50 protein-coding genes (1 of these 50 running past the window's edge) are annotated in these 57,671 nt (G+C 39.0%); 36 read left to right on the plus strand and 14 right to left on the minus strand.

Translation table 11 applies throughout. The features are described from left to right. From D5018_RS08840 to D5018_RS08860, 6 genes are all read right to left on the minus strand, one after another. The coding region (locus tag D5018_RS08840) for a hypothetical protein (RefSeq protein ID WP_133309264.1) at positions 1 to 1,553 on the minus strand (1,553 nt) is incomplete at its 3' end. Between the two features lie 462 nt (positions 1,554 to 2,015). Further along, positions 2,016 to 2,891: a tyrosine-type recombinase/integrase gene (locus D5018_RS08845; protein ID WP_416351537.1), complete on the minus strand. Its 876-nt coding sequence runs from the start codon at positions 2,889 to 2,891 to the stop codon at positions 2,016 to 2,018. 86 nt (positions 2,892 to 2,977) lie between these two features. Further along, positions 2,978 to 3,265, minus strand: a complete 288-nt coding sequence (locus D5018_RS22115) for an Arm DNA-binding domain-containing protein (RefSeq protein ID WP_243637412.1) — start codon at positions 3,263 to 3,265, stop codon at positions 2,978 to 2,980. A gap of 423 nt (positions 3,266 to 3,688) precedes the next feature. Continuing rightward, the gene (gene hepT / locus D5018_RS08850) at positions 3,689 to 4,108 is read right to left on the minus strand and encodes a type VII toxin-antitoxin system HepT family RNase toxin (protein ID WP_121838650.1); all 420 of its coding nucleotides are present in this window, start codon (positions 4,106 to 4,108) and stop codon (positions 3,689 to 3,691) included. Further along, the gene (gene mntA / locus D5018_RS08855; RefSeq protein WP_121838651.1) at positions 4,101 to 4,484 is read right to left on the minus strand and encodes a type VII toxin-antitoxin system MntA family adenylyltransferase antitoxin; all 384 of its coding nucleotides are present in this window, start codon (positions 4,482 to 4,484) and stop codon (positions 4,101 to 4,103) included. Before mntA ends, hepT begins: the two co-directional genes overlap by 8 nt. 197 nt (positions 4,485 to 4,681) lie before the next feature. Beyond that, a complete protein-coding gene (locus D5018_RS08860; RefSeq protein ID WP_133309265.1) occupies positions 4,682 to 4,993 on the minus strand; it encodes a hypothetical protein in 312 nt (103 codons plus the stop codon). A 400-nt stretch (positions 4,994 to 5,393) separates the two neighbouring features. On the opposite strand from D5018_RS08860, the gene D5018_RS08865 reads away from it, so the two are divergent. The 14 genes from D5018_RS08865 (at position 5,394) to D5018_RS22390 (ending at position 19,885) form a co-directional block, all read left to right on the plus strand. After that, positions 5,394 to 5,957 carry a hypothetical protein gene (locus D5018_RS08865; RefSeq protein ID WP_133309266.1) on the plus strand — a complete coding sequence of 188 codons (564 nt, stop codon included), beginning with the start codon at positions 5,394 to 5,396 and terminating at the stop codon, positions 5,955 to 5,957. 169 nt (positions 5,958 to 6,126) lie between these two features. Then, positions 6,127 to 8,553, plus strand: coding sequence for an EcoAI/FtnUII family type I restriction enzme subunit R (gene hsdR / locus D5018_RS08870; RefSeq protein ID WP_207819255.1), 2,427 nt, complete (start codon positions 6,127 to 6,129; stop codon positions 8,551 to 8,553). A 233-nt stretch (positions 8,554 to 8,786) separates the two neighbouring features. Continuing rightward, positions 8,787 to 10,280, plus strand: coding sequence for a type I restriction-modification system subunit M (locus D5018_RS08875; protein WP_121838655.1), 1,494 nt, complete (start codon positions 8,787 to 8,789; stop codon positions 10,278 to 10,280). Further along, the gene (locus tag D5018_RS08880; protein WP_121838656.1) at positions 10,280 to 12,076 is read left to right on the plus strand and encodes a restriction endonuclease subunit S; all 1,797 of its coding nucleotides are present in this window, start codon (positions 10,280 to 10,282) and stop codon (positions 12,074 to 12,076) included. Before D5018_RS08875 ends, D5018_RS08880 begins: the two co-directional genes overlap by 1 nt. 6 nt (positions 12,077 to 12,082) lie before the next feature. Then, positions 12,083 to 13,036, plus strand: a complete 954-nt coding sequence (locus tag D5018_RS08885; protein WP_121838657.1) for a hypothetical protein — start codon at positions 12,083 to 12,085, stop codon at positions 13,034 to 13,036. A 14-nt stretch (positions 13,037 to 13,050) separates the two neighbouring features. After that, positions 13,051 to 13,602 carry a hypothetical protein gene (locus D5018_RS08890; protein ID WP_121838658.1) on the plus strand — a complete coding sequence of 184 codons (552 nt, stop codon included), beginning with the start codon at positions 13,051 to 13,053 and terminating at the stop codon, positions 13,600 to 13,602. A gap of 169 nt (positions 13,603 to 13,771) precedes the next feature. After that, positions 13,772 to 14,149, plus strand: a complete 378-nt coding sequence (locus tag D5018_RS08895) for a hypothetical protein (protein ID WP_121838659.1) — start codon at positions 13,772 to 13,774, stop codon at positions 14,147 to 14,149. 32 nt (positions 14,150 to 14,181) lie between these two features. Further along, positions 14,182 to 14,772, plus strand: coding sequence for a class I SAM-dependent methyltransferase (locus tag D5018_RS08900; protein WP_121838660.1), 591 nt, complete (start codon positions 14,182 to 14,184; stop codon positions 14,770 to 14,772). Between the two features lie 21 nt (positions 14,773 to 14,793). Then, entirely contained in the window at positions 14,794 to 17,715 is a 2,922-nt protein-coding gene (locus D5018_RS08905; RefSeq protein ID WP_121838661.1) for a DEAD/DEAH box helicase family protein, read from the plus strand. Positions 17,716 to 17,734: 19 nt separating this feature from the next. Next, positions 17,735 to 18,157, plus strand: coding sequence for a hypothetical protein (locus tag D5018_RS08910; RefSeq protein ID WP_121838662.1), 423 nt, complete (start codon positions 17,735 to 17,737; stop codon positions 18,155 to 18,157). Between the two features lie 93 nt (positions 18,158 to 18,250). Next, a complete protein-coding gene (locus tag D5018_RS08915) occupies positions 18,251 to 18,826 on the plus strand; it encodes a hypothetical protein (protein ID WP_133309267.1) in 576 nt (191 codons plus the stop codon). Between the two features lie 55 nt (positions 18,827 to 18,881). Further along, complete coding sequence (locus D5018_RS21670; RefSeq protein WP_165905028.1) at positions 18,882 to 19,478, plus strand: hypothetical protein; 597 nt, start codon at positions 18,882 to 18,884, stop codon at positions 19,476 to 19,478. Next, a complete protein-coding gene (locus D5018_RS22385) occupies positions 19,421 to 19,555 on the plus strand; it encodes a hypothetical protein (RefSeq protein ID WP_165905029.1) in 135 nt (44 codons plus the stop codon). Before D5018_RS21670 ends, D5018_RS22385 begins: the two co-directional genes overlap by 58 nt. Positions 19,556 to 19,810: 255 nt before the next feature. Beyond that, positions 19,811 to 19,885 (plus strand): hypothetical protein, encoded by a 75-nt coding sequence (locus D5018_RS22390; RefSeq protein ID WP_243637413.1) that lies wholly within the window; start codon positions 19,811 to 19,813, stop codon positions 19,883 to 19,885. 140 nt (positions 19,886 to 20,025) lie between these two features. Here the strand turns inward: D5018_RS22390 and D5018_RS08930 are convergent, their stop codons facing one another. Genes D5018_RS08930 through D5018_RS08940 form a run of 3 tightly spaced genes read right to left on the minus strand, consistent with a single transcriptional unit; the run spans position 20,026 to position 23,897 of the window. Further along, positions 20,026 to 22,641 carry an MlaD family protein gene (locus D5018_RS08930; RefSeq protein ID WP_121838665.1) on the minus strand — a complete coding sequence of 872 codons (2,616 nt, stop codon included), beginning with the start codon at positions 22,639 to 22,641 and terminating at the stop codon, positions 20,026 to 20,028. Continuing rightward, positions 22,610 to 23,272 carry a paraquat-inducible protein A gene (locus tag D5018_RS08935; protein ID WP_416351536.1) on the minus strand — a complete coding sequence of 221 codons (663 nt, stop codon included), beginning with the start codon at positions 23,270 to 23,272 and terminating at the stop codon, positions 22,610 to 22,612. Before D5018_RS08935 ends, D5018_RS08930 begins: the two co-directional genes overlap by 32 nt. Further along, on the minus strand, positions 23,259 to 23,897 hold the full coding sequence (locus tag D5018_RS08940) for a paraquat-inducible protein A (protein ID WP_121838666.1): 639 nt from the start codon (positions 23,895 to 23,897) through the stop codon (positions 23,259 to 23,261). The genes D5018_RS08935 and D5018_RS08940 overlap by 14 nt, the downstream gene beginning before the upstream one ends. 158 nt (positions 23,898 to 24,055) lie before the next feature. Here D5018_RS08940 and D5018_RS08945 point away from each other — a divergent pair, with 158 nt between their 5' ends. The 11 genes from D5018_RS08945 to D5018_RS08995 all read left to right on the plus strand — a co-directional run bounded on the left by D5018_RS08945 (position 24,056) and on the right by D5018_RS08995 (position 42,042). After that, a complete protein-coding gene (locus D5018_RS08945; protein ID WP_121838667.1) occupies positions 24,056 to 24,331 on the plus strand; it encodes a YebG family protein in 276 nt (91 codons plus the stop codon). Between the two features lie 34 nt (positions 24,332 to 24,365). Next, positions 24,366 to 24,824: a GAF domain-containing protein gene (locus D5018_RS08950; RefSeq protein ID WP_121838668.1), complete on the plus strand. Its 459-nt coding sequence runs from the start codon at positions 24,366 to 24,368 to the stop codon at positions 24,822 to 24,824. A gap of 247 nt (positions 24,825 to 25,071) precedes the next feature. Then, positions 25,072 to 25,740, plus strand: coding sequence for an RNA chaperone ProQ (proQ, locus tag D5018_RS08955; RefSeq protein WP_121838669.1), 669 nt, complete (start codon positions 25,072 to 25,074; stop codon positions 25,738 to 25,740). A gap of 24 nt (positions 25,741 to 25,764) precedes the next feature. Next, positions 25,765 to 27,810, plus strand: coding sequence for a carboxy terminal-processing peptidase (prc, locus tag D5018_RS08960; RefSeq protein ID WP_121838670.1), 2,046 nt, complete (start codon positions 25,765 to 25,767; stop codon positions 27,808 to 27,810). A gap of 131 nt (positions 27,811 to 27,941) precedes the next feature. Continuing rightward, positions 27,942 to 30,494, plus strand: a complete 2,553-nt coding sequence (pepN, locus tag D5018_RS08965) for an aminopeptidase N (RefSeq protein ID WP_121838671.1) — start codon at positions 27,942 to 27,944, stop codon at positions 30,492 to 30,494. A 161-nt stretch (positions 30,495 to 30,655) separates the two neighbouring features. Next, positions 30,656 to 33,058, plus strand: a complete 2,403-nt coding sequence (thrA, locus tag D5018_RS08970) for a bifunctional aspartate kinase/homoserine dehydrogenase I (RefSeq protein WP_121838672.1) — start codon at positions 30,656 to 30,658, stop codon at positions 33,056 to 33,058. Positions 33,059 to 33,071: 13 nt separating this feature from the next. Continuing rightward, positions 33,072 to 33,287: a DUF2835 domain-containing protein gene (locus D5018_RS08975; RefSeq protein WP_121838673.1), complete on the plus strand. Its 216-nt coding sequence runs from the start codon at positions 33,072 to 33,074 to the stop codon at positions 33,285 to 33,287. 354 nt (positions 33,288 to 33,641) lie between these two features. Continuing rightward, positions 33,642 to 38,474, plus strand: a complete 4,833-nt coding sequence (locus D5018_RS08980) for an NAD-glutamate dehydrogenase (protein WP_121838674.1) — start codon at positions 33,642 to 33,644, stop codon at positions 38,472 to 38,474. A 60-nt stretch (positions 38,475 to 38,534) separates the two neighbouring features. After that, on the plus strand, positions 38,535 to 39,557 hold the full coding sequence (gene pyrD, locus D5018_RS08985; protein WP_121838675.1) for a quinone-dependent dihydroorotate dehydrogenase: 1,023 nt from the start codon (positions 38,535 to 38,537) through the stop codon (positions 39,555 to 39,557). Between the two features lie 164 nt (positions 39,558 to 39,721). Then, positions 39,722 to 40,261: a cell division protein ZapC gene (locus D5018_RS08990; protein WP_121838676.1), complete on the plus strand. Its 540-nt coding sequence runs from the start codon at positions 39,722 to 39,724 to the stop codon at positions 40,259 to 40,261. A 278-nt stretch (positions 40,262 to 40,539) separates the two neighbouring features. Next, complete coding sequence (locus D5018_RS08995; RefSeq protein ID WP_121838677.1) at positions 40,540 to 42,042, plus strand: peptide MFS transporter; 1,503 nt, start codon at positions 40,540 to 40,542, stop codon at positions 42,040 to 42,042. 139 nt (positions 42,043 to 42,181) lie between these two features. Here the strand turns inward: D5018_RS08995 and D5018_RS09000 are convergent, their stop codons facing one another. The 3 genes from D5018_RS09000 to D5018_RS09010 all read right to left on the minus strand — a co-directional run bounded on the left by D5018_RS09000 (position 42,182) and on the right by D5018_RS09010 (position 44,296). Continuing rightward, a complete protein-coding gene (locus tag D5018_RS09000) occupies positions 42,182 to 43,234 on the minus strand; it encodes a M28 family metallopeptidase (protein WP_207819257.1) in 1,053 nt (350 codons plus the stop codon). Positions 43,235 to 43,337: 103 nt separating this feature from the next. Further along, complete coding sequence (locus tag D5018_RS09005; protein WP_121838678.1) at positions 43,338 to 43,853, minus strand: GNAT family N-acetyltransferase; 516 nt, start codon at positions 43,851 to 43,853, stop codon at positions 43,338 to 43,340. Between the two features lie 17 nt (positions 43,854 to 43,870). Next, a complete protein-coding gene (locus tag D5018_RS09010; RefSeq protein ID WP_121838679.1) occupies positions 43,871 to 44,296 on the minus strand; it encodes a hypothetical protein in 426 nt (141 codons plus the stop codon). Positions 44,297 to 44,546: 250 nt separating this feature from the next. Between D5018_RS09010 and D5018_RS09015 the strand changes: the two genes are divergently transcribed. Next, a complete protein-coding gene (locus D5018_RS09015; protein WP_207819258.1) occupies positions 44,547 to 45,404 on the plus strand; it encodes a phytanoyl-CoA dioxygenase family protein in 858 nt (285 codons plus the stop codon). Here the strand turns inward: D5018_RS09015 and D5018_RS09020 are convergent, their stop codons facing one another. Further along, positions 45,405 to 45,638, minus strand: a complete 234-nt coding sequence (locus D5018_RS09020; protein WP_121838680.1) for a DUF2789 family protein — start codon at positions 45,636 to 45,638, stop codon at positions 45,405 to 45,407. 259 nt (positions 45,639 to 45,897) lie between these two features. On the opposite strand from D5018_RS09020, the gene D5018_RS09025 reads away from it, so the two are divergent. The 8 genes from D5018_RS09025 (at position 45,898) to D5018_RS09060 (ending at position 55,209) form a co-directional block, all read left to right on the plus strand. Continuing rightward, entirely contained in the window at positions 45,898 to 47,091 is a 1,194-nt protein-coding gene (locus D5018_RS09025) for an acetyl-CoA C-acyltransferase (RefSeq protein ID WP_121838681.1), read from the plus strand. A 91-nt stretch (positions 47,092 to 47,182) separates the two neighbouring features. Further along, positions 47,183 to 48,676: a CoA-acylating methylmalonate-semialdehyde dehydrogenase gene (locus D5018_RS09030; protein ID WP_121838682.1), complete on the plus strand. Its 1,494-nt coding sequence runs from the start codon at positions 47,183 to 47,185 to the stop codon at positions 48,674 to 48,676. A 434-nt stretch (positions 48,677 to 49,110) separates the two neighbouring features. Next, a complete protein-coding gene (locus tag D5018_RS09035) occupies positions 49,111 to 50,268 on the plus strand; it encodes an acyl-CoA dehydrogenase family protein (protein WP_121838683.1) in 1,158 nt (385 codons plus the stop codon). Positions 50,269 to 50,281: 13 nt separating this feature from the next. Beyond that, a complete protein-coding gene (locus D5018_RS09040; protein ID WP_121838684.1) occupies positions 50,282 to 51,055 on the plus strand; it encodes an enoyl-CoA hydratase in 774 nt (257 codons plus the stop codon). After that, positions 51,055 to 52,176 carry an enoyl-CoA hydratase/isomerase family protein gene (locus D5018_RS09045; RefSeq protein ID WP_121838685.1) on the plus strand — a complete coding sequence of 374 codons (1,122 nt, stop codon included), beginning with the start codon at positions 51,055 to 51,057 and terminating at the stop codon, positions 52,174 to 52,176. The genes D5018_RS09040 and D5018_RS09045 overlap by 1 nt, the downstream gene beginning before the upstream one ends. A gap of 15 nt (positions 52,177 to 52,191) precedes the next feature. Then, positions 52,192 to 53,088, plus strand: coding sequence for a 3-hydroxyisobutyrate dehydrogenase (gene mmsB, locus D5018_RS09050; protein ID WP_121838700.1), 897 nt, complete (start codon positions 52,192 to 52,194; stop codon positions 53,086 to 53,088). 11 nt (positions 53,089 to 53,099) lie between these two features. Beyond that, entirely contained in the window at positions 53,100 to 53,855 is a 756-nt protein-coding gene (locus D5018_RS09055; protein ID WP_121838686.1) for an SDR family oxidoreductase, read from the plus strand. A gap of 385 nt (positions 53,856 to 54,240) precedes the next feature. After that, positions 54,241 to 55,209, plus strand: coding sequence for a hypothetical protein (locus tag D5018_RS09060; RefSeq protein WP_133309268.1), 969 nt, complete (start codon positions 54,241 to 54,243; stop codon positions 55,207 to 55,209). Between the two features lie 328 nt (positions 55,210 to 55,537). Here the strand turns inward: D5018_RS09060 and D5018_RS09065 are convergent, their stop codons facing one another. Beyond that, the gene (locus tag D5018_RS09065; protein ID WP_121838688.1) at positions 55,538 to 55,756 is read right to left on the minus strand and encodes a DUF1289 domain-containing protein; all 219 of its coding nucleotides are present in this window, start codon (positions 55,754 to 55,756) and stop codon (positions 55,538 to 55,540) included. A gap of 53 nt (positions 55,757 to 55,809) precedes the next feature. Here D5018_RS09065 and D5018_RS09070 point away from each other — a divergent pair, with 53 nt between their 5' ends. After that, positions 55,810 to 57,033, plus strand: a complete 1,224-nt coding sequence (locus tag D5018_RS09070) for a methyltransferase (protein WP_121838701.1) — start codon at positions 55,810 to 55,812, stop codon at positions 57,031 to 57,033. 356 nt (positions 57,034 to 57,389) lie between these two features. Then, on the plus strand, positions 57,390 to 57,671 hold the beginning of the coding sequence (locus tag D5018_RS09075) for a 3-oxoacyl-ACP synthase III (RefSeq protein WP_121838689.1). It continues 768 nt past the right edge of the window; only the first 282 of its 1,050 coding nucleotides appear in the window; the start codon lies at positions 57,390 to 57,392; the stop codon falls past the right edge of the window.

The following is a 57,671-nucleotide window of genomic DNA, read 5'->3' on the forward strand; positions in this document are numbered from 1 at the left end:
CCTTTTGCCCTGCACACTTGCTCAGTTGGTAATTGTTCAGTTGATCTCGAATTACAGTGCACTTCTAGAGGCTGCCAAACTTTATTCATTTCAACAGTAAGTTGATAAAGCTGCTTTGTATCGGTCTTGTGCACGCTGACACTATGGGATAATTGTTTCTGTTTGTTTATAGCTGGTATCGCTAAGGCTCTTCGCAAGCTTTGAACAGCTTCTTCTCTAGGCTTTGCTCTTATATTCATAGGGGAGTGTTCAATCGAAAGCCAGTTTATCTCTTGAGGAGGAGGTGGAGTTTTTGGTGAGTGAGTTTGAGTATAAATAAAGCAAACTGCTTTAATTGACTCCAATTCTGCTTTTAATGAAACAGCATGACTATCTAACTCTTTATCTTTTAATGTTCGATATAACCAGCCATTTGGAGAGGTACTGACAAAAACCAAAGAATCAAGAGTTGGGCAAAAATATGATTCAAGTGATCCTGCAGGCATTAATTGAAGCAAAAAATAGTTAATAGACTTAATAATTAATTCGAAATTAGTTTTAATAGGGAAACATTTAATTGTGTTTAAATAAAAAATTAATGGCAATATACTTGCTGGAGGCATTAAATGTTTATAAAAACGAAAGCAACATACAATATAGTTTAGTTTTTCTTTATCTCCACTTTTATCTGTGCTAAAAACATTATCAAACATTACTTTATGTAGTTGCTCCATAAATTCAAAGCTGCTAAGTGCATTTTTTGAGAGTCGCGTATTAATATTGATATTAAAACAAGAAAAAGACTCCATTCTTTCCAAAAACCATTCAACATTCATTATTAGTTGTGCATAGATTTCGCAAAACAATGGTAGTTCTGGTTTTAATTGATAAAGATTAATTAACATGAAGCCACAGTTGAAAACTTTAATTTGAGAAAAGATGAACTGATCAAATGTGAGTGTACTCATAAAGTCACTCAAATGAGTTCTTGGTATTTTTGTCATTTCTTCTTCGGTAATATTTCCTGCAAGCCCTTTTAAAATACTGAGTGATAAATTAAACCATAATTGAAGCGAGTTTAATCCTTTAGATAAGTTAAGTGTAGTATTTAAGTGTAATGTTGCTTTTGCTCTATCAGCAACAAGTTGAAGGGACTGAAGTTCTGGACTCAACGCAGATTTTTGAATTTCAGCGAATTCTTTTGATGAGGTGTAATCAATATATAAGCGAAAAATTTCTAAATATAATGTGGCTGCTTGTTGCTCTTTATCTATTTTTGAGGTTTCTGTATCAACTTTGAGGTCTTTAATTTTTTTCAAAAGTATTGTTGACTGCCTGTAAAAAAAACCTATCTTATGACCTAAACGCTCAACACACTGTTGATCTAATAATTTATTTGGTGACAGTGAAAGACCAATATGTTCAGCACCTGAAAGCTCTGGCGTTGACAAAGTTTTTTTTGGTTGATGCTCGGCTAAGGGTTTGGTTTCCTCTGCAACATAGGTGTCTTCAGCTTCATTCCACCCCATAGCTTGAGTAAGATACCCTACGCCAGTTTGAATAAGTTGAAACATTTTACCTCGGAGGTAGTAAGTTAATAATCTTCCTTTGTTTAATAATCCCTGTTATTTCACTATATCTAAGATGTGACTTAAAAAGGATTAAACTTCATTCATAGTTGTAAACGGATCTGATGAATTTATGTAGCTTAAAGTATTTAATAACATTATTTAAACGCAGTTATGTCGAGTCAGAAAACTCGCTTTTAGAAAATGATAAGAGAGCACATGGCTGATTGGATCCAACAAACATGATACTAATATCGGACTGATTAAAACTAAAAGAGGAGTAGCTTTGCTGTTAATTGATAACGGGACTTGTTTTGGTTTAAACCAGTGTAGATAGAATCGACTGGCACATTTATGTCCAATTACGTGTACACAATTACGTGTTTGAAACACTATATTTTCATTGGTTTTCTGCTCGGTTTAATTGAGTGGCTTAAGATTCAAAGCAAGCAAGTTACCATTGTTGAGTCATTTCGTTTGAATTAAGGCTTCGGATAAACTTTTACGGTCAAAAAACTGATATGAGCCTATGGCGTGTTTGCTGATGTGATCACTCCACCATTGCATGATTTTCTTTCTTTTCTTGAAATAGGTTGTGCGCTTATAAGCGGCACGGATTTTATTGGGTTCTACGTGCGCTAACGCGGCATCCACTGCTTCAGGATGGAAACCCTTTTCATTCAGTGTTGTGCTGGCCAAAGATCTAAAGCCGTGTGCTGTTGTTTTATTTCTGAGTCCCATTCTGCCTAATGCTTTGTTGATAGTCTCGGAATCTGTGGCTTGGCGATATTTGTATCTGGACGGGAACACATGTTCAAGGTGACCACTTAATGGCCTGACTGCCTCCAATATAGCTAAAGCTTGTTTGGTCAATGGAACCTTGTGCTCTCGGTTCATTTTCATTCGTTCTGGTGGGATCACCCATACCGCTTTTTCTATATCTATTTCACACCATTTTGTGCCAGCGGCTTCTGCTGGACGAACCATAGTATGCAGTTGCCATTCAATCAGGCATCGAGTACCGAAGTAAATATTGGCGCTGGCGATAGCTTGCATCAGCTCTTTGATATCATCGGGTTCCATTGCTCGAAGATGAGTCACTTTGGGTTTGCGAATTACTTTATTGATCCCCACCAATGGATTGAAATCGATCAAGCCACTGTTAACGGCATAGTTCATCACTTCATTCATAAGCTGGCCACAGCGTTTGACCATTTCTAGTTTGCCTTGCGCTTCAACTGGCCTAAGAATTTGGATAGCGATGGGAGCAGTGATTTCTTTTATTGGCATTGAGCCAAGGAAAGGGAATACGTAGTTTTCTAGTTTGCGCCAATTATCTGAAATGGTTTTAGGCTTTAGATGGCCTTCTTTGGTTGATTTCCATTACTGGGCAAGGGCTTCAAAGGTGTTAAATTGTTTTTGAATTTGTTTTAGTTTTTCTTTTTCACGGTGTACTTGTGGGTCAATTCCATCGATAACAGTCTCCGCATTTCTTGAGCATTTGATCTTGCATCAGCAAGAGAAACATCGGTAATAGAACCAAGGCCAATGCAAGCTTTATTTTTGTTTGTGGGGCGAGTATATCTGAACTCCCAAAATTTGGTCTGGTTTGGTTTCACGTATATGTATAAGCCACCACCATCGAATTTCCTTATCGCTTTGCCCGAAGACTTTAGGTGTTCAACCGTTTTTGCAGAAAGCTTATTGATAATAGGCATAACTCCTCCGGTATGTAACTGTTCAAGAGTATTTTGAGTACTTAATTCGTTACATACTTTGACGGAATTATTATTTTAAAACAGATGGATACTATATTTTTACTCAATAAATATTGAGTGAGGAATTCGATTCAGAACTCAAAAAAGTATGTAACTGCGAATCGGTTTTTGATTTAATCACATACTCAGTTACACACGCAAATCGTGGAACAGTCTAGAAGAGTTTGGACACTAACTGCTTGTTTAAGCTGGATTTTAGGTGTTGAAAAAGACGTGCTTGGACGTCTCTAGTATGGAATTTGGCGGTGAGGGAGGGATTCTACTTTGTTGTTTAACATGTTGATTTATAATGAGTTGTTGTTTGACCAAAAATAGAGTCATACATCGCGTCATACATGATAAGTTTTCTATTCCTAAAACGAATTACTTATTCTTTGATAAGTAATCGAGGCCAGCATCTGCAAAGGCTTTTAAGTCGATATAGTTCTCATGTTTAATTATGTGTTCCACAGTTTGCTGATCAATATTCAAGTAATCATGAACTAAGGCATTGCGCATACCAACAATCGCTCGCCAATTTACATTTACCACTTCAGGGATATTTTTTTCTTCTAGACGTTTGAAAGAGGCATAAGCATCAGCGGGGGATACACCGAAAAGCGATTTGTTCCAATGTTTTGATATTCCAATGCAAGCTTCAATTAGTATTTGCAATGTCCTTTCTGCTGCTCGATACTCATACCGCGAAAGAGAGCGCTCTACGATAATGGAATTCAACCCTCGTAGTTCAGAAACAATTAATTGCGTGTGTTCACGCATCGATAGAACGTAATGATTATCCATAGTGCCTATAATGATATTGATAGTCTAATTCCCACTTGCTCATGATTTTTTGCGTCAAAAACATTTCTTTTGCAGGATCTTTATTGACTAAGAGTTTACCTGTACTAATAACTTCCATAGCTAAAGGTATAGGGGCTACCTCTAAATCAAGAATAGATAGTTGATCAGTGTTTAAACCTAGCTGGTCACTCCATTGAAGCGCTAATGTTTCAGGCCTTAATCTGCGCTCCAAAGGATTATGTTCGTATTTAGAAAATATAACAGCCAAATCATAATCGCTTTTAATTGTTGCATTGCCTTTAGCTCTTGAGCCATATAACCATAGTGCGGCTATATCAGCTTGCTGAGATGCTTTTTTAATGATTTCAGAAATCATACCATGCCCCTATAAACGATTAACGACAAAGTCTAACATAGTCCACTACATTTTAGTCTTTATTGTTGACGTATCCCTAATTGTAGTTTCGCCATATCAACTCGGCATATTTAATAGACAATAGATGTGTGAGGTAAGTAGACAATAAGGTATTGAAAAGCAGTCCTTATTGTCGCTTAATTCCAAAATCAATAAAGTTAGATTTTAAATCTGGAATTTACAATATGTGACACAATATCACCCAAAGGCTTTGGCTTATCTGTTTCTGCGTCAACCTCACCAAAATTATCATATCGAGCGAGCTTAAATCCTATCCCTGTAGCTGTTTTAAAAATGCAGTATTCGCCAAAAATTGCGATAACCCAAAGGTATTCATCACCACTTTCATCAATATTTTCCCAAATTTCAGGTTGATACAGTTTGATGAGTCTCCAAAAGTTTTTCTCAAGTCCTTCCATTAAGAATTCTTCTGAAGCAATGATTTCCGAAAGCTTGGTATCACAGAACATATTCACCCGCTGTTTTGGAGTAACTTGTGTAACCAGAGATTCTAAAGGATTCTGTAAGCGATTAGAAAGGCTTTTTAGCAACAAATAAAACTGTAATTTTATTTGTAACAGTAAAGTAACCTAGTTACAGATTATCTTGATATCAATATCGTCTTGAGATTCATTCTTGAACACAAAAATCCCACACATACTCGTACTGAAAATGGCTCATTTTGATTCATTTTGGCTCATTTGAATCGAGAATAGCTCATTTGAAAATATACTTTACGACAAGTGTTTACACATGATTTTGAGTGTGTGATTTTGCCAGCATTAGTTTTGTAAATCTGATGCTTTCAAGGATGTGAAGTGTCTTTCATAAATAACTCTAGCCCTAAATTTGGGCATATACTTGGAGTAGATGATGAAAGTAAATTCACTCAATACCAATACTGCCACCAATTCGATTCTATCAAGCAGATCTCGGGCGCTGGTCGCCCATCTTTTTTTGATTTCTATTTTGCTAATGGCTCCCGAACTTGCCTTTGCCGATCCCATATCTTCAGAAAGAAAAAAGGTCTCTTCAATCTTAATAGCAGGAATTAAAGAAATTTTATTAAATTCCCCACTAGAAAAAACTGGTAATGGAATAGAACCTCTTAAACTCGGTGAAGATAGCCTAAAAAAAGAAGCCCTTATTCAAATCAAGACGCTAAAAAGTCTAACTTATAGACAGGAGAAAAATTCTGAACTCCTACGCCTAACCCAAAAGTATATAAAGCTAGGAAGGTACGACTTAGCCGTAATTTTTTCACAAGAAATAACCTACAGACACCAAAAAAACTCACTATCAACTCAGATAGCGCAAGCGTCAATAACATCAGGGGACTTTGACACTGCTCAAAAGGCTATTGATGCAATTACATTTACCTCAGATAAAAATCAATTGACTCAGGCATTATTAAAAAGAGTAGGGTCTAAATAAATTGGAATTAAGCTGCACGCAAGTTATTTAATTTTTTAAACAGCCCAATAAACAAACACCTAAACGTCATACTTTAATTATTTGATCTCAAAGATATACATCTCAAAAGTATCTATGGCAAAATCAAACGAATATAAAAGTGCCATAGCCTTGAAGGATTAAGTTGTTCATGAGCATCAATAAATCAACGCTTACAGAAACCGATATCATCACCAAATTCATTTTACCTGCAGTTAAAGATGCTGGCTGGGATGATATGACTCAAATCCGTCAAGAAGTGAAGCTTCGAGATGGCAAAGTAATCGTTCGAGGCAAAGTTGCGGCTCGTAAAAAAGTAAAATCTGCCGATATCGTTTTATATCACAAACCAAATATGCCATTGGCAGTTATTGAAGCCAAAGCCAATAAGCATGAAGTTGGCAAAGGCATGCAGCAAGGTTTGGATTACGCTAAGTTACTCGACGTACCATTTGTTTTTGCGTCTAATGGCGATGGCTTCATATTTCACGATAAAACAAACCCAAATCAGTTAGAGACTGAAATTCGATTAGAAGATTTCCCTACTCCCCTGCAATTGCGTGATAAATACTGCCAATGGAAAGGTTACAAACAATCACAACTTTCCGTATTAGAGCAAGACTATTACGATGACGGTAGTGGCAAATCGCCACGTTATTACCAAATGCAAGCGGTCAATAAAACCTTGGAGGCTATATCAGCAGGTCAAGACCGAATTCTTCTGGTTATGGCTACTGGCACAGGTAAGACCTACACAGCATTCCAAATTATCTGGCGCTTGTGGAAAGCAAAAGCCAAAAAACGCATCTTGTTTCTAGCTGATAGAAATGTACTGGTCGATCAAACACGCATCAATGACTTTCAGCCTTTTGGCACCGCAATGACAAAAGTCGAAAAGCGCAATGTCGATCCTGCATACGAAGTCCACTTAGCTTTATATCAAGCCCTTACAGGTCCTGAAGAATCACAAAAAGCCTATAAGCAGGTAGACCCAAACTTCTTTGATCTAATCATTATCGACGAGTGCCACCGTGGAAGTGCCGCTGATGATAGCGCTTGGCGAGAAATCCTTGAGTATTTCGGTAGTGCCACTCAAGTAGGTTTAACCGCAACGCCAAAAGAAACAGACGAAGTATCTAACACCGATTACTTTGGTGATCCTGTCTACACCTACAGCTTGAAAGAAGGCATTGAAGACGGATTTCTAGCCCCTTATAAAGTTGTGCGTGTCGATATCGACATTGACCTACAAGGTTGGCGTCCACAAAAAGATCAAAAAGACAAACACGGCGAAACCATCGAAGACCGAATATACAATCAAAACGACTTTGACCGTACAATGGTCATTGACGAACGCACAGAGCTTGTAGCCAGAACCATTACCAACTATCTCAAGCGAACAGATCCAATGGCGAAGACCATTGTATTCTGTAATGATATCGATCACGCTGAACGAATGCGTCGAGCATTGGTCAATCTTAACCCTGAACAAGTCGCCAAGAACGATAAATACGTCATGAAGATAACGGGCGACGATGAAATTGGTAAAGCACAGCTTGATTACTTTATAGATCCTAAAAAAGCCTACCCAGTCATAGCCACAACATCAGAGTTGATGACAACAGGTGTAGATGCTAAAACCTGTAAGTTAGTAGTGTTAGATCAAAACATTCAATCTATGACCAAGTTTAAGCAGATCATTGGTCGTGGTACTCGTATTGATGATAAATACAATAAACTGTGGTTCACCATTCTAGACTTCAAAAAAGCCACAGAATTATTTGCTGACGAACGCTTCGATGGTATCCCAGAAAAAGTCAAAGTGGCTAAGCCAGAAGACATTAATAACGGCAAAGACAATTTAGACGATGATGAAGACGACCAAACTGGTATTGATTCACCATTTGATGGTGAAGAGAGTGGTGATGTAAATAAACCAACACCAACTTACGGCGGTGACACATCTTCAATACCTGATGATTCTGGAACACCAATCGATGATGCCCCCTCAGTCCGCAAATTTCATGTAAATGGAGTACCGGTTACAGTAATAGCTGAACGAGTCCAGTATTATGACACCGATGGTAAATTGGTGACTGAGTCTTTTAAAGACTACACCCGAAAAACATTAGTTAAACAATTTGCAACCTTAGATGACTTTACCAAAAAGTGGAACGCAACGGATCGCAAGCAAGCCATCATAGACGAACTTGAAAGCTTAGGCGTACTGTGGGAAGTGCTTGAGCAAGAAGTAGGGAAAGAGCTCGATCCTTTCGATCTCATTTGCCATGTTGTGTATGATCAGCCTGCATTAACTCGTAAAGAACGTGCGGAAAACGTTAAAAAGCGTAACTACTTCACTAAGTACTCTGAAACAGCACAAGAAGTGCTTAATTCACTGTTAGACAAATATGCCGACGAAGGTGTATTAGAAATTGAGAACAAAAACATACTTAAGGTTGCCCCATTTACCAATATAGGGCGTCCGATTGAAATCGTTAAAAAAGGCTTTGGTAAACCAGCTGATTACGAGCAAGCCATTAGTGAGCTAGAAGCTGAAATCTATCGCTCAGCCTAAACAAGTATTACAGCACAATAACCAAATAAATTAAGGCTCCAGTAAATAAATAAGCGATAAGCTGTCGATTATAAATTAGCTCTGAATTGTCATACCCGCGAAGGCGGGTATCCTGTGCCTTTTATTAATAAATTTAAAAGGCGCTAGACTCCTGCCTTCGCAGGAGTGACAGAAGAACTTATTGACAAGCGCTTAGATACTAGAGCCTTTGCAGTAACTAATAAGAGAAAATCATGTCAATCAGTTCAGTTATCAAATCAATACAAGACATCATGCGTAAAGACGCTGGTGTCGATGGTGATGCCCAGCGCCTTGGTCAAATGTCTTGGCTGCTATTTCTAAAAATATTCGATGCCCAAGAAGAAGAACTAGAATTTGAGCAAGATAACTACCGTACGCCAATTCCAGAGAAATACCTATGGCGTAGTTGGGCTGCTGACAGCCAAGGTATCACTGGCGATGACTTACTCGATTTCATCAATGACGATTTATTCCCAAGCCTGAAAAACCTCACAGCACCAATCAACACTAACCCAAGAGGTCATGTAGTAAAGTCTGCATTTAGCGATGCGTTTAACTACATGAAAAACGGGACTCTTTTACGTCAGGTTATCAACAAGCTTAATGAGATTGACTTTACCGACTCAAACGAGCGCCATCTATTTGGTGATATCTACGAACAAATCTTGCGAGACTTACAAAGCGCAGGTAATGCTGGCGAGTTTTATACTCCTCGTGCCGTTACTCGATTTATGGTCAATCGTATCAACCCTAAACTGGGTGAAAACATCATGGATCCAGCCTGTGGTACAGGTGGCTTCCTTGCATGCTCAATGGATCACCTAAAAGAACAAGTAAAAACCACTGACGATCACAAGGTACTTCAACAGCAAATCCATGGAGTTGAAAAAAAGCAATTACCTCACCTTCTCTGTACCACCAATATGCTGTTACACGGCATCGAAGTACCAGTACAGATAAAACATGGCAATACGTTAAATCAACCTTTGAGTAGTTGGGATAACAATGTAGATGTTATCGTTACCAACCCTCCATTTGGCGGCACAGAAGAAGACGGCATTGAAAAAAACTTCCCAGCCGAAATGCGTACCCGTGAAACTGCAGACTTATTTTTACAGTTGATCATTGAAGTATTAAGAGATGGCGGTCGTGCCGCAGTTGTACTACCAGACGGTACTTTATTTGGTGAAGGCGTAAAAACCAAAATAAAGAAATTGCTCACCGAAGAATGTAACTTACACACCATTGTTCGTTTACCTAATGGCGTGTTTAACCCTTACACAGGTATTAAAACCAATATCTTGTTCTTTACCAAAGGCAAGCCGACTAAAGATATTTGGTATTACGAACACCCATACCCAGCTGGCGTAAAAAACTACAGCAAAACCAAGCCCATGAAGTTTGAAGAGTTCAAGGCGGAACAGGCATGGTGGGGCGATGAAGCCGACGGTTTTACAAAGCGTGTTAAAAATAAGCAAGCATGGAAAGTCAGCATAGATGAAGTCATTGCACGTAACTTCAACCTTGATATTAAAAACCCACACGTCGAAGAAACGGTAAACCACGACCCTGATGAACTCTTAGCCAAATATGCCGAGCAACAGCAACAAATCAATGGCTTGTTGAATGAGCTTAAAGGCATTTTGGGTGACGCCTTAATTGGAAATAAAGAGTTCGGAAGTAAAGAGCTTGGAGATAAGCAGTAATGTCTAACATAAATAACCTTATAACTGACAATATTGCTGACTGGACACTGGCAGTTCAAAAACGTAATGCGACAGGTCGTGGTTCAAGTAAAAAAATTGAACTTTATGGCATCACGAAGCTAAGAGAGCTGATTCTTGAGTTGGCTGTGCGAGGTAAGCTTGTGCCTCAGAATCCTGAAGATGAGCCTGCTTCTGTTTTGTTGGAACGAATTGCAACTGAAAAAGCAGGATTGATAAAAACCAAAAAAATCCGCAAAGCCAAAGTCGTTTCAGAAAACGAGATGCCACCAGTTTCGCCAAATGTGCCTGCTGGTTGGGGCTTGCCGACCATAGAAGAACTACTCATAAACAGCTCAGATAATATTGTAGATGGCCCTTTTGGCTCACGTTTAAAAGCTTCTGAATATACTGAAGTGGGTATACCCCTCATACGTATTCAGAATATTGACCGTAATAACTTCAAAATGGCTGGAGTACAGTATTTATCAGAGGAGAAGGCAGCTGAGTTGGAGCGTCATAGTTTTACAGCAGGTGATATTGTGCTGAATAAGTTAGGAGAGCCTACTGGTAAGGTCTGTATAGTTCCGCATGAACTTGAATATGGAATTATCGTTGCTGATTTGGTGAGAATAAGAGTCAACAGCAGTGAACACAACAAACAATATCTTGTTAATGCAATGAATTCTCCATTCGTTGCTAGACAGTTTTCAGGCTTGGCTAAAGGGGTTACAAGGCAGAGAGTAAACTTATCTCAAGTTAGAAGTTTAAAACTTCCTCTACCACCATTGTCAGAACAACACCGCATAGTCGCCAAAGTCAACGAACTTATGTGCTTATGCGACCAGCTAGAACAGCAAACCGAATCCAGCCTTACCGCACATGTAACACTGGTAGAAAACCTACTTGCCACACTAACCAATAGCACCGACGCTAACGAGTTGGAACAAAATTGGCAGCGCATAGCCGAACATTTCACTACCCTGTTCACCACAGAAGAAAGCATCGACCAACTCAAACAAACCGTATTACAACTTGCAGTAATGGGTAAACTTGTACCACAAGACCCAAACGACGAACCTGCATCAGTACTCCTTGAAAAAATCGCTGCAGAAAAGGCGCAATTGATCAAAGAAAAGAAGATCAAAAATCAGAAGGCATTGCCGCCAATATCTGAGGATGAGAAACCGTTTAATTTGCCTAATGGGTGGGAGTGGGCTCGTTTATCAGATATCGCAAATGTCATAGATCCTAACCCATCTCATAGAATGCCAAAGTATGTTGAAAACGGCATTCCCTTTATCTCAACCGAAAACTTCATCGCAAATGACAGTATCAGCTTTGAGATTGGTAAAAAGGTGACTCCACAAGTCTTGAATGATCAGGTCTCAAAGTTTGATATCAATGAGGGTGCTTTTGCTATGAGCCGAATTGGCACAATTGGTAAAACAAGGTTTTTACCGACTGATAGAAACTTTTGTATGTCTCATGCTTTGTGCGTCATTTCCCCCTTAGTGAGAACAATAAGCGAGCATTATCTGAGATTTGTTGTATCTGCAGAAAGTACATTAGTACAGGCTCATCGTGGAGTAAAAAGTATTGGTGTTCCAGACCTTGGCATGGGAGTTATTCGATCTATGTTGATACCAATTCCACCTGCTCCCAAACAACATAGAATCGTAATCAAAGTTGATCAGCTGATGACTATCTGCAACCAACTCAAAACCCAAATCCAACAAGCCCAACAAACCCGCCTGCATCTTGCCGATGCCATGGTTGAACAAGCATTAGGAGAATAAATCAATATGTTAAGAGTGAATGCCAGAGGACCGATTGCCAGAAAAGTCATCAGCAAATATCGTAATGAGTTACGACAAAAAGTGGTTTCTCTTAATGCAATAAAACAAGGTAAAACGATTGCGGAAGAAATGCTACAGGGCGCAAAATTGCCTGATGAATTTGAAGGCTATGATCCATTGCATGCGGTTTATGTTTATGGGCAAAATCAACTATCAATCTTCGCTGAGTTATTTTTAACTGGCTTTAAGGAAATAGAAAAGTTAGGTTTAGCCATGGTCGACGCTGAAGATGAGTTTCAGCCAAGCTATCCACCTATGAGCCCTGTAACAAATTCTTATTTCTTTCTTTGGCAAATGTGTGATTTAAGTACTCAGGGCGCAAAAAAAGAATCCATGGCTTCAATTGTGATTGATTTTTTAAAGCATATTGGTGATTTTCCTTTATCCATCATACAAGTCTTTGAAGCTATGGAAGCCTCAAGGAATGGTATCTATTTACATCAAGGGTTTGATGAAAAAACAAAAAGGGTGTTACTAAAAGAGTTAATCACAGGACAACAACACAGTGTTCATGTTGCCTCTGGCTATCAAGGTGAAGAAGATGAAGTTTGGATTTGCCGTTTATTGTCGTCTCCGTTTAACCATTTATCTCTAGATTATTCTGTGGCTGTAACTACGCCTTATGTTCATAAGGTGCTCCCAACATCGCCGTTATCAAAATGGCTGCAATATAACGAGTATATGCAATCGACAATGCCAAAGTCAGGGATTGGCGACCCAATTAAAGCCTATGAGCACATTATGAAATACGGCTTGCACCAATACTATTGGCTTGAAATTATCTTTGAGGCGTACTCAAATTATGATGAACAAGCGATCTATATATACGGCTCGCCTGCTTATCCACAATCCTTCCCTCATTTTTGTGAAGAAAAAGCAAAAGCTTACAATCTTGTATAACTGAGAAGTACAAAATGACAATCTCTATCGACAGAAAAAAACGCCGTGAAATTGAATCACAGCAAAAAAAAGCGCTAAAAAAGTTAAATAAATTAATGCGTCAAGGTAACGCTAAGCTCAACTCTAATATTAATTTTGATGCCTCTATACATGGGCTGCCTGCAATGTCCGACGCAGTATCAGATTATATTGATGCCATTGGCGCAGGTTATGATACTGAACAACTGGTTGATTTAATCGCGAGTTGTTGGAATCTAGGGCATTACAGCACAGAAGTTTCAGCGCTGATTTGGAAAATAATGGTTGAACCTGTGTTGATGTTGAGAGGGCTTAGTCAAGATCAGCACCTTATCACTATTTTAAAACAAATATCTGTCGATCGTGCTGATAAATATGCGTTTGATCCTAGAACCATATTGGGTTTCACAATCACACCACAAGACGAAGGTAAGTATAATTTTTACCTAGAGGTTAAATCCAGCAATCAAGATCCTCTCCAAGGCTTAGAACAAATGGCAAGTAATGCCGTAAATATGATTAGAGAATATGCAAAATCAATCAATTAAACTTGCTTTCTATAGGTACAGATAATGAGCAATCAAAAACGCAGAGCGCGGAGAGAGGCTGAGTTACTTAAGCGAAAGGCAATAAAGAAAATACAAAAGGCGGGCAGGAGCATATTGCCGCAAGAAAAAAAATGTGATTCAGCGTTCAGAAACTCTTGGTTTGAAGAGCATGTCTGAAATTATCCGTGAGCTGTCAGTGAATTTGTTATCTAAAGAAGATGAACTACAAATGACGGATATGATTTGCCATTGCTGGAATATTGGTGGTTTTCCAGAAGGGGATACGGCAGAGTTGTTGTGGAATACGCTAATTCAGCCTGTAATATCAAACTGTTATTCAGATCCACACCATGCTCTTGCTAATGAACTTCGTGCTATTACAAACAAACGCCGAAATCTTCATGCCGATGATTCAAGGTTTATCATCAATTTTGAATTAGAACCTTTAGGCGAATATGAAACACACTTAAATATTCGCTCCATCCTTGCCACTCCGGAACAATTTTTTGCTGTGTTTTTAGCAAATGATATGAGCCTCCACACATAACCATACAGTAAAAAGATATAAGGAAGGGTAAAATGATTACGTCAGATTACTACAACCAAAACGCTCAAGCGTTTTACGATGGCTCTATTAACGTAAATGTGCAGCCTTTGTATGATCGATTTTTACCTTATATTCCTAAAGGCGGCTCAATCATTGATGCTGGCTGTGGCTCAGGCCGAGATAGCAAATTTTTTGCAGAGCAGGGCTACCAAGTCACAGCATTTGATGCCAGTGAACAACTTGTTGAGTTGGCTAAAGCGCATACTCAGCTTACTATTTTTCATTCGACGTTTTTAAGTTTTGAGGTTAAAAAAGGGCGGTTTGATGCTATTTGGGCGTGTGCTTCATTACTTCATGTTTCGCAGACAGAATTGAATAAAACGTTTAAACATCTTGCACAGTTTTTAAAAGTTGGCGGTGTGTTTTATTGTTCGTTCAAATTAGGTGATGAAGAAGTAGAAAGTGGTGGTAGACGGTTTACCAATGTGAATGAAGCTTCGCTATCTAGTTATCTGGTTGATGCTCAATTAGAAATTAAAGAGCAGTGGTTGAGCGATGATCTACGTCCGGGTAGAGAAGGTGAAAAATGGTTGAATGCGCTTCTCGTCAAGAAAAATAGTTAAAAGTCTTAAAGGATTTAAGTTGTGCCTAAGCAATCTCTAGTTAAAACGGAATTTAAAAATGTATTAACGGTAGGTGGCGATAATGATCATCTACTTGCAAAATTGCTTTATGCAATAAACAACGCTACCGAAATTGATATTGCGGTATCGTTTGTGAAGCAATCTGGTTTACAGTTGATACTACCTGCTATTCAAGATGCAATTGAGCATCAACTCGATGCTGAGTCACCATTAAGACTTCGAATCATTACCTCTGATTATCTTGGTATTACATGCCCAATTGCTCTGCGTGAGTTGATTGCACTAGAGGGTGAAGGTGTCGAACTCAAAGTTTACACCGAGAAAAGTCGCAGCTTTCATATGAAATCGTACATCTTTGTGCGAACGGACAAAGCCAATAGCTTTTATCACGGTGCTGCTTTTATTGGTTCGAATAATATCAGTGAAAGTGCGCTGAAATCTGGACATGAGTGGTGTTTGCGCTTTGATTATAAAGAGCCTGATGACTCGTTTGAAGCTGAGCAGTTCAAACTGATTCGGCAAGAATTCGATAATATTTTTACTCACCCATACTCAGTCACACTGACCGATGATTGGATTAATGACTACATCAAACGTCGCAAAAAACCGAACTTACAAAGCGTTAGTGCGGACTGGATTGATGATGAAGAGTATTTGCCAAATTCAGCTCAAGTAGAAGCACTTCAAGCTCTTGCTTCAACACGAGCAAAGGATTTTGTTTCAGGTTTAGTGGTTTTAGCAACAGGTATGGGCAAAACGTGGCTTTCTGCTTTTGACGCTAAACAAATGCAAGCCAAACGTGTGTTGTTTGTGGCGCACCGAGAAGAAATTTTATCTCAAGCCCTCAATACCTTTGCCAAACTTTGGCCTGAAAAAACATCTGGTTTTTACAATGCTAAAAATAAAAATGTAGACAAGGACATGTTGTTTGCTTCGGTACAGACATTGGGTAAGCAGTCTCATCTCAGCAAGTTTGATATTAAACACTTTGACTATATAGTTGTGGATGAATTTCATCACGCCAGTGCTAAAACCTATCGCAATATCATCAACCATTTTTCATCTAAATTTTTGTTGGGATTAACTGCAACACCTGAACGTACAGACCAAGCCGATATTCTGTCGCTGTGTTCAGATAATTTAGTGTTTGAAAGAAATTTAGTGGATGGCATTAATTCAAAGTTATTGGTGCCATTCCATTATTACGGCATTTGGGATGAGTTTGTTGATTATCAAGCCATTCCTTGGCGCAATGGTAAGTTTGATCCCAAATCCTTAGATGCTGAGTTTGCAACCAAAAAACGTGCAAACCATATTTTTAAGCACTGGCAACAAAAACAACAAAGCCGAACACTTGCGTTTTGTGTATCTAAATCTCATGCCGATTATATGGCTGATGAGTTTAACGCTAAGTTCAACACTCAAGGATTCAAAGCGGTATCGGTTCATAGTGAATCCACGGTAAAACGTAATGAAGCGCTATCAATGTTAGATAAGGGCGAGATCAGCGTTATATTCTCTGTAGATTTATTCAATGAAGGCACAGACTTACCCTCCATTGATACAGTGTTGATGCTCAGACCCACCGAGTCCATCATTATCTTTTTACAGCAATTGGGGCGTGGTCTTCGTTTATCGGATACTAAAAAACAATTAGTGGTAGTTGATTTTATTGGCAATCATCAATCCTTTGGTAAGAATATTGAAGCTGTGGTTTCTGGTTCGTCTTCAGGTGGTGGAAATCGAGGTGGTAAACCAGAATTACCTGACGACTGCTATATCAATTACGATCCCAAATTAGTTGATTTTTGGAATACATTAAAGCGTACCTTTAGTAAATCAGCGGATGAATTTGTCGAATTGATGGGAAGACTTGGACATAGACCGACTGCCACTGAATTTTACAAAGCCAAGTACGATTTAAATAAAGCCGTTAAGCAGCACGGAAGTTGGTTTGATTTGGTTGCAGAGCAAACTAATGATTTTGATATAGCTCGAATACTCAAAGATCATCAAGTGTTTCTGTTACATGCGGTTCAACAAACCCGAATGACTAAATCGTTCAAGGGGATTTTGCTAAAAGCTTTCATCCTACTTGACGGTTTCAGAGTACCGCCAACATTGGAGTTGTTGGCTCAAAAAAGCCATAAGGTTCTATCTTCATATCCAGAAATAAAAGTATTAGATTTAGGCAGTACAGAAGTGAACTTAGTTGCTACTGACAAAAAATGGCTGACTTATTGGAATAAAAATCCTGTTAACTTTTCATGCAAAGCGGACAAGAATACTAATATCTCTTGGTTTAGGATTGAAGACGACAAATTCATAGCCAATTTTGACGTCGAAGATAATGACATCGAGCAATTAACAGAATGCGTAAACGAGTTGGTTGATTTTCAGTTGTCTCGATACGTCGATACTAAGCAAAAATCACAAGAAGAGAAATCTAAACCAGAAACTCCAGCTCAGCAAACTGTTAGAGAAGTAGCGAATGAGTCAATTGCTGCTAACCTTGTTCAGTTGCCGTATTTCCCAAATTTAAAAATCGCCTGTGGCCATTTTAAAGAAGGGACAGAAGAGGAAGCAGAATTGCTACATATTGACTTGCACAATGTTGATCCTCAAAGGCACTTTCTGGCACGAGCTTCAGGCAATTCAATGAATGGTGGCAAGAACCCAATTGAAGATGGTGACTTATTATTACTCGAACGGTTCACTCCAGTCAGCGCTGGTTCAATCACAGGTGTTACCGTAGCGATTGAACGCCAAGGTGTTGCATGTGATAACGAATATTTGCTTAGGGTTGTTGAAAAGCGCAGTGGTCAATATTGGCTTAAAGCGAATAATCCTGATTATGAAACAATTCAAGCAACAGAAGATATGGTGACCTTTGCTCGGTTTAAGCAGGTTATATTGATTTAGCTATAAGGTAGGGGAAATTATGATTAAGTACCAAGATCTAGAATTAGCTTTTGATTTTGTTTCATTTGGTGGCTATTCAGAAAATGAAGCGTATTTTAGCAAAAAAACAGGAAAGTTTTATTATATTTCCGACAATATTGATGCAGAGGAAGAATCGATCCCCGATGATTTGTTTGAATCAGATGAGTATATCCAAGTTCCAGATAAACAAGAACTGGACTTAGGTAAACAACTGGTGATTGATTTTACCAGTGAACACCTTGCTGATGAGCTTGAAAACGTTTATCAAGTATTTCGAAAAAAAGGCGCATATAGTCGCTTTAAGGAGTTATTAGCGAATAGAGGGCTTGTCGAAAAATGGCACCAATACGAAGAAATTAATCAAAAAAAGGCTCTATCCGCGTGGGCAAAAGAACATGATATTGATTTGAATGAAAAGTGAGCTGTTGATTTCCAAAGTCTATAAAACAGCATTTTGTTTGATATGATGGTTTAAATGGTTAGGGATAAATCAAGACTAAACAAGGACAGTCATTTGAAGTTCATTTTTGTCGATGCAGAAAATATAGGGTTGCAAAAGGTTAATTCAATTAAAGCATCTTTGACTGATAAGGTTTTTGTTTTTAGTAAAAATACCTCGGTGATAGAGCTATGTGAAAGCAAACTTTTTCAAGTCTTTTCTTGTTATCCTACAGGAACAAATCAAGCAGACTTTTATATCATCGGAAATCTTGTTGGAGTGTTAGCGTCACTGAGTGATGAGCAGAAAAAGCAGTGTCAGTTTGTGCTTTACAGTCAAGATAATGCTCTAGTTTTGGCTTTTGAATTTCAATGTAAGCTTCATAAAGTTTCCTGCACTGTTGCCCTTGAACCAAAGAGCATTGCAGCAATAGTTCCTCAGGCAATACCAAAAGAAAAAGCATCTAAAGCCAAAATCCTCAATTACTTCAAAAGACCAAGATTGGCCGAGTCTGTACGATCAATGGTTCAGTATACAAAGCCAGAATTTACACGGATTTTCAATGAATTTATTCGAGAAGAGCTGATAGTTAGGGATCCAAATAGCAAGAAAAAATGGATTTTAAAAGAAAGCATAAGTCAGATCGGTTGAACAAAAGTTATTCATTGGTAACTCCCAGTTAAATGAATTTTATAACGGATTTAAGATGAAACCCCAAAACACACCATCAGTTGCATCTTTGTTCGAAAATGGCTTAATTCAAGTCACCGGAGAACCTGAAAAAATTGAGGCATTCTCTCGATATATCTTCAACAAGCTGTTTTTGAGTAAAGTTGAAAGTACCTACGCTGCCGCAAACAGATTAGAGCCTAGTAGTGAAGAATTGACTGCATTTTCATGTCGGGCGCTCAGTGCAATTTATGCTTTACATAATCAGTTTTTGGATCTCAGAGAAACGTTTGGTGACACGACTGACCGCCCAGAAGAATTAGAAGGTATTGATAGTGAGAAGTATGTCATTCTATCAAAGCCTTACTCTTTGTTTGCTAAAGCTGCTGCTGGGTCTGAGCATTTCCCAGAGTGGATTAAATTAAAGAATAGCCCTTTTGCGTTAAACGAAAATAATCCAGTTATTAACGATCCGCAGTTTTGGCAAACCTTTCTTGATTCTCTTGCTGCCAATTTTATAAGCGCGGGGGAATCGGTGATCCAATTCACCGGAATACGCAGTCATCGTTATTGTTTGTGTTGTTCGCCGAAATTGTTAACACTGCCATTGAATCTGTCGTTGATATACTCGTGATACTTGAAGATGCAACTTTCAGGGCTTGTTCAGCGTTGCATTATTCTAGGCGTGAAAGTGAAGAACTAGCGGGCTAATTTAAGCTTTCACAACAAAGAAGAATCAATGCTGAAAAGCCCACGTAGTGCGAGTTTAATTGTCATTTATACTGCGTTACTTTCCCTTGAAATAGAAACGAAGTAACGACAGTTTTGTTTGTCGGTAATAACTATTACTACAGGAAAGTGCCTTGCCTAAATGGCAATTAATTCTCGCTGAAATCCTGCATCTTCAGGTATCACGAGTATAGGATAGGTTACGAACACCATAATTTATCTGGACTCGCAAAGGATTTGGGATCTTTAGCGGTGATGCTTAGCTTTATAATCGCGATTTTTTGTTGGATAAATGTGATTTTTTTGAATTAGAGAATGAAGCATTTACACTAATAATTTGAAAAAAATGAACAGCTTGAAATAAGCAAAGGTTACAAGCTGTTTCGAAAGACCATTAAACCTAAATTAATCCTCAGCCCTGCATAAGCCACCCTCACAGAGCTGAGTTTAAATTATTTAAATTGCCATTTTAACCAACTTGATCTTGATTCTGGATATAATCTAAACGATTCATTTTCAGTTAATGCATTATCTTTGCGGGTTAATTGCTCTGTGACCACTGAAATGCCACCGGCTAGTATATTTTCAAATGAACCAGTACTAAGATGAACTCCAGAAAAAAGCCCTGCGTCAATTTTAATTCCTGACTGCTCCCAAAAACGGCTAGATTTATTTATAAACTGGCGATATTTAGCGTTAATGTGAGCTTTAATACGTACATGGTTACCATCCACAGCCAATTGATAACTATCAACTTTGCCTATTTTTATACCTCTAAAATAGATTCCTGTGCCAACCTGAATTGAACCAAGCTGTGACTTAACTAATACGATGGCAGCTGCGCCCTTTGGAGTTAAAGATAAAGCCTCTTTAGAAAGCTCACCTGTAAATACATGGGCGGATTGACTTGATTGCCCAGGAACTGCACTTACATATGCGCCAGAGATTAAAGTTTCTGGTGATTTAATGCCTGCCAGAGAGATTTGAGCATCAACAATATAGAATTTAGTATCTTTACGTTTGAAATGCTTAGCGAATCTTGAATAGAGGAAAGCCGTTGCAGTAATGGTATTCAAGTCTTCATTGAGACGAACGGCTTCCACTGAACCTATAGAATGATTTTGGTACTTAATTGCTGCACCTTTGGCAAGACGTGTACCCGTTCGAAATATTATTTCAATTGGAGTTGCTTGCGCCATTGCCAATTCTTTGTTGGCATAAAGGGGCTTGCGTTTAAGTTTTGAAGCAGTCTCTGCTAATCCTAGACTTACACTACCTTTTAGAGCGCCTTGAAGTGGTGCTACATCGAGTTTTATGCCAGAAAGGTTAGCATCAACTGATAAAGCACTGTTTCTCCAAAATACCGTTTTGTTATTGATTAGACTATTAAACTTCTTTTGAATCGCCAATTTAATGTCAAATCGATCGTTTTGCTTTGCCCAACGTACATTTTCAACAATACCGATTTGCATTTTTTTATAATATATTGGTGAACCAGACTGTAAATCTGCAGCATCGGAGCTATTAAGAGTGATATAGCGATACAGATGTTTATTAGCTGATTTTTGAGCGTCTTCTTGAGAAGCGAATAGATTAAATTGACTTACGAACTTATTCGAGCTTTTTAAATCTGTTTCTAGATTGATGGCTCCTGAAATAGCTGAAGGTAAATCAGAAGTTTTTACCGAAACATTGTCGAGTGAAGCTTTAACCTCAAGGGCTGATTGAGGTACAAAATAATGCCCAGATTTGAGCAGAGGCTTGAATTCAGGATAAATTTCAGCAGAAATATTTACCTGCTGAAAGTTTTTACTAAGACTTACAGAAGAAATTTTGCCTATTTTCACGTTGCGATATTTTATCGCTGCATTTTCTTTCAGCCCAAAGTTCTGAGAGCTTGCTATTTCAATCTTGACGCTTTTTTGCTTTGCGATTTCAGGTGTAGAAGTTAATAAAGGGTATTTGAGTTTACTAGGTCCTGTTCCCGGGAAAAACTCGACAACAGGGCCTGTTATTAAACGCTCAGGATGTTTAAATTCGGAAAGGGATAAGTCTGCACCAGCTAGCCAAAATTTAGCACTTCCAGTAAGTAGATTCGCATATTGATATTTAATACGAGCACCAAGTTCAACACCTTTATCAGTAATTCTTTTACCACTGATTTGACCAATTGCTACACCACGATAAACAATCATGCTGCCTTTATTTAAACCATGAGAGTCATTACTTGTTAAAGTGAAGGACTTTCCTCCAAGTGCTTCTTCTTTTGAATCAAATAAGTTGTATATATGACCAGATTCAGCCATAGAGCTATCTTTAGGCGAGCTGAAAGTAATACCACCTTCAATAATTGACGCAAGGCTTTCTGCTTCAAGTTTTACACCAGCCAGTGACGCATCCAGCTTTAGTCCAGATATATTCCAAAATTTTGAATCTTGTTTAATTAAGTTGGTGAACCGTTTTTGAATAAATACGCTGATTGATACTCTATCTGCATTATCTAAGCGATAACTCACAACTTTTCCGACAGGTATCTGACGATAAAAAATATGTGCACCGATATCTATAGAGCCTAAATCTTCAGCATATAGCGTTAATAGCATACCTTCACTTGCTGGCATTTGTGGTGGTGCTTCAGGCACAGCTTCAAAATCAGTCCGTTTATCACCTTTACCAGGTTTTAAAGCAATATAATTTCCTGAAAATAAGGTATCTAAGCCTTCAATTTTCGTGATACTTGCTTTAGGGCTAACCAACCAAAATTGGGTTTTATCTTTAAGGAAAGGTTGACCACGATAATTCATATTTACCGTTACGATGACGCCTTTTCGTTGTTCATCAATGGCGATGTCAGTGACATGACCAACATTCACGCCTTGGTAGTTAACGAGTGTCTTACCAATCTGAATTCCAGTAGCAGTTGGGAAGTGAATGGTAATTTCTTCACCTGCATCCTTGATGCCTTTTACAATGAGCCAAGCGCCAAGTAATAAAGCAACAGCAGGTAGAAGCCAGACTGGTGAGAATAATTTCTTTTTAACTATTTTTGGTGGTTCTGTTTGAGTCATGCTTGTTTTCCATTCGATCCCAAAGGAGTCGTGTGTCCAATACTTTTGCAGCTAACTGAGTGAATAAAATCACCAAAGCGAAGGGGGTGGCTGCGATCCCGGGTTTTGCGTCTAAGAGTTGACCCATATTAACCAATGCTACAGTGAGCGATATAACGCACAAATCAAGCATAGACCAACGGCCAATCCATTCAATAATATGAAAGCCTTTCATCAAAAAACGCTTTGATAAAGGTAAGTTGAAACTGATTGCAGATAAATAAGTCGCTAAGCCAATAATTTTTAACCAAGGCACAAGAATACTTGCAATAAAAAGAATGATTGCAATGGGAATCATGCCTAGGTGAATGGTGTGTAAAATACCTGAGAAAATAGTATCGTGCGTTACTCTACCTTGCTTAGTAATGATACTAATCGGATAGATATTGGCAGGGATCAGTAAAATTGCTGCTGTTATCAAAAAAGCCCAAGCTTTTTGTAAGCTGGATTCATCACGTATGGCTAATTCGCTGTCACAACGAGGGCAGTATTCAAGCTCATCTGAGCAAACCATTTTACATTTTGGGCAGCTCAATAAGTTTAAATGGTTACCTTGTGCCATTTCATGGTAAGACGGCTTATTGGGATTCATGTAACTGCTCCCACATGTAATCAATATTGTATTCACGTTGTAAAAATAACATTAGAATAAATAGCATTACATAGCAAAAAGTGCCGATCCCCATATAAATATCTGCAAAGTCTCCCAAATTAAAAGCTGTAACAAACATGCTAATGACATAAATCTCAGGCATCGAAAATTGCTTAATAAGTAGGTGTTTTTTTAATATAGAGCGAAAATACTTCCGCAATATCGGCTTATGAAGACCATGTTTTACTATCAAAACTTGAAGTAGTATTGAAACCAATAATGCCGCTGGCGCTACAATTGCACCCAATGCCACTGCAATCCCGACAATATAATAACCTTGTTTGATAACAGAGTACGCACCTTCCCACACAGTAGAGGTTCTAATGCTTCCAAAGAAGTGAAGCTCAAGTACAGGGTAAAAATTAGCTGGTATGTACAAAAGTAGCGCGGTAATACATAACGCTAAGACACCATTTATAGTGCAAAACGGTTTGGCATATAGGGCGCTATGGCAACGAGGGCAAAGAGCTCTAACATTGGCTGGCAGGGCTTGGCGGCTTACTGCAACATCGCAAGATTGACACAAAATTATAGATTGAAGCTTAGGTGTATCAGAGTCGCTCACCTGTAATATCCAACTAACAGTAAATTCCAATGATTTAATAATAACAAAGATTTCTCAATTGGGAGTAAGTAAATCGTAACAACTTTTTTATGAAAGGTTGCAATAATCTCAAGGTTTTGCGACTCTATTACTGTTCATAAATACAGTGTGAGGAAATCATGGCCGTAATTACTCAGTTTGTGGTGGTTAGAGAAGGTGTTGAAAAAATGACATTTACGACAAAAAAAGAAGCTGATGCATACGATAAAATGTTGGATATAGCCGACAGTCTTGTACCTTTTCTAGAAAATTCCAAAATTGAGATGCAAGAAAAATCCCTCGAAGATATGGCTTACTATTTAGCTTCTAATAAAGATGATTTACTATCCCTGCTTAAGGGTGGTACAGCAATAAAGTCGCCTGTGAAAAAAGCCGAAAAGAAAAAAGCGGCATAATAGAAATCCATAGATAAAATCAGTAGAGAGAATTATGAAATCAGAGTTTTATGACACCCTGAATCGACAAGTATTAGCTTTGTTTGAAGGTGAGACCAACCAAGTCGCAGCTATGGCGAACTTTTCTGCATTATTAAACGAACATCTAGAGACTATTAACTGGGTTGGTTTTTACCTAATAGAAAATGAGCAATTGGTATTAGGCCCTTTTCAAGGAAAAGTTGCGTGTGTAAGAATTCCTTTAGGGCGAGGTGTTTGTGGTACAGCAGCGGCGGAAAATGTTACTCAACGTATTGCCGACGTTCATCAATTTGAAGGTCATATCGCTTGTGATTCTGCCAGTAATTCCGAAATTGTTATTCCTTTTAGAAATGGAAATGAGGTAGTAGGGGTATTAGATATTGATAGTCCGATATTTTCTCGTTTTGATGAAGAAGACCAAAAAGGCCTAGAGTTATTGTTAAAAAGCCTAGAATCTTGCCTATTCGCATAAAAAATATTCGCAATTTAATAAATCATGGTCGCAATTGTTCAGATGCACCTTATAATAGGCGGCTTGCTTGGGTAGTTCTCAAAAGTTAGCCAACGCAAATTAATAACAGTTTTATGCTTTATGATTACAGCTAATGATCTGAAATATAATCATAAAGTTTATTGAACAGTAAGCTTTAAGATAAACGACCTAGGCCGATTTACATAGATAATATGCGGCTAATGTCCTTGTAAACGTGGAAGTTATAATGGAATCAACAGATAAGTTGACCGACACAAATGCCATTTTGGCTTATTTATACGAGACTTTTCCTCAGTGTTTTATTGCTGAAGGTGAAGCAAAGCCATTAAAAATTGGTTTATTTCAAGATTTAGCTGAAAAACTGGCAGAAGAGTCAAAAATCAGTAAGACTCAATTAAGAGTTGCTTTACGCCGCTATACCAGTAGCTGGCGTTATCTGAAAAGCATTAAGCAAGGCGCAGTGCGTGTTGATCTTGATGGTAATGCTTGTGGTGAGCTAGAAGAGCAGCATATTGAGCATGCGCAAAAGACGCTTAAAGAAAGCCAAGAGCGTGCAAAAGAAAGACGCAAGCAACGTGAAGCTAAAGCTGCAGAGCAGCGTGGTGATGGCGCTGACAAAAAAGCAGGTCCTAGAAATAATACCAAACGTCCGAGAAAAGATCGTAACTTCAAACAAGTTCAATCTAAATCGAGCCGTCCAAATAAAAAAGCAGAACCAGCGGTTAATCTAGTACAGGCTGAGTTGGATCAATTAGCAAAAGAACAACGTGTCAATGTTAAGTTAGGGAAGTCTCCAGTTAAGGGAACCATTTCTGACATAAATAAAGATGATGTGACTGTTCATCTTGACAGTGGTTTAACGGTTAAAGTGAAAGCCGAACATATTTTGCTGTAACAGAAACAAAGGAGTAACTTGTTGATGCGAAAAATTAAACTGGCCATGACGTTGGCCGCCCTGTTGGTCGGATTTAATGTTGGAGCAGCAACGCCCAAAATTCAACTCAACGAGTTACCTCATTTAAAGCAAGAATCTCAGCATAAAGTGGCTAGCAAGAGAATAACGGATCTATTCCTGCGCTCTCATTATCACCATTTTATACTCAATGATGCTTTTTCAGATAAAGTATTCGAACGCTATTTATCGTATTTAGATTCTCGTCGTAATGTATTGACTCAAAAAGATGTTGATGGTTTTAAGCAATACCAAGACAACTTTGATGACATGTTGAAAAGCGGAGATTTAAGCGAAGCTTATAAGATGTATGACGTGACACAAGAACGTCGCTATGATGCCTTAGTTTATGCTTTATCCTTACTTGATGTAAAAAAGCCTTTTAACTTCGAAAAAGCTAACGATAAATATGTATTTGATCGTGAAGATGCTCCTTGGCCTAAGACTGAAAATGAGATTCATGAACTTTGGCGTGAAAGAGTAAAGTTTGACGCGCTAAATTTGTCGATGACAGACAAGAAGTGGCCAGAAATTGTTAAGGTTTTGACAAAGCGTTATAACAATGCATTAAAACGTCTCTCACAAACCAATAGTGAAGACGTATTCCAAATGCTAATGAACGCATTTGCACGTACTGTTGAGCCACATACCAGCTATCTTTCCCCAAGAAACGCTGAGCGTTTTCAGCAAGAAATGAATTTAAGCCTTGAGGGCATTGGTGCTGTATTACAACAAGACGATGATTACACAGTTATCAGAAGCTTGGTAAAAGGTGGGCCAGCATCTAAGAGTGGCAAGCTCGCTGACGGTGATAAAATCATTGGTGTTGGTCAAGACGGTGAAAAGATTATTGATGTGATCGGCTGGCGTCTAGATGACGTTGTCGACAAGATCAAAGGTCCTAAAGGTAGTAAAGTTACCCTGCAAATCTTACAGAAAAAAGCAGGATCTAACGCAAAGCCAATCGAAGTGACTATTACTCGTGACAAAATTCGTTTAGAAGATCGCGCGGCTAGTTCTAAAGTTATTAAAGGTGATGCTCCTCAATTTAAAAATCGTAAGGTTGGTGTTATCACTATCCCTGGTTTTTACATGAACCTTTCTCGTGATGTTGCGAAAGAACTCGACAAGCTGAAGAAAGAGAAGGTAGAAGGTATCGTTATCGATTTACGTGATAATGGTGGTGGTGCTCTTACAGAAGCTACTTTATTGACTGGTTTGTTTATTGATATGGGGCCGGTTGTTCAGGTTCGTTATGCAAATGGGAAAATCGTTGAGAACCGTGATAACGATGGTGTGACGTTATATGATGGCCCGCTAACAGTACTTATCAATCGTAACAGTGCTTCAGCATCTGAAATTTTTGCAGCGGCGCTTCAAGATTATGGTCGAGCTTTAATTGTGGGTGAATCTAGCTTTGGTAAAGGTACGGTTCAGCAACATCGTGGATTATCTCGTATCTACGATATGTATCAAAAGCCAATTGGTCATGTACAATATACTATTGCTAAATTTTACCGTATCAATGGTGGCAGCACTCAATTGAAAGGTGTGACCCCTGATATTATGTACCCAAGTGCCTTAAAGCCAGGTGAATACGGTGAATCGAAAGAAGATAATGCGTTACCTTGGGATCAAGTACCTGTTGCTAACTATAACAAAGTGAATGATATTACGCCCAAAATCATTGAAGATTTGAAAGGTAAATATCAGCAGCGTATCAAGGGTAATGTTGAGTTTGAATATATTCGTCAAGATATCGCTGAATTTCGTAAGCACCTTGATGAAAAGAGTGTTTCTCTTGTTGAATCTGAGCGTGAAGCTCAGCAAAAAGAAGATGATGCTAAGGCTTTAAAACGTGCTAACGAAAGACGTGTTGCTCAAGGGAAAAAGCCCGTCAAAGATTTAGACGAATTAGCTAAGTTAGATGAAAAAGATGAGTTGCCTGATGTGCTTCTTGAGCAAACAGCAGATATCACACTTGATTTGGTCGATGACTTAAAAAAGCCATAAGTCCAATGTTCTAACTGTTCAAAAACGCGCTTCGGCGCGTTTTTTGGATTTAATCGAATCAAATCAACATCAATAATAAGGTTCACGTTTACTCGTGAACTTCGATAACATTAAATACAAAGAGGGTAGTCATGTCAGAGCTTCAGGCTAAGTACCTAAAAGATTATCAACAATCAGATTTTACAATAAACCACTTATCGTTAGACTTTCAGTTGAATATTCCAACCACAAAAGTGGTTGCCATAAGCCAGGTCGAAAGACAATCAAAACAAGCAACGGAATTAGTACTTGATGGCGAGGATTTAGACTTAGTTAGTGTTAAAGTAAATAGTCAGCCTGCATCTCATCAAGTTAAAGATAAACAGTTATATATTCAAGCTGATCTAGATAACTTTGAGCTCGAAATCATTACCCATATTAAACCAGCTGAAAATACAGCGCTCGAAGGTTTATATATGTCTGATGGCGCATACTGTACTCAATGTGAGGCAGAAGGTTTCCGTCGTATTACTTATTATCTTGATCGTCCAGATGTACTAGCTAAATTTGATGTTAGAGTCGAAGCGGATAAAACTGAATTTCCATTTTTATTAAGTAACGGTAACCTTATTTCAAGTGGGGACGCTGTAAACGGGCGTCATTTTGCGACTTGGCAAGATCCATTCCCAAAACCAAGCTATCTCTTTGCATTAGTGGCAGGTGATTTTGATTTACTCGAAGATCAGTTTACTACTCGCTCAGGCCGCGATGTAAAGCTTCAAGTATTTGTTGATAAAGGCAATCTGCATAAAGCTCACCATGCTATGGCATCGCTTAAAAAATCGATGAAATGGGATGAAGACCGATTTGATCTTGAATACGATTTAGATATTTACATGATTGTTGCTGTTGATTTTTTCAATATGGGTGCAATGGAGAATAAAGGTCTAAACGTATTTAATACTAAGTATGTATTAGCGGATAAAGAAAGTGCTACCGATGATGATTATCATGGCATTGAGTCTGTGATTGGTCATGAGTATTTCCACAACTGGACAGGAAACCGTGTTACTTGTCGTGATTGGTTCCAATTGAGCTTGAAAGAAGGGTTAACGGTATTCCGTGATCAAGAGTTTAGTTCAGATGTAGGCTCTCGTCCGGTAAACCGCATTCAGGCCATTCAAGTTATCCGTAACCATCAATTTGCTGAAGATGCCGGACCAATGGCACACCCAATTCGCCCAGAATCCGTTATTGAAATGAATAACTTTTATACGGTAACAGTATATAACAAAGGTGCGGAAGTTATTCGTATGATGCACACCTTGTTGGGAGAAAAGAACTTCCAAGCAGGTATGAAACTATATTTTGAGCGACATGATGGTCAAGCTGTAACTTGCGATGACTTCGTGTCTGCAATGGAAGATGCTTCTGGTGTTGATCTTCAGCAATTCCGTTTATGGTATAGCCAAGCAGGTACGCCAAGTGTTGCCGTTTCTGAAAACTTTGAAGATGGCCAATATCAATTAACCTTAACTCAGTCTCGTCCAACCGTTGCTGGTAATAATGACTTACCTATGCATATTCCATTTGATGTTGAATTAATAGACTTAGATGGGAAGAGTATTACCTCAAAAGTACTAAATTTCACTGAACGACAACAGACGTTTACTTTTGATGGATTAACTCAAAAACCTGTTGTATCTCTTTTGCAAGATTTTTCAGCCCCCGTAAAACTTGAATACCAATACGAAGATGAGCACTTGGCTCATTTAATGCGTTATGCAAGTAGCGAAGTTGCGCGTTGGGAAGCATCGGTATCTTTGTTTAGTAAATCGGTTTGGGACAATGTTAAAGCGTTAGTTGCTGGTAAAAGTATGCAACTGAGCGATATTGTTAAAGATGCTTTCAAAGGCGTTATTCTGGATGAAAAATTAGATGAAGAATTGATTGCAGAAATCATGTCAGTCCCATCTATTAGTGCTTTGGTTGAGCAAACTGAAAGCGTAGATTTAGATTCGCTTATCACAGCTCGCAGCTTTGTAAAAGATGAGTTGGCATTAGCTTGTGAAGATGAGGTAGTGGCTCGATATCACACTTCAAAAGACAAAGATATTGCCAGTGCTAGAGCGTTGAAAAATGAGTGTTTGTCTTGGGCATGTGTTGCAAATGAGGAGCATGAGGCTCTAGTGAATGCACAGTATGAATCTGCTACTAACATGACAGACTCTTTAGGTGCACTTAAAGTGGCAAGCGATCTAAATCTTTCAAATAGAGAAAGCTTAATGACTCACTTTGAGAACAGGTGGGTTGATACGCCATTAGTCATGGATAAATGGTTCACTTTACAAGCGATTCAAGATTCTGAGCAAGTGATTGATAAAATTAAAGCGTTAACAAGCCATAAAGCGTTTAGTTTTAATAATCCTAATCGTGTTCGTTCACTTATTGGAAGTTTTGCTGCAGGAAATATTAAGCATTTCCATAAATCTGATGGCAGTGGTTATCAATATTTAACTGATATTTTGAAAAAAATGAATATCATTAATCCACAAGTGGCGGCTCGAATCATTACTCCGTTAATTCAATTTTCAAAGTTTGATCTTGCGCGTCAGCAAAAAATCAAAGAAAGCTTACAAGAGTTGATAGAACTGCCTGACTTATCAAAAGATCTGTATGAGAAAGTCTCTAGAGCGTTATCTTAATTAGCTCACCTTAGCTCGACTGTTCTTCTTTTAGGCCAAGTTTTCTTGGCCTTTTTTGTATCTGCCATAATTGTTTTGAATAGACGTCTAGACATCTCTTCCTGTTTTGGATATGCTCGTAAAACAGGCTATTAACGTTTTAGCAATAAAAGGAAGTAGATATGAAAGTTTTAAAATTTGGTGGGAAGTCATTAGCTAATGGAAAGCCTTTAGAATCAGCGCTTGAAGTTATTAAAAAAACTGATTTAGGCAGCAAGATTTATCTAGTGTTGTCAGCGAGAGGTGAGTCAACCCAAACCTTAACTCAGCTAATTGAATTAGCCAAACAACAAAAGGACTATGAATCGCTACTTGTAACGTTTATTCAATATCAATGTTCTCCATGTCCTGAAATCGATCTTTCCCGAGAGTTTAAAGAAATCGAACGTATTTTGGCTGGTGTTGCTTTGTTAGGAGAGTACTCAGTAAAAATAAAAGAAAGGCTATTGGCTTTTGGTGAAATAATCAGTTGTAAAACTGTCACACACATTTTGAACCAAAATGACTTAAAAGCTCGTTTCGTCGATGCTAGGCAGTTTATAAAAACAGATAGTAATTATGGTGAAGCTCATGTTTTATTAGAACTGTCAGATCAAAAAACTAAATCATATTTTAAAGATGCTGATGCTGAAGTTATTGAAGTCGTAACAGGGTTTATTGCTTCAGATTTACAAGGAAATACAACTACATTAGGTGCGAATGGCAGTAATTATTCGGCAACACTGTTAGCCAATTTTTTAAACGCTTCTCAAGTTCAAAACTGGACTAGTGTAAACGGAATATACTCAGCGAACCCTCATTTAGTAAATAATGCCTCTATCATAAGAAATCTATCCTACCGTGAGGCAAATGAATTAGCGAACTTTGGCACTGAAGTGCTACATGCGAAAACTATATTACCGCTCGTAGAAAAGAATATTCCGATTCGAATATTAAATTCACTCAACCCTGATGATGAGGGGACCTTAATTAATGAAGACGGTGATGGCCGAGGAGTAAAAGCCGTAACTGTTATCGAAGAAGTCGCTCTCATCAGTCTTGAAGGAAGGGGCTTGCTTGGAAAAGTAGGCATTGATGGCCGTATTTTTAGTGCACTAAGTCGCCAAAATATCAGTGTTAGGATCATATCTCAGGCTTCTTCTGAGAGAGGAATTGGATTTATTGTTGATCAAAAAAATGCTGAAAAAGCTAAGAATGTTTTACTAAAAGAGTTTAGAGAAGAAATTGAATTACTTGATATCGAAGACGTCACTGCCAACACTAATGTCGCAGTGATTTCAGTTATTGGGCAAAACTTTAATTTTATTGAACAAATCTATAACTCTTTAAATAGAAACAAAATTACCCCGTATTTGTTAGCAAATACCATTAATGGAGAACATCTGTCTTTAGTGATAAAGCAAAATGATGCTAAAAAAGCCGCTAACCTTATTCATAGCCATATTTTCGGTGCATCCAAAACGTTAAATGTTTTATTGCTGGGTAAAGGTAATGTTGGCAGTACCTTGATTAATCAGTTACTTGATACTCAGCAAAGATTACTCGAAAGACGCAATCTTAAACTCAACATTTTTGGGGTTGCGGATAGTAAAAAAGTATTGCTAAAGGAACATGGTATTGAACAAAATTGGTTACATGAACTAGACTCTAATGGTATCGTGAATTACGACTTTGATGATGTCATTCAATTCGTTGAAGAGCGGCATTTAGAAAATGTCGTTTGTGTCGACAACACCGCCAACGAAGAACTCGTACATATTTATCCCAAGTTAATATCAAATGGTTTTGATATTGTAGCCTCTAACAAGCATGCAAATACTCAGGAGTATGGCTTCTATTCGAAACTTCGTGCTTTACTGCAGGAGCATAAGGGTAAATTTTTATACGAGACCAATGTTGGAGCAGGTTTACCTTTAATAGATACCATTAAATTACTGCATGTGTCTGGTGATAAAATTAAACGGATTCGTGGTATTTTTTCCGGCTCTCTCAGTTTCATTTTTAATACATATTCCAACAGTGATGTCGATTTCTATCAGGTATTACAGCAAGCTATTGATGATGGTTTAACCGAACCTGACCCAAGAGAAGACTTGTCTGGCAATGATGTAGGCCGTAAGTTGTTGATATTGGCAAGAGAGCTTGATCTAAAGGATAACCTTGAAGATGTTAAGATTGAAAACCTTATACCTGACTCCCTACGTGAGGGCAGTGTAGAAACATTTTTAGCGGCCGAAATACAATTAAATGAATTTTTCTTAGCTAGACGTAATTTAGCGTCTAGTGAGGAAGCATTACGCTATGTAGGTGAACTTGATGTTGAAAATCAGCAGCTTGAAGTTAAGTTAGATGTTGTTTCGAATAATACCACGCTGGGGAGCTTGCAAGGGTCAGATTCTATTTTTGAGATTTACACTGAATCTTATGGTGAAAACCCGCTAGTTATTCGTGGCGCTGGTGCAGGAGCACAAGTTACAGCTCGTGGAGTTTATTCTGATTTGTTAAGATTAGCTGAAAATACATAGCTATCGTGTCAACATGGAATTCACATTTTCAATCTCTGTATCAGCAAAACAATACTTGGCTTTTTATCAAGGAGCAGCAACCCATGTTGACGTGATTGATGATACGGGTCGTCATCTTCAAATCAATGCTCGATATTTTAGATCCTTCGTGACAGTTTCAGGAATACAAGGGCGGTTTAAATTAACCTTGGATTCTAACGGTAGTTTTATTGAACTAAATCGTCTCTGATAATCATTATTTACGAAGGGTCTAAAAATATTTCTTAATTTGTTGGAACTCATAATTATTTTTATTGTGAAATCTGATATTCCGGGTGCTAACTAAGTAAGTTATTGCAAGGTTTCAAGTATCGATAATCAGGTAAATTGCATATAAAATCCATTTTTTTGCTTGTTTGCTCAAAACTTGTGATCCACTCCACAAATAACCCTAATTTTAGTGTACTTTCATCACAAATTTTCCTCGAAATGTGTCGCAATAAGTAATAAACTTCGCCATTAAGTAAAGATGATTTACTTCGGATTTTTTTCCGCATCCTAATCATAATAAAGCGCTGCCATAGACGCCTAAGGAAACAGCAAAATGGCTTTGAAAGATGCAATGCCTTCAGTATTACTTGAAAATGTAATCAGTTTGATTCACTCCAAAGTCCCTCATTCACAAGCGAAACAAGTTGAACAGTTTGCCAATCACCTTTATGCCCACATGTCTAAAGACGATTTGCATGCCCGTAACGATAGTGATCTATACGGTGCAGTTCTAAGTTTGTGGAATGCTCTTAACAAGACTTCTGTTGGAGATACTCATTTACGAGTGTTTAATCCGAACCAGTCAAAGCACGGCTGGCAATCTACTCATTCTATTATCGAAATCATCCTACCTGATATGCCATTTTTGGTTGATTCGGTAGGTATGCTTTTAAATCGTATGGATATTACTGTTCATATGATGCTTCACACGCCTTTGGCAATCGAACGTGGTGAAAAAGTTGTAAGTGATATCAGTCAAATTGATTCAAGCAACGAAAATAACGAAAAAATCGCGGTATTCTTAATTGAAATTGATAGCCAAACAAGTGAACAAGAAATTCTTGCTCTGAAAAAAGAAATTGAAACAGTTTTAATTGATGTTGAAGCGGCTGTAAAAGATTGGCAGCCAATGACTGATAAGTTAGACAGCATTATTAAAGAATTACCGACTAGACCATTTCCAGGAAGTAAGTCAGACTTAGACGAAGCGATTCGTTTCTTAGACTATCTTAAAAACCATCAATTTACTCTGCTTGGCTATCGTCGTTATACCTTAAGTGCAGTTCAAGGTGATTTAGAGCTAAATGCCGAAATGGAATCAAGCTTAGGTTTGATGAATAAGCCAGGGCAAGAAAAGCCTAAAGGTCTGTTGCTTTCAACATTTTCTGAGACCGCTCGTAAAGAAGCGTTAGACGATAAGTTATTGATCCTAACAAAGACAAACAGTAAAAGTCGTGTTCACCGTCCAGCTTACATCGACTATGTTGGCATAAAGCGCTACGACGAGTCAGGTAAAGTGATTGGCGAAGACAGATTCATTGGCCTTTACGCTTCTACGCTTTATAACCGTAGCCCTCGCGAAATCCCAATGTTGAATGAGAAAGTAACACGAGTACTTGAAAGCTCTGGTTTGGTTCCTCGTTCACACGACTACAAAAATCTTCTTAACATTCTTGAGAACCTTCCACGTGATGAAATTATTCAAGCGCGTGAAGCGGAACTTGCTTCAGTAGCTCAAGGTGTTCTTGAAATGCAAGACAGAGATAAACTTAAGCTATTCGTTCGTAAAGATGGCTTCGGTCGTTTCTTGTCTTGCATGGTCTATGTTTCTAAAGACAGATATAACACTAAGTTGCGTCAAGATACTCAGCGTATTTTGGCTCAACATCTGAAAAGTAAAGAAGAAGTACAATTTACTACTTACTTCTCTGAATCAACTTTGGCAAGAACGCACTACATCGTTAAAGTTGAAAACAACAATATGGATGTCAACGTGGCAGCAATTGAAAGAAACCTAATCGAAGCCGCTCGCTCATGGGAAGATAAACTTCAAGCGGCACTTAATGGCTCTTTAGGTGAAGAGCAGGGTAATGCTTTAAATAAGCGTTACCTGAATGCTTTCCAACCAAGTTATAAAGAAGATGTCCTTCCTAGTTCTGCCGTTGTAGATCTTCAACAGTTAGAAGGTCTGTCTGATGAAAATCAGCTTGGTATGTTATTCTATCAGCCTCAAGAAGCCGCGCTAAATGATAATAAAGTACGTTTAAAACTTTTCCATAAAGATGAGCCAATCCATCTTTCTGACGTACTGCCAATGCTTGAAAACTTCGGGCTTAGAGTAATTAATGAACGTCCATACGAAGTTAAAACCACTGATGGTGCAACATATTGGATCCTTGACTTCTTAATGACAGTTCAAGGTGCAGCAACAGAGAACTTAGCTGATAGCCAAGACCGTTTCCAAGATGCACTTGCTCAAGTATGGAAGAAGAAATTGGAAGATGATGGCTTTAACCGTCTAGTCCTTTCTTCTAGCTTGAATGGCCGTGAAGTTTCTGTTGTTCGTGCTTATGCGAAATATATGCGTCAAATCGATGCGACGTTCTCACAATCGTACATTGAAGAAACCTTTACTCGCTATCCGTTCATTGCTGAGCTATTAGTGAAAATGTTCATCCGTAAGTTCAACCCTAAGTTGAAGACGCGCACTCTTGATAAGTTTGTTGAACAAATCAACTTACGTTTGGATGAAGTTTCGAGCTTGGATGATGACCGTATTATCCGTCGTTATTTAGACTTAATTAATGCGACTCTTCGTACTAACTTCTACCAAGAAAAAGACGGGCAGCCAAAAGATTATATCTCGTTCAAGTTTGAGCCAAACTTGATCCCAGAAATGCCTAAGCCTTTACCTCATTATGAAATCTTCGTTTATTCAACTCGTATTGAAGGTGTTCACCTACGTGGTGGTAAAGTGGCTCGTGGTGGCTTACGTTGGTCAGATCGTCGTGAAGATTTCCGTACAGAAGTATTAGGTCTTGTTAAAGCACAGCAAGTTAAAAACACCGTAATTGTACCTGTTGGTGCAAAAGGTGGCTTCGTATGTAAGCAGCTTCCAACTGAGCGTGATGCATTTTTTGCGGAAGGGCAAGCTTGTTACCGTATGTTTATCCGTGGTCTATTAGACATCACTGATAACATTATCAATGGTGAGGTTGTTCCTCCAGTTGATGTTGTTCGTCATGATGAAGATGATCCTTATCTAGTTGTTGCAGCTGATAAAGGTACAGCGACTTTCTCCGATATCGCCAACTCTATTTCAGAAGAATATAACTTCTGGTTGGGTGATGCGTTTGCTTCTGGTGGCTCTAATGGTTACGACCACAAAAAGATGGGCATTACAGCTCGTGGTGCTTGGGAATCAGTTAAGCGTCATTTCCGTGAGTTTGGTGTTGATTGTCAAACGACTGACTTTACCTGTGTTGCAGTAGGTGACATGGCTGGTGACGTATTTGGTAACGGTATGTTGTTGTCTCGCCACATTCGCTTACAAGCGGCGTTCAACCATATGCACATCTTCATTGATCCAAATCCGGATTCAGAAACGAGCTATGTTGAGCGTGAGCGTTTGTTCAACCTTCCTCGTTCTACATGGGAAGATTACAACGCTGAGCTGATTTCAAAAGGTGGCGGCATTTTCTCTCGTCACGCGAAATCAATTCCACTGTCTGCTGAAATGCAGCAAATGTTGGATACAACAAAGACCAGCATGACGCCGAATGAGCTACTTAAATCACTACTTAAGATGCCAGTTGACCTAATTTGGAATGGTGGTATCGGTACTTACGTAAAAGCGACTAAAGAAACTCATGCAGAAGTGGGTGATCGTGCAAACGATGCAATTCGTGTAAATGGTGATGAAGTTCGTGCCAAGGTAATTGGCGAGGGTGGTAACTTAGGTTGCACTCAGCTTGGTCGTATCGAATATACAGCTAACGGTGGTCGTATGAACACCGACTTCGTTGATAATGTGGGTGGTGTAGACTGTTCGGATAACGAAGTTAACATTAAAATCTTACTTAACTCTTTAGTGGCTGATGGTGAGTTAACGGTTAAACAACGTAACCGTGTACTAGAAGAAATGACTGAAGAAGTAAGTGAAATCGTACTTCAGGATTGCCAAGATCAGACTCGTTCAATCACTGTAACCCAGGTACGTGGAGTTGAGCAGCTTAAAGAGCAAATTCGCTTCATCCATTACCTAGAAAAAGAAGGTAAGTTAGATAGAGCATTAGAGTTCTTGCCAACAGAAGATGAACTATCTGAGCGTCTTGCTGCAGGCAAGTCCTTGACTCGCCCAGAGCTTTCGGTACTTGTTGCCTACGCTAAGATGGTATTGAAAGAGCAGTTAGTAACGCCTGAAATTACAGAAGATGAGTTGCTAAGTAAATTACTGGTTGCTTATTTCCCTAAAAAGCTTCAAGAGCAATACACTGAAAAGATGACGGCTCACCCTCTGCGTGGTGAAATCATTGCAACTTCATTGGCTAATGAGCTTGTAAATAACATGGGACTGAACTTTGTTCAGCGTATGCAAGATGAAACCGGTGCTTCTGTAGCTGAAATTGGTATTTGTTATACGATCGCCAGCGAAGCATTTGGCCTTAATGAACTGATCAAACAGATCGACGAGTTAAATTTCGTTGTTCCTGCAATCGTTCAAGGTGAAATGCTACATCAGTTACGTCGTAACTTACGTCGTGCATGTCGTTGGTTCTTACGTCACCGTAATCGTAGCCAAAGCATTCAGCAAACGATTGAGTTCTTTAAGCCTGTTGTTGATGATTTACGTGCAAACATTAATAACTACATGACTGAAGCTGAAGTTAAAGAGCTTTCAGATGATGTTGATGCACTTATGACTGAAAATGTACCAGTTGAAGTAGCGAAGAACATTGCTTATCTAAGTACTGTTTTCTCAGGTTTAGATATTGCTCAAATTGCGGATAACAACGATAAGCCGTTAGCATTAATTTGTGAAACTTACTTCAGATTAGGTGCTCGCCTAGAGTTGCATTGGTTCTTAGTACAAATCACTAATCAGCCTGTGACAAACCACTGGCAAGCCCTAGCAAGAGCAGCTTATCGTGAAGAGCTTGATTGGCAGCAACGTTCATTAACGAATGCAGTGTTGCTGGGCTGTGATCAAGAGTGTGAAGCTGAGACTATTATCACAGCTTGGATAGATGGACATCAAAAGCTCCTTGAGCGTTGGAACCACATGTTGGCTGATTTCAAGAGCTCGCAAGGTCACGAATTTGCGAAGTTCTCTGTAGCGTTAAGGGAGTTAAGTCTCCTAGTGCTGCAATGTGAAGGTAGTAAATAATAAATAAAAACAATAATAGCCCTGGCGTTAGCCGGGGCTTTTTTTGGCTGAGGAAACCCTATGATTTACAATTTAGCTAAAAAGTTCATGTTCAATATGGATGCTGAAAAAGCACATGACTTAGCATTAAGCTCGTTAAAGAAGACAGCTAACAGCCCACTAAGCTGCCTCTATAGTCAAAACTTACAGTCTGCTCCTGTAGACGTTATGGGGCTTAGTTTTCCTAATCCTGTTGGATTGGCGGCAGGTTTAGACAAAAACGGTGAAGCAATTGATGCGTTTGCAGCTATGGGCTTTGGATTCGTCGAGGTAGGTACTGTTACGCCTAGGCCGCAACCTGGCAACGATAAGCCAAGGTTGTTTAGAATCGAAGAAGCGGAAGCAATAATTAACCGAATGGGATTCAATAACCATGGTGTTGATTATTTAGTCAAAAATTTAATGGCTGTAAAGTCTGATATTATTGTTGGCGTTAATATTGGTAAGAATAAAGATACTCCAGTAGAGAATGGCAAAGATGATTATTTGATCTGTATGGAAAAAGTTTATCCGTATGCTTCTTATATTACTGTGAATATTTCGTCACCTAATACACCTGATCTACGATCGTTACAGTTTGGTGAATTATTGGATGATTTGTTAATTTCTTTAAAAGAAAAACAATCCGAGCTCGAAAATAAATATCATAAGTATGTACCTTTAGCTTTAAAAATAGCACCAGATCTTGATGATCAAGAAATTAATCAAATTGCTAATTCATTGATCAAAAATAAATTTGATGCAGTGATTGCAACAAATACCACCCTAGCAAGAAAAGGTGTTGAAGGTTTAAATAATGGAAATGAAAGTGGAGGGCTTAGTGGCAAGCCTCTGACTGATGCCTCAACCTTGATTGTCCAAAAGCTTGCAGTCGCTTTGAATGGAGCTATGCCTATTATCGGAGTAGGTGGTATCTCGTCGGGACATGATGCGATGGCTAAAATTCAAGCCGGTGCAAGTTTAGTTCAAATTTATTCTGGATTTATATATCAAGGTCCTCCATTAATTGCCGATATAGTAAAAAGATATAGATCATGTATTTAATATGATCTTATTTTTGATCTAAATATAAAATTGCGATCGAGTTGGATCTATTTGATCGCAATTTTAAAGTTTAAGTTTTTCTTCTATAAATAAAAAATAAAGTTTTGAAACTGAATAAAATTTAGACTAATATGTTCTCGTATATTAACCATTAGGTAATTATTATGTTATTTATGCCAAAAAGGGATTGGCAGTGGAAATATAATGATGAACATGAAGTATTAAGTGTCTTGCTTGGTGATGAGGTTGAATTTCTAACACCATATTCTAAAAAGCAATTGATACCAGATGCGCTAATGGACGTTAAATTTGATGTAACACATGCTAAGTTCTATCTAGATCTAATAGATAGATTACAGAGGGCACTTAAAACATCTGATGCTGGGTTAGTTCAAATAGTGCTGAATGCAACCGCTGCGCACTTCATGTTACAGTCACAAATGCCAAAGTCTTGGTTTTTCAAACCAAGTAGTACTTGTGTGTTTAGTGAAAACGGTAAAGTTTTTACACTAAGAACTGAAATGAACAATGAGACGCTATTAGTGTTAGCCGTTGATGCTGGCCTGCAGTCCACTTGTGTCATGGTTTTATCAGCTGAATGTGCTGTTTCTGATAAAAAAACTCTAAAACAGTTTGATGTTATTAAAGTTATGAATGACCGTTTGTCACCACTTCAAGCTCAAAAACATACTGCAGCAGCCTAATAGTATTTATAAAAGTTCCCTAGCTGCTGCATTTACTTCTATTAATCTTCTTTAATTCCTTTTACAAAATTATTCATCAAATATTCAATCACTTACTAATTTTCTCTTTTTGTTTCAGCCCTCATTCAATTTACTTAATTTAATCTAGTTCCCTTTCACATAATGTAATATCAGGTTAAGAGAGCCTATGTTGTCATTTAGATTCAGTGATGTTTCAACGATTATCTGAATTCAAAGCAGTATCAACATTATGGTTAAGTTACTGAGGTATAATGCCAATGTCAGAGAGTAGTCAGCAACCTGTAAGTAAAACACGATCTTTTGCCACAATATGTTTAATCGAAGTGTGGGAACGCTTCGGTTTTTACGGAATGCAGGCGTTAATCATTTATTTTATGATCCAACGCTTAGGCTTTGAAGATAGCCGTGCCAACCTTGTTTGGAGTGCCGCAGCCGCACTTATCTATGTATCCCCAGCTATCGGTGGTTGGGTTGGTGACCAAATATTGGGAACTAAACGCACCATGACTTTGGGGGCTATTATCCTCAGCGTCGGTTATGGGTTAATGACGATTCCAACTTCGAATACTTGGTTTCTATTTTATTCCCTAGGCGTAATTGTTGTAGGTAATGGTTTATTTAAACCTAATGCCGGTAATATTGTACGTATGATTTACCATGGTGATGATTCCAAAATAGATAGTGCGTTCACTATTTATTATATGGCGGTTAATGTTGGTTCTACGGTTTCGATGCTGCTTTCACCTCTCATTAAAGAGATATTATCTAAAAAATATGGGGTTGATATAGGTTGGCACGGTGCTTTTAGTGTGTCATGTGTGGGGTTGATAATTGGTTTAGCACAATACTTCGCAATGAAACCTTCATTACAACTATATGGTTCAGAACCCGATCAAAATCCCGTCAATTTGATGAGTTTGATTGCTGTTTTAGCTATGTCAGGAGTAACGATTGTCGCATCAGCTTATATTTTGAATTATGAATCTTTAGCTCGATTGTTCGTATATGGCGCAATTTTGGTGATTTTAGGTATCTTCATTTATTTAATTTCTAAGAGTGAGCATAAAGAAAAAGCTGGTTTAATCGTTGCGCTAATTCTTACTGTTCAAACTGTATTTTTCTTCGTGTTCTATCAGCAAATGTCAACTTCACTGGCTTTATTTGCCTTGCGAAATGTTGATGCAAACTTCTATCTGTTTGGTTATAAGCTGTGGACTTGGCAACCTGCGCAGTTTATGGCATTGAATCCGATTTGGATTATGTTACTAAGTCCATTACTTGCTTGGTTGTACAACTGGGTACATAACAAAAATATCAATTTCCCAATAGCAGTTAAGTTTATGCTTGGTTTTGTAGTTGTTGCTATAGGTTTCTTTATTTTTGGTTTCGCAGGTGAATATGCCGTAGCGGGTAAGACCTCTTCTTGGGTGATGATATGGGGCTACGGTGCATATTCATTAGGTGAGTTATTAGTGTCAGGGCTAGGTCTCGCAATGATTGCTCGTTATGCACCTGCACGAATGGCTGGATTCATGATGGGGGCTTATTTTGTAGCTTCAGGCAGTTCACAATATCTGGGTGGTATTGTAGCAAACTTTGCTAGTGTACCTAAAAACCTTACGGATCCTTTGCAGTCTTTGCCGATTTATACCGATTTATTTACTAAGCTAGGTATTGCCGCAGTTGTTTGTACTTTAATTTCTCTGGCCTTGTTACCTAAAATGAATCAGTTGACTAAAGAGCATCAAGCTCATAATTGAATAACATCCATTGATGTCATGCCATAGCCACGTTATGTGGCTATTATCCAAGCCAATAATTTTAAGAGAGTTTTGTAGCAACTCTCTTAATATGTTGGAAATTGGTAATTTTTTTATAAAGAATAATGGTCGGTTTTCGCTAGGGTTTACCCAGTAAAAACTGAGTTAATAATGTGACATTTGATTGCATTTGTAGTTTTATGTGACTTTCTAATCTAGGGATCAACTGCTTAGCTTGATCAAATTTCGTGTGCCAGATTTTCCCCCAGTGTTTTTCTTTATTTCGATCACAACTGGCCATATTGCTATTGTCAAAGCAAGTCCAGTAATCTGGGTGAGACGTCTGAGAATAGCCGTCTTTGCCAGACTCTCCATCTATTGAAAAGTTAGTTGCTTCGATATATGCGATAGGGATACCAATACAAGCGAATGGAGAATGATCTGACCAACTGCCTGTTTCACCTTCAGGAAACTCAGGAGTTTTTGGATGTAAATCATAGCCTCTAGCTAATTTTACGCTTTTTGATTTTTTGATGAGTTCATTTCTTAACCAAGTGTCAAAGGTATACTTGGAATTATCACCATTACAGTGATAAGGCTTAGAGTGAGCACTATGGATGTATAGGTGATCACCGCCAGCCACAGTATCTAAGTTAATCATTCCAGTTAGATGATTAGGCTTAAGAGTTTCAACGTAAGCTTTAGAGCCATTAAGGCCGACTTCCTCAGCGCCAAATGCTACAAATTTAACACTGTAATATGGCGTTGTTTTTTGCAGTGCTTTTGCTACTGCTAATAGGCTAGCTATCCCTGATGCATTATCAGTAAAACCTGTAGAACCTGTATTATGTCCTATTGCATCGAAATGGGCTCCTATTACGATGGTTTTAGGCGAATGTCCTTGTTTGAATACTTCTAAGTTCATTGATGAAAGAGATTGCTTTCTAAGCTTAAAATCAAATGGTTGCTCTTTTACTTGGTAACCTAACTTTTCAAATTCACTTTTTATCCAAAAAGCTGCTTGTTGCTCACCTTTGCTACCAGCAAATCTATCACCGAATTTTTTGGTTAGTGTTAGCATAGAGCTCCAAGCGTAGTCATTGGCAATAACTTGAGGTGAAATGGCCATTAGTCCTGTTGCCATAACACCAATAATAGAGCCTTTTAAGCTTAATTTATTTTTTATATGCATTGTAACGTTCACTTGCTTTTTAGTTTTTGTTCTTGTGGAATATTGGAGTTAATACTCCATTGGTGCGGTACAATACTACATAGCGCTTTAAAATCGAATTAATTTATAAAGTAAGCAAATATCGATTGTGAAGTACTCCATCATGATTAACTTGAGTCTGAAACTCAAAGCCAAGCTTTTGCAAGACAATAGAAGAGCCAGTATTCTGAACATCGACATCACCCAACACTTCCTTAAATTGTAAGTGATGTTTAGCGTAGTCAATACAAGCTTTACCGGCTTCAGTAGCAAGTCCCTTCCCCCAATATTCGGGCAATAGACGATATCCTATATCATTGGCTTGAACTGCTGGATGAGTTTCAAATTTAAAACCACAAAAGCCAATGACTTTACCAGTAGCTTTATATTCCACTGCCCAGCGTGCATAACCGTTGCTTTTATACTCTGTAAGCCAAATGTCTTTAATGACTTGTTCGGCATCTTCAATTGAGCGCATTTGATCATCAGGAACAAACCGAATTACATCAGCATTGCTGTTGAACTCGAAAACATCGGCTGCATCGCTTAAACAAAACTCTCGAATGATTAGCCTTGGAGTTTCGGTGATTATTTTTGTCATAGTAATCCTATTATTTATTATCTCTGGTCAAATATTATCTTGGTAACTAACCATTTGTTATTTTCTTTATTGACGGCTAATAAACGAGTATCAAACCAAGGCCTGTCATTTCTCGTTCCTGTCATTTTCATACGGATTTTAACTTCACCGTCCATTTTACGGAAAAAATCAATATCGATTTCTTGTACTTCAAGTTGGACGTCATGGAGTGGGAGATTAAGTACATGCCGTTGTACGGCAGAAGCAATGTGGTAGTGCTTCAGTAACTGTTTTAAATCGTGACCGGAGAACTTCTGTGTCTCAGTTACACTCTGATCAATATAAAGAGCCTTTAAAAAATGGTATGCAGCATACTCAGGGTTATTAGGGTTAAAGATAGTGCTTTCTTTGTCTGGGCTACAAGCACAGATCAAAAAGACTACAAAGATCGAGATCCATCGCATGATAAAACTAGGGTGTCCTTAGGAAAACTACCGTTATATTACATCGCGTACGTTAAGGCAATGTCCGTTTATGTGTTATTTTTGAAAAACATAAGTTATCCACAAAACCTGTGAACAACTTTGTTGGTTACTTTTAATAACTTTTCTAAGTCTTTAATGTCGTTATGATTATAAGGCTGGTTAAAATTTGTCTCATTTGCTCATTTAGCTTAGTATCTACATTACTATCTAAGTTGTTAGAGAGGTAAGCATGTCGTTCAAAACGTTTTCTGATCTAAACTGCCCCGAAGACATAAAGCGATCGTTTAATGAGCATGGTTTCGTCGTTTTCGATGATTTTTACACAGAAAACGAATGTCAGGCTTTGATTGATCGAATGCGTTATCTGGTCGATACAAGAGATACAACTAATTTAGGTACTTTTTTAACCATTAAAGATAAAGGGCATGATGATAATCATTTCCTACTAGATTCGGGCGATAAGATTAGCTTTTTCTTAGAGAAAACGGCAAAAGCTGAAGATGTTGCCACTAAACAAGGTATTTTTGACAACTTAAACAAGGTAGGTCACGCACTGCATGATCTTGATCCTGTGTTTGATAACTTTTCCAGAAAACCAGAGCTAGAGCAGTTGGTACACATTTTAGGAAATACCAACCCTATTTTATTGCAATCTATGTTTATTTTTAAATCTGCCAAAGTTGGTGGGGAAGTGGTACCTCATCAAGATGGTGGATTTTTATTTACTGAACCAGAATCAGTAACTGGCTTTTGGGTCGCATTACAAGATGCAAATATTAATAATGGTTGTTTATTGGTTGAGGATGGTGGACACAAAGGGCCATTACGACATAGGTACTTTGAGCAAAATAATAAGCTAGAAAGTGAGCAACTTGATAACGCGCCTTTTTCTGAACTGACATTACCACTAGAAGTTAAGCAGGGTTCGTTAATAGCATTTCACGGCCGCCTTCCTCATGCCAGTTGCGCTAATGTGAGTGACAAATCACGATACGCCTACGCAATGCACATCATAAATGGTGACTGTCATTATCCAGAAGATAACTGGTTAAAACGCAGTGATGAATTACCACTGCGAGGGTTCTAATTACTTATGCATGAGCACACTCAGTTGCTCAACGATTGGTTCCCAATCTGCATCACTTGAAATCATTTCATTAAGCATGTTTGCCTGAGATTGATTCCAACATTTTGCTTTAGCTAGTTCGACATTCTGGGGAATGGGACTATTTCTATGAATAAAACCGTCAATAGCGAATTGAGAACCCTCTAGACCTAGTTGTTCGAATAGTGAAGAGAGGGTATGAATTGGTGCTTCCATATCAGTACCTCTAATAAAGAATGGGATTCACAGTAATTTACTGTAGAACAAACAATCTCTGCCTATTTAACTAAAAAGTCAACTCTAAAAAACTTGGCATGTAAAAACTTAATGACAAACGAAACTACAAAAACTTCTCATCTGACCAAAAAAGACTTGCTTTACGTTAGCGTAAACGTCACATTAGTAGCTAAAATTTATTAACCCTATATGAATTTATCCTTGGCTTTTACTGAAAAAGTTGAGGAAAGGAGTTGAAATGAGTACTGAACAACTGGATCAAGATATTGTAATCGTTGCGGCAAAACGTACACCTATGGGGGGCTTTCAAGGCTCTCTTTCAAGTGTACCTTCACCGACTTTAGGTGCCGTTGCAATTAAATCTGTAATGGCTGAAACAGGTATTTCAGGCGAGAAAGTTGATGAAGTACTTATGGGTTGTGTATTGCCAGCAGGTTTAGGTCAAGCACCTGCTCGCCAAGCAACGCTAGGTGCTGAACTTCCACTATCAGTAGGTGCAACAACTTTAAATAAAGTATGTGGCAGTGGTATGAAAACCGTAATGATGGCTCATGACCTAATTAAAGCTGGTAGTGCCAATATCGTTGTTGCTGGTGGTATGGAGAGCATGAGTGGCGCACCATATTTGCTAGATAAAGCACGTGGTGGTATGCGTATGGGTCATGGCAAAGTATTAGACCACATGTTCCTAGACGGTTTAGAAGATGCATACACTGGTGGTGCAATGGGAACCTTTGCTCAAAAGACGGCTGATGAGTACGGCATAACACGAGAGCAAATGGATGAATTTGCATTAAGTTCGCTAGAAAAAGCGAATGGAGCGATTAATTCAGGTGCATTTAAAAATGAAGTAGAGCCTGTAACTGTATCAAGCCGTCGTGGTGATACTGTTGTTGATACTGATGAGCAACCAGGTAATGCTCGTCCGGATAAGATTCCAGCACTTCGTCCAGCATTCGCTAAAGACGGCACAATTACAGCTGCAAACTCAAGCTCTATTTCTGATGGTGCAGCAGCTGTTATGGTGATGACTCGTGCTCAAGCTAAAGAGTTAGGTGTGCCTGTGCTTGCCAAAATTTGCGCTCATTCTACTCACTCTCAAGAGCCTGAAAAGTTCACGACTGCACCAGTGGGTGCAATGATGAACCTATTAAACAAGCTAGAGTGGACTAAAGATTCTGTTGACTTATATGAAATCAACGAAGCATTTGCAATGGTAACCATGTTATCGATTTCTGAGCTTGGCTTAGATGCTGCAAAAGTAAACGTCAATGGTGGTGCATGTGCTTTAGGTCATCCAATTGGTTGTTCAGGCACTCGTATTCTAGTTTCTCTTATTCATGCCCTTAAAAACCGCGGCTTAAAACGCGGTATGGCGTCATTGTGTATCGGTGGTGGTGAAGCCACGGCAATGGCTATCGAAGTTGAATAACCCATTCAATGGCTGAGCTCTTTCGAGCTCAGCTTTTTTATTTAAACCATAAAAATAATAAAAATACAGACATCAACAAAAGGATTGTTACATGACAACTCAAGTAAGACATTATATTGATGGTGAGTTTGTTCTAGGTGAAGGTAGTAAACAAATCGCTGTCACCAACCCTGCAAATAATGAAATCATTGCTGTTGTAAATGCGGCCACTGAATCTGAAGTATTAACAGCTATTGAAAGTGCTAAAAAAGCGTTTGTTACTTGGAAAGAAATCCCTGTTTCTGAGCGTGCTCGTGTGATGCTTCGATATCAGCACTTGCTAAAAGAGCATCACGATGAAATCGCGACGATTCTAGCTAAAGAAACAGGTAAAACCTTTGATGATGCTAAAGGTGATGTGTGGCGTGGAATCGAAGTTGCTGAGCATGCTTGTAATATCGCTTCACTGTTAATGGGTGAAACGGTTGAAAACGTTGCACGATCTATTGATACCTACAGTTACACTCAACCATTAGGTGTGTGTGCTGGTATTACGCCATTTAACTTCCCTGCAATGATCCCTTTATGGATGTTCCCTCTAGCGATCGCTTGTGGTAACACATTCATTCTTAAGCCATCTGAGCAAGATCCAATGACGCCACAGCGTCTAGTAGAGCTATTTGAAGAAGCAGGCGCTCCTAAAGGCGTATTGCAGATGGTTCATGGCGATAAAGTTGCCGTTGACGTACTACTTGATCACAAAGATGTAAAAGCGATTTCTTTCGTAGGTTCTGTAGCTGTAGGTCAATACATTTATAAGACTGGTACTGACAACCTTAAGCGTGTTCAAGCCTTTGCTGGTGCGAAGAACCACTGTGTGATCATGCCAGATGCAAACAAGCAGCAAGTGATCAACAACCTAGTTGGTGCTTCAGTCGGTGCAGCTGGTCAACGCTGTATGGCCATTTCAGTTGCTATTTTCGTAGGTGAAGCGAAAGAGTGGATCCCTGAAGTTAAAGAAGCTCTAGCTAAAGTTAAGCCGGGCTTATGGGATGATAAAGATGCCGCATATGGTCCAGTGATCAGCCCGCAAGCAAAAGAGCGCGTACTTAGCTTAATAGCTCAAGGCAAAGCTGAAGGCGCTAACTGTGTACTTGATGGTAGTGAGTTCACTGTTGAAGGTTATGAGTCAGGCAACTGGGTTGGCCCAACCGTGTTTACTGACGTAACGACTGACATGACCATCTACAAAGAAGAAATCTTTGGTCCTGTTTTATGTTGTATGACAGCTGATTCTTTGGATGACGCAATCGAAGTGGTAAACAACAGTCCTTATGGCAACGGTACGTCAATCTTTACGGCAAGCGGTGCAGCTGCACGTAAATATCAGCATCATATTGATGTTGGTCAAGTTGGTATTAACGTACCAATTCCAGTGCCATTACCATTCTTCTCGTTTACTGGTTGGAAGGGAAGCTTCTACGGTGACCAACATGCGTACGGCAAACAAGCGGTTCGTTTCTATACTGAGACCAAAACCATTACTGCACGTTGGTTCGACTCTGATATTGCATCAGGTCCAAATATGACGATTGCACTTAAATAATTTGTAAGTACCTGTTGATGAGTTCTTTGAAAATTATTGTGTTCAGGTTTAGTGCAGTACAAGACGCAATGAAGGGCGCATAGCTGTAGCTATGTAACCGAAATTGCAACGCCGTAGAGTACTGAAGCTGAGCACAAGAAAATCTTAAGAAACTTATTGTCAGGTACTTAAATGAACTAAGAGGAACAATAATGCGAACGACAACAGAAGCGTACGTCCATGTACTCACGACCGTGACGTCCTGTCACGGACGGTTGTCTTACCGCATTATTGCTCCTTCTGTTGTTTCTAGTTCTCAGAAGTTCACATAATTAATTTATTCGTCATGTCTGTGAAGGCAGGCATCTAGTGACTTTTAGCCACTAGATTTCATCATTTGAAGAAATGACAAAAAATAGAAATTATTCAAATTTTAGAATCTCAGGAGTTTTCGAATGGATTTTAACTTAAACGAAGACCAACGCCAGTTTGCTGATTTAGCTCGTCAATTTTCTCAAGAGCAGCTAGCACCTTTTGCCGCGAAATGGGACGAAGAACATCATTTTCCAAAAGACGTTATCCAGCAAGCAGGTGAACTAGGTTTTTGTTCATTGTATTCACCTGAATCGGAAGGTGGCATGGGGCTTTCACGCTTAGATGCTTCGATCATTTTCGAAGCCTTGTCAGAAGGTTGTACCGCTACTACAGCAATGTTGACGATTCATAATATGGCAACTTGGATGGTTACCACATGGGGAACTGAAGCATTCCGTGCTAAGTGGTCAGAAGATTTGACAACAGGTCAAAAACTGGCTTCATATTGCCTAACTGAACCGGGTTCTGGTAGTGATGCAGCATCATTACAAACCAAAGCTGTTCGTGACGGTGATGAGTATGTTATTTCAGGCTCGAAAATGTTTATCTCTGGTGCGGGTGATACTGAGTTATTAGTCGTAATGTGTCGTACTGGTGAGCCAGGTCCTAAAGGCATCTCTGCAATTGCAATTCCTGCTGATGCTAAAGGTGTGATTTACGGTAAAGCGGAAGACAAAATGGGTTGGAATGCTCAGCCTACACGTTTGATTACTTTCGAAGAAGTACGTGTTCCAGTAGAAAACTTGTTAGGCGAAGAAGGGCAAGGTTTTACTTTTGCCATGAAAGGGCTTGATGGTGGTCGTATCAATATTGCGACATGTTCAATTGGTACTGCGCAAGCTGCACTTGATCGTGCAACGGAATACATGAAAGAGCGTAAGCAATTCGGCAAGCCATTAGCCGCTTTCCAAGCGTTGCAGTTTAAACTTGCAGATATGGCGACGGAATTAGTTGCAGCTCGTCATCTGGTTCGTCTTGCAGCCTTTAAATTAGATACTAAAGACCCAGAAGCAACGGCATATTGCGCAATGGCGAAACGTTTTGCAACTGATATCGGTTTCCAAGTGTGCGATGCCGCACTGCAATTACACGGTGGATATGGTTATATTCGTGAATATCCATTAGAAAGACATTTCCGTGATGTTCGTGTGCATCAAATCCTTGAAGGTACAAACGAAATCATGCGTCTTATTATCAGCCGTCGTCTACTGGACGATGCCGCAACAGAAATCCGTTAATTGAGGTTAGCTAATGTCAAATATCATTCAAAAAATCGAAGGTAATACTGCAATTCTTACTATTAGCAACCCGCCTGCAAATACGTGGACGGCGGAGAGTTTGCAAGAATTGAAAGCAGTAGTAGAGTCATTAAACGCTAACCGTGAAATTTATGCCTTAGTGATTACTGGTGAGGGTGAAAAGTTCTTTTCAGCTGGTGCAGATTTAAAACTGTTTGCTGACGGTGACAAAGGTAACGCATCTTCAATGGCGAAACACTTTGGTGAAGCGTTTGAAACTCTATCAGCGTTCCGTGGTGTTTCTATTGCTGCTATCAATGGCTATTCAATGGGTGGCGGTTTAGAAGTTGCGCTAGCTTGTGATATTCGTGTAGCTGAAGAGCAAGCGGTAATGGCATTACCAGAAGCGACCGTTGGCTTATTGCCTTGTGCAGGTGGTACTCAAAACCTTACTGCATTAGTGGGTGAAGGTTGGACTAAGCGCATGATCCTTTGTGGTGAACGCTTAGATGCGGCTAAAGCGGAAAAAATTGGCTTAGTTGAAGAAGTGGTTGCCAAAGGCGAAGCACTCAATAAAGCTATTGAGCTTGCGAAAAATGTAGCCAAGCAAAGCCCAAGTAGTGTGGCGGTTTGTAAAAAGCTCATTCAAGCGGGTCGTATTATGCCTCGTACTCAAGCTTTACCACTTGAGCGTGAATTGTTTGTGGGCTTATTTGACACTGAAGATCAAAAAGAAGGTGTAAATGCCTTTTTAGAAAAACGCAAAGCAGAGTGGAGAAACAAGTAATGACAAGCGAACAGGCTGTTGTTTTTCAAACTCTTGGCACTGCTTCAGGCAAGCTTATTGGTATTGCTACTCTAAACATGGAAAAAGCGTTAAATGCGCTAAACCTTGATATGGTTAGAGCGCTAACCAACCAGTTGATGGCATGGCAGCAAGACAGTGAGATCTCTTGTGTCGTGCTTGATGGTGCGGGTGATAAAGCCTTTTGTGCGGGTGGTGATGTTCGTGCCATCTATAAGCAATCCATTGCTAATCCAGGTGAAATAGCGTCAGAAGCTGAAACTTTTTTCTCTGAAGAGTACCAATTAGATTATCTTATCCATGAGTTTGGCAAACCTTTCTTAGTCTGGGGACACGGTTTTGTCATGGGAGGCGGTGTTGGCTTGATGGCTGGCGCAAGTCACCGTGTCGTTACTGAAACTTCTCGCATTGCAATGCCAGAAATCACCATTGGTTTATACCCAGACGTTGGCGGAAGTTATTTCCTAAACAGAATGCCAGGTAAGTCTGGTTTATTTTTAGGGCTAACGGCTTATCAAATGAATGCCGCTGATGCTTGCTATGTTGGCTTGGGCAATCATTTCTTAAACAATGATGATAAGCAACTCATGTTTGACGCTCTAGCCACATTGGATTGGTCAGATGATGTAGCACGAAATCATCTATGGCTGGATGACATGCTCAATGAGTTGAGTGTTAAAAGTCCTATAGCGAAAGGCGAGAGCACCTTAGCGAATAACCAAGGTCTAATTGATAGCTTAATGGCTGGCAACTTAGATGACATTATGGTGCGAGCTAGCAAACTAGAGACGGATGAAAAGTGGCTATCACGCGCAATTGGTGCACTGTTAGCAGGTAGTCCAATCAGTGCGCAACTGGTTTATGAGCAAACTCAATTAGATAGCAAACTCAGTCTGGCAGATATTTACCGTTGGGAACTCATTGCCAGTGTAAATAGTTGTGCTCACGGGGATTTTTGTGAAGGTGTTCGAGCCTTATTGATTGATAAAGACAGAAATCCGAAATGGAAGTATTCTTCCCATGATGCAATTCCAGCTTCGTTAATGGAAAAAATTACAACGATGCCTTGGGAAATTCATCCACTTCAACAACTAGGACAATAAGGGAATAAGAGCATGATAAAAACCATTGCGTTTATCGGTCTTGGTAACATGGGTGGCCCAATGGCGGCTAACCTGCTAAAGGCTGGATTTAGTGTTAACGTATTCGATCTTGTACCAGAAGCCATTGCTAAGTTGGTTGAACAAGGTGCAACTGCGTTTGATTCTGCAACAGATGCAGCCAAAAGTGTTGATGCGGTAGTGACCATGTTACCCGCAGGTAAACACGTAAAAAGTCTGTATTTAGGTTTTGTTGATCAAGACGGCCTGTTAGATGTTGTTAATGCAGATACGGTATTAATTGATAGCTCAACGATTGATGCTGAAAGTGCAAAATTAGTGGCTAACCAAGCGGCAGAAAAAGGCATTGAGTTTATTGATGCTCCAGTATCAGGTGGTACTGCTGGTGCGGCGGCGGGTACATTGACCTTTATCTGTGGTGCGTCAGATGCTGCGTTTGATAAAGCGAAGCCGGTTTTAGAAGCAATGGGCGCTAATATCTTCCATGCTGGTAGTGCTGGTGCAGGGCAAGTCGCTAAGATTTGTAACAACATGCTTTTGTCGGTACTTATGGTTGGCACATCAGAAGCGTTACAGTTAGGTAAAGATCACGGCTTAGACCCTAAAGTACTTTCTGAAATTATGAAAGTGAGTAGTGGTGGAAACTGGACGCTAGAAAAGTATAATCCTTGCCCTGATGTGATGGAAAGCGTTCCATCATCGAATGACTACCAAGGTGGCTTTATGGTGGATCTGATGGTGAAAGACTTAGGTCTTTCTCAAGAAGCGGCATTATTAACAAATTCCAGTACACCAATGGGCGCATTGGCTCGAAGCTTATATGTTAATCACGCTCGTCAAGGTCATGGTCGTCGTGATTTCTCAAGTATATTTGAACAGTTTTCTAAAAAGTAAGGGATCATCTAATGGATGTAAAAGGTAAGGTTGTCGTCATTACTGGCGGTGCAGGTGGTTTAGGTTTCGCAATGGCGCAATCGTTTGCCAAAGCTGGGGCGAAACTCGCGCTTATCGATGTTGATCAAGAAAAATTAGAAAAGGCTTGTGCGCTATTGGGTGATACCGAAGTACAAGGTTATGCCCTTGATATTACCGATGAAGAAGATGTTGTTGCAGGGTTCCAATATATTCTGGAAGACTTAGGTCAAGTGAATGTACTGATCAACAATGCGGGTATTCTACGTGACGGAATGCTACTAAAAGCTAAAGAAGGTGAAGTAACTGCCCGTATGGCTTTAGAGCAGTTCCAGTCAGTGATTAACGTAAACCTAACAGGTTCATTCTTGTGTGGTCGTGAAGCTGCTGCTGCCATGATTACCTCTAAGCAACAAGGTGTGATCATTAATATCTCTAGCTTGGCGAAGGCGGGGAATATCGGGCAGACTAACTATGCGGCGTCTAAGGCTGGCGTTGTTGCTATGTCAGTGGGCTGGGCAAAAGAGCTCGCTCGCCATGGCATTCGCAGTGCAGCGATTGCTCCGGGTGTTATCGAAACTGAAATGACAGCCGCTATGAAGCCAGAAGCCCTTGAGCGCTTAGAAAAGATGGTTCCAGTAGGGCGTTTAGGCCAGGCTGATGAAATTGCATCTACGGCTAAGTTTATTTGCGAAAACGATTATGTAAATGGTCGAGTATTTGAAATTGATGGTGGGATTCGTTTGTAATTATCCGTAATTCATGTAGATTAGCCGAAGTTCGTTGCTTCGGCTTTTTCTTTAATACTGACACAAAAAAATGCAACAGTTAGAGTGGATAGTGCAAAAAGCACTCTTGATTATAGGAATTATCGGCACTGTAGTTATGTACGGTGGTTGCGCTTATTTATTTTTAAAGGGAGCGCCACTCAATCTCGAAGTGTTGTTTTTATTACCTTGTCCACTAATTTGTATCTTTTTGGGTTTGAAGTTTAACCATTCTAGAACGAAGCCAAAACCTGCCAAGCCCTCCATGGAAGCCTAATTCCAAATTAATCTTGCTTTAGATTTATTGAATCTAACTCGCTTTTATTTATGATCTTTTACGTATCAAATAATTTTGGGAGTCTAAGTTTTGGCTGTAAGCAATGTTTCTAGTTACATGCAACCTGCAATGAATGGTTTAGCACTTCAAGTCGCTCAGAGAAAAATAAAGCAAAGTCAAATATTATTGAAAATCAACGGCCATCAATATAGGTTGGATCTTTTTTTATCTAGACGGGAAGTAAAGGTATTACATATGGACTTTCATACTGAAAATAACGCCTTTACTACTGTACAAGCAGAAAAAGATTATATTGTAAAAAATCTTTTTCGCTTTATAGAAAAGGCTGAAGAATTTATTCTGAATCAAAAACTACAGCAGTTTAAAACGTTGCAATCAAGCGCTGAACCTTCATTGAAGCCAGCATCTGCACGTCTCACCTCCGTTCATAGGAGCATTTCTGAACCTTTATCGAGAGGTGGTGCAGATAAAGACGGTACAAAAAATTCAGTATTCCATATAGATATAGCTGAGTGGAACAAACATAAAAAAGAAGCAAAGGCTCGTCAAACAGTCTCACAACCAACCACTCCAAAGGTAACCGTTTCAGCTACACAATACGCTAAATATGTTGTTGGTTTTGGTTGTTCTCAGCAGGTAACTAAACATGATCCTTTTGATTGGGATAATGAGCTAAACTGGGGCGTTCTACAAAATGAAAAGAAAGCCCAATTAAAGTACAGTTCCATTGAAAAAAGTGAAGACAAAACCCTTACTGAAGATCTAGATGAGCAGTACCCCCATGTAAGTTCTGATAGTCCTTGCGGATCTCCAGAATTAGGTTATTTGTTCTGCAGCCAACTAGCAATGGATGGAAATCCAGTTGAAATGGTTGAAACAAAGCCTGTAACACTTGCTCAAGGCAAAGACATTCATAAAGAACCAAACCTAAAAGGATTTGCACAGGAACCTTCTACGTCTATACCCGTTCGTACAAAAACTGATATTAGAGCTGTGCGCAGAGAAAAAAACTTATTTAAAGGGTTAATGTTTTCCTAGATGCCGTTCCCAATTAGATTTTTGATTGACCGACATAAAAAGCTGTCGTTATTACATTGACTGCTGTTAATTTTTTAGGTTAAACAAGGCGGAAAATGTGGAGTGTAGTTATTAATGACAGACACAACTGTCGTTACTTCGTTTCTACACGAGCATTCGACAACGTAGTTTAAACAAACAAGAAACGCAGCCCTTCGGGTTACGTCTAAAATTTGCAAACTCTTTGTTATTCATCTTTCATTTAGCCCACTAAACTTCATTCTTCGTGCCTTGATTTTGCAAATTTTAGGCTTTAACAAATCAAAAAATCTTTAATGGGGAACCGCCTCTAGTGTTCTTTTGCTTTCAACCACTTTTCACGAGACAAAATCTGAGTATTTTCTTGCCCTATAAATTCTTGTTTCCTGAGGGTGACTTTCGCTAAAATGTCGCTCTTTTTTATATCATCAAATTGCCCCCAGTTGACAATTTCAGTGATGTGGCGATAGCAGCCCATGCATATATCATCGTCATTTAAACCGCAGCGAGCAACACAAGGTGATTGCATTTTTTCTTTCCTTTTTGAAAGGAATACTAATTGAAGAGCAGCAGGAAGTTAAGTTGTTTGAACAGCATTTTTTCGAAATAAATAGGTTACTAGTTAAATCTAAAGCATTATGGCAAGTGGCGAGCTTTGAATGCGATGCACTGCCATGGGAGCGAGAATTTCCTGCGCTTGCCAAGGCTGTTTGGTCATTTTCTGATGAACAAATAGAAGAATTAGATGTAGAACATCGCCTGTTGGTTGAATCATTGCTACCTGCACTAAAGCGTGACCTTATTTCACAAGGCATTGAGTGGGAACTAAAGTATCTTTGCTTTCCGGCACTAAAACAAAGTGAAGAAACTGAGGTTAAAGAGTACCCAAGCCGATTATCAGCAGGAGTAAAAGGGCGCAAGTGGCAGCAAATAACATTATTTAGTGACTCTGTAATGAGTCAAGGCTCGTTACAGAGCTCGTTTCTAGAGTGGTGTTCAGGTAAAGGTCACTTGGGTAGGCTACTTGCATTTAGAACCAATAGGCTGGTTACGAGCTTGGAGTGGCAATCAGATTTAAGCCGTCAAGGTCAGTTATTGAGTGATAAATTTAAACTCCACCATCAACATATATGTGGAGATGCTTTTAAAGAGGGTGAAAGTCTACTCAAACAGAACCAACATGCCGTAGCACTTCATGCCTGCGGAGATCTACATGTAGAACTTTTGAAACAAGCTTCTGAAGTGGAAGTAAAAGCTATTACTATTGCTCCATGTTGTTATCATCTAATAAAAGATGAAGAGTATCAAGCATTATCAAAACAAGCGAAATCATATGGCTTACAGTTATCTAAAACTGACCTACGTTTACCGCTACAGCAAAGTGTTATTGCGAATGAGGCAAAAAATAAAATGCGACTCAAAGAAATGGCATGGCGCTTAGGTTTCGATAGCTTGCAACGACAAGTACGTCAACGGCTTTCTTATCTTCCCATTCCGACTATAAAACAAGCGCAGCTTTCAGGAACATTTAAAGATTTTTGTTCTTGGGCGGCAGATCAAAAACAGCTTTGCTTACCAATAAACATAAATTTTGAACATTTTGAACAATTGGGAGTTCATAGGCAAAAACTGACTCGACGGATAGATTTAGTCGCTCATTTATTCAGACAGGCCATTGAGTATTGGTTATTGTTAGATCGCTGTTTATATTTGCAAGAGCAGGGTTATGAAGTGGAACTGTCTGAGTTTTGCCATTTTGATGTAACACCTAGAAACAAATTAATCCGAGCAAACGTTAGGACGTGATGATCTTTCTTGATTGTTTTTGCAGCGATAAATTGGTTACCTTATGCAAGGCGGAGTTTGTGAAGTGTGGTTATTCCACATAAACAAGCGATAACGCAGCAGAAGTGACCAATTTACGCTGTCTTCGATGCTTTTGAGCACTTCCTGTTCTGTGTTGTGACCAGCTTACTTAGATAGCTAAGCTTCACTGCTCACTCCTTGAATATAAAGTGCTCAAATAGCACAAAATTCAATCCTGAAAGTTCAACACGTCCTATGATTTTGCTCAATAAAGACAAAAAGCATGAGTTTATATTGCAACTGGACGTAATTCTTGATGAAATGTTGCGCTAGTTTTAATTGAACAAAATAATTGCATGAAATACTCCCGGGTTTTTATTAATAGCCTGGCTTACGAATTGGCTCCAGTTGTTGTTTCGAGTAACGAATTGGAATCTCGGTTAGCCCCTTTATATCAAAAATTTCGCATTCCGATCGGTCAGTTAACTGCATTAACAGGTATTGCTGAGCGTCGCTGGTGGCCAAAGAATCACCGTTTATCTGATGGTGCAATTTCGGCTGCTCATAAAGCTATTGATGAAACTGGAATCAATGTGAGTGATCTTGGTGCTGTTGTTTACACAGGTGTATGCCGTGAT

The sequence above is a fragment of the Parashewanella curva genome (genome assembly GCF_003675895.1).
In the GTDB taxonomy this organism is placed as follows: Bacteria; Pseudomonadota; Gammaproteobacteria; order Enterobacterales; family Shewanellaceae; genus Parashewanella; species Parashewanella curva.

Bases quoted from the DNA above. Each gene is read 5' to 3' on its own strand.
- mntA (WP_121838651.1), bottom strand. From the start codon at position 4,484: ATGATTTCTGAAATCATTAAAAAAGCATCTCAGCAAGCTGATATAGCC.
- D5018_RS08930 (WP_121838665.1), bottom strand. From the start codon at position 22,641: ATGACTCAAACAGAACCACCAAAAATAGTTAAAAAGAAATTATTCTCA.
- proQ (WP_121838669.1), top strand. From the start codon at position 25,072: ATGGAATCAACAGATAAGTTGACCGACACAAATGCCATTTTGGCTTAT.
- D5018_RS09035 (WP_121838683.1), top strand. From the start codon at position 49,111: ATGGATTTTAACTTAAACGAAGACCAACGCCAGTTTGCTGATTTAGCT.
- prc (WP_121838670.1), top strand. From the start codon at position 25,765: ATGCGAAAAATTAAACTGGCCATGACGTTGGCCGCCCTGTTGGTCGGA.
- D5018_RS08910 (WP_121838662.1), top strand. From the start codon at position 17,735: ATGATTAAGTACCAAGATCTAGAATTAGCTTTTGATTTTGTTTCATTT.
- D5018_RS08865 (WP_133309266.1), top strand. From the start codon at position 5,394: ATGATGAAAGTAAATTCACTCAATACCAATACTGCCACCAATTCGATT.
- D5018_RS09030 (WP_121838682.1), top strand. From the start codon at position 47,183: ATGACAACTCAAGTAAGACATTATATTGATGGTGAGTTTGTTCTAGGT.
- D5018_RS08980 (WP_121838674.1), top strand. From the start codon at position 33,642: ATGGCTTTGAAAGATGCAATGCCTTCAGTATTACTTGAAAATGTAATC.
- D5018_RS08875 (WP_121838655.1), top strand. From the start codon at position 8,787: ATGTCAATCAGTTCAGTTATCAAATCAATACAAGACATCATGCGTAAA.
- D5018_RS08880 (WP_121838656.1), top strand. From the start codon at position 10,280: ATGTCTAACATAAATAACCTTATAACTGACAATATTGCTGACTGGACA.
- D5018_RS08890 (WP_121838658.1), top strand. From the start codon at position 13,051: ATGACAATCTCTATCGACAGAAAAAAACGCCGTGAAATTGAATCACAG.
- D5018_RS09000 (WP_207819257.1), bottom strand. From the start codon at position 43,234: ATGCATATAAAAAATAAATTAAGCTTAAAAGGCTCTATTATTGGTGTT.
- hepT (WP_121838650.1), bottom strand. From the start codon at position 4,108: ATGGATAATCATTACGTTCTATCGATGCGTGAACACACGCAATTAATT.
- D5018_RS09020 (WP_121838680.1), bottom strand. From the start codon at position 45,638: ATGGAAGCACCAATTCATACCCTCTCTTCACTATTCGAACAACTAGGT.
- D5018_RS09065 (WP_121838688.1), bottom strand. From the start codon at position 55,756: ATGCAATCACCTTGTGTTGCTCGCTGCGGTTTAAATGACGATGATATA.
- D5018_RS21670 (WP_165905028.1), top strand. From the start codon at position 18,882: ATGAAACCCCAAAACACACCATCAGTTGCATCTTTGTTCGAAAATGGC.
- D5018_RS08975 (WP_121838673.1), top strand. From the start codon at position 33,072: ATGGAATTCACATTTTCAATCTCTGTATCAGCAAAACAATACTTGGCT.
- D5018_RS09045 (WP_121838685.1), top strand. From the start codon at position 51,055: ATGACAAGCGAACAGGCTGTTGTTTTTCAAACTCTTGGCACTGCTTCA.
- D5018_RS09010 (WP_121838679.1), bottom strand. From the start codon at position 44,296: ATGCGATGGATCTCGATCTTTGTAGTCTTTTTGATCTGTGCTTGTAGC.
- D5018_RS09005 (WP_121838678.1), bottom strand. From the start codon at position 43,853: ATGACAAAAATAATCACCGAAACTCCAAGGCTAATCATTCGAGAGTTT.
- D5018_RS09040 (WP_121838684.1), top strand. From the start codon at position 50,282: ATGTCAAATATCATTCAAAAAATCGAAGGTAATACTGCAATTCTTACT.
- D5018_RS08945 (WP_121838667.1), top strand. From the start codon at position 24,056: ATGGCCGTAATTACTCAGTTTGTGGTGGTTAGAGAAGGTGTTGAAAAA.
- D5018_RS09025 (WP_121838681.1), top strand. From the start codon at position 45,898: ATGAGTACTGAACAACTGGATCAAGATATTGTAATCGTTGCGGCAAAA.
- D5018_RS08935 (WP_416351536.1), bottom strand. From the start codon at position 23,272: ATGAATCCCAATAAGCCGTCTTACCATGAAATGGCACAAGGTAACCAT.
- D5018_RS08895 (WP_121838659.1), top strand. From the start codon at position 13,772: ATGTCTGAAATTATCCGTGAGCTGTCAGTGAATTTGTTATCTAAAGAA.
- D5018_RS22115 (WP_243637412.1), bottom strand. From the start codon at position 3,265: ATGCCTATTATCAATAAGCTTTCTGCAAAAACGGTTGAACACCTAAAG.
- D5018_RS08885 (WP_121838657.1), top strand. From the start codon at position 12,083: ATGTTAAGAGTGAATGCCAGAGGACCGATTGCCAGAAAAGTCATCAGC.
- D5018_RS08900 (WP_121838660.1), top strand. From the start codon at position 14,182: ATGATTACGTCAGATTACTACAACCAAAACGCTCAAGCGTTTTACGAT.
- thrA (WP_121838672.1), top strand. From the start codon at position 30,656: ATGAAAGTTTTAAAATTTGGTGGGAAGTCATTAGCTAATGGAAAGCCT.
- D5018_RS08860 (WP_133309265.1), bottom strand. From the start codon at position 4,993: ATGTTCTGTGATACCAAGCTTTCGGAAATCATTGCTTCAGAAGAATTC.
- D5018_RS09015 (WP_207819258.1), top strand. From the start codon at position 44,547: ATGTCGTTCAAAACGTTTTCTGATCTAAACTGCCCCGAAGACATAAAG.
- D5018_RS08990 (WP_121838676.1), top strand. From the start codon at position 39,722: ATGTTATTTATGCCAAAAAGGGATTGGCAGTGGAAATATAATGATGAA.
- D5018_RS08995 (WP_121838677.1), top strand. From the start codon at position 40,540: ATGTCAGAGAGTAGTCAGCAACCTGTAAGTAAAACACGATCTTTTGCC.
- D5018_RS09055 (WP_121838686.1), top strand. From the start codon at position 53,100: ATGGATGTAAAAGGTAAGGTTGTCGTCATTACTGGCGGTGCAGGTGGT.
- pepN (WP_121838671.1), top strand. From the start codon at position 27,942: ATGTCAGAGCTTCAGGCTAAGTACCTAAAAGATTATCAACAATCAGAT.
- pyrD (WP_121838675.1), top strand. From the start codon at position 38,535: ATGATTTACAATTTAGCTAAAAAGTTCATGTTCAATATGGATGCTGAA.
- D5018_RS08950 (WP_121838668.1), top strand. From the start codon at position 24,366: ATGAAATCAGAGTTTTATGACACCCTGAATCGACAAGTATTAGCTTTG.
- hsdR (WP_207819255.1), top strand. From the start codon at position 6,127: ATGAGCATCAATAAATCAACGCTTACAGAAACCGATATCATCACCAAA.